Genomic DNA, 56,947 nt, shown 5'->3' on the forward strand with positions numbered 1-56,947 from the left:
AGGACCTCGCGCTGCGGCCGTCCAGAAGGACGGTGCATGCGCCGCAGACGCCGTGTTCGCAGCCGACATGCGTTCCCGTGAGGCCCAGCGCGTGGCGCAGGAAATCGCTCAGCAGCATGCGCGGCTCGACGGTGGCGGTGTGGACCACGCCGTTCACGCTGACGCTGAGGGTGATCTTCTTTTCAGGCATCTGCAGCGTCCTTGCGAAGCGTGGCCCGCCGCCAGGCATCGCGCAGCGCGCGCCGCGCGAGCGTGCCGGCAAGGTGCCGGCGATAGTCGGCGGACGCATGGATGTCGGTGTTGGGGTGCAGGAGCCCCTTCAGCGCCTCCGTCACGTCCTGCAGCAGCGCCTGCGAAATCGCCTGGCCTTCGATGCGTGCCTCGATTTCTGGCAGGTGCAACGGCGTCTCGCCCACGCCCATCATGCCGAAACGGACGTCGCGCGCCACGCCGTCGACGATGCGCAGTGTCGTCGCCACGCAGGCAAGGGCAAAATCGCCGTGGCGCCGCGAGAACTCCTCGAAGCCCCAGCCCGTGTCGAGCGGCAGTGTGTCGATTTCGATCGAGGTGACGAACTCGTCCGGCTCGAGCGATGTCATCAGCGAGCCGACGAAGAAGTCCGAGGCGGCGATCTGCCGCTCGCCCCTGATCGAGAGCGCCGCAATCGTCCCGTTAAGGAGGAGCGTCATCATCGGCATCTCCGCGGCCGGATCGGCATGGCAGACGCTGCCGCAGAACGTGCCGCGATTGCGCACCGTCAAATGCGCAACATGATGCATGGCATCGTGCAGGATCGGGATGTGCCGGTGCACGAGCGCATCCGTCGCCGTCATGCGGTGCCGGACCGTCGCCCCGATGCGCAGTCGTTCGCCGTGTTTCTCGATACGGTCGAGGCCGGCGATGCGGTTGATGTCGATCAGGATCGCAGGCTTCACCAGGCGGAAATTGATCATCGGCATGAGGCTCTGGCCGCCCGCGATGATCTTGCCGTCGCCGTTCGCGGCGGCAAGGGCTTCGGCGGCCTCGGACGCCGATGTCGCGGCGAGATAGTCGAAGGGCGCCGGCTTCATTTCGCCGCCGTCCGTCGCAAGGGCGCTTGCCGGCATCGTCCGGTCGCGCGCCGCATAGCGGAAAGCCTTGTCATCGCGACTCCTCCCAGCCTCGCCGATCCCATGGCGAATTCCAAAATTAACTTGCATTATTAGACTTAAAATAGGATTGTCAAGCAATACCGGCGCCCCGGGACATGAAGGGTTTTCGCCGGAGGACGAGGAGGAAATTCCATGGACATGACCGGCCAGCAGCATATTCCCGCGCGCAGGGAGGATGTGTGGAGCGCCCTGAACGATGCCGACGTGCTGAAAGCCTGCATCCCCGGATGCCAGGAACTGACGAAGTCTTCCGAGACCGAAATGTCGGCTGTCGCCGTCATCAAGGTGGGTCCAGTAAAGGCCCGGTTCCAGGGCGCCGTCACGCTGTCGGACCTCGATCCCCCGAACGGCTATCGCATCACCGGCGAAGGGCAGGGCGGCGTCGCCGGATTCGCGAAGGGCGTGGCGGTCGTTCGCCTGGAAGCGGTCGAGAACGGGACCGTCCTGCACTATACCGTCGACGCCCAGATCGGCGGCAAGCTGTCGCAACTCGGCGGCCGGCTCATCGATGCAACCGCAAAGCAGATGTCGGGTCAGTTTTTCAAGCGGTTCGCCGAGGAGATCCTCGCCCGCCAGTCCCCGGAGGCGCCTGCCGTGGGCGATGCCGTCGCGCAGGCCGGTGCCGCAAGGCAGGTGGCCGCCGTCGCGTCTTCCGGCGGGGGCGCCTCCGCCGCCCCGCGTGTGCTTCCCGCGCAGGCCGCCGCGTCGCCCACCGGCGCGTCGCTCAGCCTGACGGTTCTCGCGGCTGTCGTTTTCGCCGCCGTCGTGGTGGCGATGTGGGCGATCCATGGGGGATTGCTGCCGAGCCTTGCGCCGCAGGCGGATGGTCCGGCGCGCATTTCACCGGACATGGGGAGCATCGTGCAGCTCGTCATGGCCGCGGCCATCGGTTACCTGTTCGGTTCTCGCGCAAGGCGCGCCGGCTGAGGCCGAAAACCGGGGTCGAACGCGGCCCCGGTAAAATCGCTTGCATAAGAAGACTTTTTTCAAGCCCTGGGGCGATCGAGCAGCGCCTTCAGCTCGCCGAACACGCCCCGCCTGAACATCATCACGCACACGACGAAGAACAGGCCGATGATGAAGGTGATCGGCAGGCCGCTCGTCGAAAGAAAATGCTCCAGCCCGACGACGATGCTGGCACCGACGATCGGGCCGATCAGCGTGCCCATGCCGCCGAGAAGGGTCATGAGGATGACTTCGCCGGACATGTGCCAGGTGACGTCCACGAGCGAGGCGAGCTGGAACGCGATCGCCTTCAGCGAGCCGGCGAAACCGGAGAGCGCGGCGGAGAGCGTGAAGGCGATCAGCTTGTAGCGTTCCGGCTTGAGGCCCAGCGAGGTGACGCGCGTTTCGTTCTCGCGAATGGCCGAGAGGATGTGGCCGAAGGGCGAGTTGACGGTCCTCCAGATGATCACGAGGCCAAGGACCGTTCCGCCGAGGACCGTGTAGTACATCGCGGTGATGTTGCGGAGATCGACGATCCCGAGAAGATAGCCCCGCGGCACGGCCTGGATGCCGTCCTCGCCGCCGGTGAAGGGCATCTGTACCGCCATGAAATAGATCATCTGCGCGAGGGCGAGCGTGATCATCGCGAAGTAGATGCCGTGACGGCGAATGGCGAGCGTACCGAAGGCAAGGCCGAGAAACGCGGCGAAGGCGGTTCCCGCGAGCACGGCGAGCTCGAAGGGCAGCTGCCAGACCTTGGCGGCGTGGGCGGCGACATACGCTGCCCCGCCGAAGAAGGCCGCATGCCCGAACGACAGAAGCCCCGCATATCCGAGGACGAGGTTGAACGCGGCCGCGAACAGCGCGAAACAGAGGATCTTGATGAGGAAGAGCGGATAGATCGCCAGCGGCGCGCCGATCATCAGCACGGCGACGAGGGCGAGAAGGAGGCCGCCGGTCGTCCGGAGGCGGCGAGGGGCCGTCAGGGAAGAGGTCGCGGTTGTGCTGTTCATGATCAAGCCTCGCGGGAGAACAGGCCGGACGGCCGGATGAGAATGACAAGGACCATCACCACGAAAACCGCTATGGAGGAGGCCGCGGGATAGAATGTCTTGGTCAGCCCCTCGATGACGCCAAGCGCCAGGGCGGTGACGATCGCGCCGCCGATCGATCCCATGCCGCCGATGACGACGACCGCGAAGACCACGATGATGATACTGGAACCCATGCCGGGGCTGACCTGGTAGAGCGGTGCCGCCAGCGCCCCGGCAAAGCCGGCAAGGCCCACGCAGAAGGCATAGGTCAAGGTCAGCATGAGCGGAACGTTGATGCCGAAGGCCTGGACGAGGCTCGGATTTTCCGTCGCCGCCCGCAGGTAGGCGCCGAGCCTCGTCCGCTCGATCGCAAGCCACGTGGCGAGGCAGACCGCAAGGGAGGCGACGATCACCCAGGCGCGGTACATCGGCAGGAACATGAAGCCGAGATTGATGCCGCCCGTCAGCGACGGCGGGATGGGATAGGGCTTGCCGGCGGCGCCGAAGACATGCCGGAAAAGCCCTTCGAGCATGAGGGCGATCCCGAAGGTCAGGAGCAGGCTGTAGAGGTGGTCGATCCTGTAGAGGCGCTTGAGGAACAGCCGCTCCACGACGGCGCCCAGCGCTCCCACCACCAGGGGGGCGATGACGAGCGTTTCCCAGTAGCCGAGGCCGAGGCTCGACAGCAGGAGCCAGGCGGCGAAGCCGCCGAGCATGTAGAAGGCGCCATGGGCGAAGTTGATCACGTTCAGCATGCCGAAGATGATGGCGAGGCCGAGGCTCAGGAGGGCATAGAAGGAGCCGTTGATCAGGCCGAGCAGCAGTTGCCCGAGCAGGACGGCAATGGGAACCCCGAAGATGTCCGTCATCGGTTTCTACCTATCTGAAAGGAGCGCGTCATGGATCAGACTCCGAGATATCTGTTCAGCCGGTCCATGTTGGCGTCGAGTGCGTGGTTCGGGATCTCGTCGACGACCTTTCCCTGGTCGAGGACGTAGTGGCGGTCCGCGATGGATGCCGCGAAGCGAAGGTTCTGCTCGACCAGGATGATCGTCATGCCGCGATCCTTGAGGATGCGCAGGGCCGCGCCGATCTCCTCGATGATCACGGGGGCGATGCCTTCGGTCGGCTCGTCGAGCAGGATGAAGTCGGCGCCCGTCCGGAGAACCCGGCCGATCGCCAGCATCTGCTGTTCGCCGCCGGAAAGGCGCGTGCCCGATGTGCTGTCCCGCCCCTTCAGGTTCGGAAAAAGGCCGTATATTTCGTCGACCGCCATGCCGCCCGCCTGCCAGGCAGGCGGAAACAGGAGGTTTTCCAGCACGCTGAGCGAGGAGAAGATGCCGCGTTCTTCCGGCACGTAGCCGATGCCGAGACGCGCGACCTTGTGCGGCGCGACCTTCAGGAGGTCCGCGCCCTTGTAGATGCAGGCGCCGCGCCTCTTTCCGACGACGCCGACGAGGCTGCGCAGCGTCGTCGTCTTGCCGGCGCCGTTGCGGCCGATAAGCGTCACGACCTCGCCTTTGCGCACATCGAAGTCGATGCCGTGCAGCACATGGCTTTCGCCATACCAGGCCTCGAGACGCTTGACGTCAAGGAGGGGAGCCTCAGCCATGGCTGCCTCCCATATAGGCCTTGCGGACTTCGCTGTCGGCGGAAACGTCCGCATAGCTTCCTTCCGCGATGACCTCTCCCCGACGCAGCACCGTGATCCGGTCCGACAGGTCGGAGACGACGCCGAGATTGTGCTCGACCATCAGCACCGTGCGTCCCTTGCCGACGCTGCGGATGAGGGCGGCCGTCCGGCCGATATCCTCCGTGCCCATTCCCGCCATCGGCTCGTCGAGAAGCAGGACTTCCGGGTCGAGCGCCAATGTGGTGGCGAGCTCGAGGGCGCGTTTTCGCCCGTAGGACAGCTCGGCGGCCTTTGTCTGCGCCCGGTCGGCAAGGCCGACGCTGTCGAGCAGCCTTGCCGCTTCCTCGTTGAAGCGGCGGAGCGTCGCGTTCGATTTCCAGAATGCGAATGTCTCCTTCGCGCGGGCCTGCAGGGCGACCCGGACATTCTCATGCGCGCTGAGATGCGGGAACACCGATGAAATCTGGAACGACCGCACGAGGCCCATGCGCGCGATGTCGGCGGGCGCCATCCGCGTTATGTCGCGATCCTTGAACAGGATCTGTCCGCCGCTCGGCGACAGGAACTTGGTCAGGAGATTGAACAGCGTGCTCTTGCCGGCGCCGTTCGGCCCGATCAGCGCGTGGATCGTGCCGGCGCGGATCTTCAGGTCGACATTCTTGACGGCGACGAAGCCGCCGAAGGAGCGCGTCAAAGCGCGCGCCTCGATGATGGGTGCGGTGTCCAGCACGTTTTCTCCTCCGCCGGCTTTCTCATTCTCCGGGCGGGCGCCGGATGGCGCGCCCGCCTTCCCACTGTTCGGTTCCGGCATGATCAGAAAAACACATAAAGTCTAATAATGCAAGCTTGCGCTTTGCGGAAAACTCTGCTTACCTTGCTGCATAAAGCCTATTGAATCACACAAGATGTAAGCCTCAAGCGTAATCTTAGTATGATAACGCAAGTTGATGATAGGGCCTTGGGAGGAGCTCAGGGCGCCGAACCTGGGAGGAAGAACGATGAAGAACAAGCTTATGCTACTGTCCTGCGCCGCGGCTGTCGGCGCCTTGACCATGTCCGCCGGGGCGCAGGATGCCGCGCCCGTCCGCATCGGCGTGCTCACCGATGTCAGCGGCCAGTTCTCGCACGAGGCGGGCGAGGGGGCGATCACCGCTGTGAGGATGGCGGTGGAGGATTTCGGCGGCAAGGTTCTCGACCGGCCGCTCGAAGTCGTCGTGGCCGACCATCAGAACAAGCCGGAAGTGGCGGTGGCCACGGCGCGCGAATGGTATGAATCGCAGGGCGTGACGATGATCAACAACCTGATCAATTCCGGCATTGCGCTGGCCGTCACGCAGGTCGCGAAGGACGAGGACAGGATCGCCATCGTCAACGGCTCCGGCTCGTCACGCCTGACGAACGACGGCTGCACGCCGAACAGCATCCACTATTCCTACGATACCTATGCCCTTGCCAACGGGACCGCCAACCAGCTGCTCCTGCAGGGCATGAAGAACTGGTTCTTCCTGACGGCCGACTACGCGTTCGGACATGCGCTGGAAGCCGACGCGACGCAGATCGTCGAGGACAATGGCGGCGCGGTCTCCGGCGCCGTGCGCTATCCGATCGAGACGTCCGACCACAGCGCCTTCATGCTGCAGGCGCAGGCATCGCCGGCGCAGGTCGTCGCCATGGCGGGCTCCGGCACCACCTTCATCAATGCGGTGAAGTCCGCGGCGGAGTTCGGCCTTGCCGCCTCCGGCAAGACCATCGCGGGCCTGCTCGTCTGGGATACCGACGTTCATTCGCTCGGCCTCGATACCGCGCAGGGCATGATCCTGACGAATGCCTTCTACTGGGATCGCGACGATGCGACGCGGGCCTTCTCCAAGCGCTTCGAAGAGCGCGTCGGCCGCCCGCCGCACATGGGCGATGCGGGAGACTATTCCTCGACCATGCATTACCTGAAGGCCGTCCAGGCCGCCGGCACGACCGACGCCCAGGAGGTCATGGCGAAGATGCGCGAGACGCCGATCAACGACTTCTTCGCCACGAACGGCAAGATCCGCGAGGATGGCCGGATGGTGCACGACATGTACGTCTACCAGGTCAAGACGCCCGCCGAATCCACCGGCGAATGGGACATCCTGAAGCTCGTCACCACCATTCCGGGCGACGAGGCTTTCCGTCCGCTTGCGGAAAGCCAGTGCCCGCTCGTGAAGAAGTGACGCGACGGCGCCCGGCAAGCGGCCGGGCGCTTCCCAGGCAGTTCGAGGGCAGGCGAATGAGCGATATTCTCGTTGAAGACAGGGATGGGGTCGCGGTGGTCACGTTGAGCCGCCCCGGACACAGGAATGCCGTAACCTATGCGATGTGGCGGCAGCTCGCCGACCTGTTTCGCGCCTTCGATCGGGACTCGTCGGTCCGCTCGATCATCCTGACGGGCGCCGGCGCCGACTTCTCGGCCGGCGCCGATATCAGCGAGTTCGACGCGGTGCGCGGCGGCCTTGAGGCCAGCAAGGCCTATGAGGTGGCGGTCGATGCCGCGGGGGACGCGATATACGAGGTTTCCAAGCCGACGATCGCCGCCCTGCGGGGATATTGCCTCGGCGGCGCGGCGCATCTGGCCATGTCCTGCGATTTCCGGGTCGCCGAAGGCAATGCGGTCTTCGCAATCCCCGCAGCACGGCTGTCGATTGTCTACGGCATCTCCGCGACCCGCAAGCTGTGCGCGCTCGTGGGGGTGACGCAGGCAAAACGCATCCTCTTCTCGGCCCGCCGCTTCGATGCCGGGCAGGCTCTCGATATCGGCTTCATCGATCAGGTTGCGGAGGATGCGCTTGCCGCCGCGCATGACCGGGCGGCGGAGCTGGCTGAAAACGCCCCCCTGACGATTGCGGGCGCGAAGTTCATTCTCAACGGCTGCGCGCGCGGGACGCTGGATCACGCCGCGGCCAGCAGGCTGATCGACGAGGCCAGCGCGAGCCACGACTACATCGAAGGCCGGCAGGCCTTCAAGGACAAGCGTTCGCCCCGGTTTCTGGGGAAATGACCCGACTTCGTTCCGCGGACCGGGCCGCACTGGATTGCGCTGCGTTGCAGCCGTCAGACTATCGAGGAGTTTCGTGAATGCAGACCAATCTGAATGACAAGGTGGCGCTGGTGACCGGCGGCGGAAGAGATGTCGGCGGAGATATCGCACGGTCTCTCGCGGCGGAAGGCGCCATCGTCGCCGTGAACTACAGCCGTTCGCAGGCCGAGGCGGAGGCGGTGGTCGCCGCGATCGCGGCCGCCGGCGGAAAGGCCAGGGCCTATAGGGCCGACATCAGCGAAAACGATCAGGTCAGGGCGATGGTCGCCGCCATCAAGGCGGATTTCGGGACCGTCGATGTGCTGGTCAACAATGCGGGATACGTGAAATACCAGCGGTTCGTCGATTCGACCCCTGAAGACTGGAAGAAGCAGATCGACATATGCCTCTACGGCGCGATCAATTGCTGCCACGCCGTCGCGCCGCTGATGATCGGGCAGAATTCCGGCCGCATCATCAATCTCGTCGGCGACAGTTCCCGCATCGGCGAAGCCAATCTGGCGCTGGCCGCGGCCGCGCGTGGCGGCACGATCGCGCTCGGCAAGTCGCTGGCCCGTGAATTCGGCCGAAACAACATCACGGTCAACACGGTTTCACTCGGCCTGATCGAAACGTCCCATTCCGATCCCGATTTTCTCGAGAAGAACCGTGAGAAGATCGTAAAGGCCTATCCTTTGCGCCGCATCGGCAGGCCCGGCGACGTGGCGCCGATGGTGACCTTCCTGGCTTCCGAGGCATCCTCCTGGGTGACCGGTCAGGTGATCAGCGTCAACGGCGGATTCTGCATGGTCTGACCGGGAGGAGCGGGAGGAGAACATGATACATTTCGAGCTTATCGCGCCGGTCGGAGAAATCCTTCGGCGGAATGCGCGCCTGTATCCGGGCAAGATGGCCTTCGAGGACAGGAGACGGTCGGTCTCCCATGACGCCCTGGACCGCGAGACCGCGGAGCTGGCGTCTCGTCTGGTCGCGTTGGGTCTCGCGAAAGACGAGGCCGTCGCGATCTTCCTGCCGAACTCGGTGAACTGGGTCGTCGCCTGCCTTGCCGTCGTGCGGGCGGGGGGGATCGCCGTTCCCGTCAGCATCGAGGCGACCGAGGCCGAACTCGCCTACCGCATCGACGATGCGGAATGCGCCTTCGTGATCATGCCATCGCAGAAGCAGCCGCTGGTGGACGGATTGCCGCCGCGCGCCGGCAAACCGCCCGTCGTGATCGCCGTGGACGAGGAGGCCGGCTTTGGCGCAGCGGCGCCGGCGTCAGCCTTCGAGGATGACCGGGATATCGATCGCCCGGCCTTCATCGTCTATACATCCGGCACGACGGGCCAGCCCAAGGGCGTCCTGCTGTCGACGCGCTCCATGCTCTGGGTGGCGGCGGCATGCTGGGCGCCGATCGCGGGGCTGAACGAGAACGACGTCGTTCTCAACACCCTGCCTCTCTATCATTCCTATGCCCTCAACATCGCGGTTCTCTCCATCATCGCGACGGGCGCGAGCGAATATATCATGGAGAAGTTCTCGACCTCCCAGGCGACGGAACTTCTTCGCACGGGCCGCTTCACCTTCATGCCGGGCGTCCCGACGGTCTTCCACTATTTCCTGTCGGCCTGCCAGGCCAGTGGGGAACGGTTGCTTTCATCCGTTCGGCTTTGCGTCTCCGCCGGAGCGATCATGCCGGGAACGCTGAACAGCGACTTCGAGGCGTTCTTCGGCGTCCCGCTTCTGGATGGCTACGGCATCACCGAGACATCGACGATGGTGACCATGAACTGGCCCGGAAAATGGCGTGTTCCCGGTTCCTGCGGGCTGCCGGTGCCGGGCCTTGCGGTCCGTCTGGTCGATCCGAAAACAGGGCTGGATGTGCCGGCGGGCGTCGAGGGCGAATTGATCTGCAAGGGCCCGAACCTGATGCAGGGCTACCACAACAAGCCGCTGGAGACGGAAAAGGCCATCGTGGACGGATGGTATCATACCGGCGACCTCGCGAAGTCCGACATGAACGGCTTCCTCACCATCACCGGCCGCCTCAAGGAACTGATCATCCGCGGCGGCCAGAACATCGCGCCGGCGGAGGTCGAGGAGGCGATCCTGCTGCTGCAAGACACGGTCATGGACTGCGCGGTGATCGGAATGCCCCATGCCATGCTGGGAGAGGTCCCCGTCGCCTGCATCGTCGTCAAGGACGGGCGGACCTTCGACCAGGAGGATCTGATCCGGCATTGCAAGGCCCGCCTGTCTTCCTACAAGGTGCCCGATCGTGTCTATGTCGTGGCCGAGATCCCGCGCACGGGATCGGGAAAAATCCTGCGGGTCAAACTTCGCGAAAGCCTTCCTGCGGCATGATGCAGGACGGCACAGGAGGAAATCATGAATCCCTTTGTGTTCAATACGACGAGCCAGATCGTTTTCCGCCCCGGTGCCTCGGCCGAGCTCGGCGGCCTGCTCGGCCCGCGATTTGGCGGACGCATCCTGTTCGTCACGGATGGCGGCCTCAGGAAGCTTGGCCTGTGCGACGCCGCGCTCGCCGCGCTCTCGGGATCGGGAATGGAGGTCACCGTTTTCGATGCGGTCGAGGCCGACCCTTCGCTGGCGACGGTTGAGGCCGCGGTGGAGGCGGCAAGGGCCGCGGGCGTGACGGGCGTGATCGGCTTCGGCGGCGGTTCCTCGCTGGATGTGGCAAAGGTCGTGGCGCTCGTCTGCGGCTCGGGCGAGGATCTCGATGGCGCGTGGGGCGTCGGCAATGCCAAGGGCCCCCGGCTGCCCCTGGCGCTCGTGCCCACGACGGCGGGGACGGGATCGGAGGTGACGCCGGTCTCGATCATCACGGTGGGCGGCGACGAGAAGCGCGGTGTCTCGTCGCCGGTCATCCTGCCCGACGTCGCGATCCTCGATGCGGAGCTCACCCTCGGGCTGCCGCCGTCGATCACGGCTGCCACCGGCATCGATGCGATGGTGCACGCCATCGAGGCCTATGCCTCCCGAAACGCGAACAACAATCCGCTCTCCAGGATGCTGGCCCGGCAGGCGCTGCAGTTGCTGGGCGCGAACATCGAGACGGCGGTCTTCGATGGCAAGGACCGGGCGGCGCGGGGGGCGATGCTCCTCGGCTCCATGCTGGCAGGCCAGGCCTTCGCCAATTCGCCGGTCGCCGCCGTGCATGCGCTCGCCTATCCGATCGGCGGGACGTTCCATGTTCCGCACGGGCTTTCCAACGCGCTCGTGCTTCCCCATGTCCTGCGCTTCAACGCGCCGGAGGCGGCGTCCGTCTATGCCGAGATCGCCGCCGATGCCTTTCCGGATCTCTCGTGCGAGCAGGATGGCGGGCAGCGCTGCGCGGCCTTCATCGAGCGGCTGGCCGAACTGTCGGCACGGCTCGGGCTGCAAGCCCGGTTGCGGGATGTCGGCATCGGCGAGGAGCATCTGGCGGGTATGGCGCGAGACGCCATGAAGCAGACCAGGCTCCTCGTGAACAATCCCCGGGCGGTAAGTGAAACGGACGCCCTCTCGATCTACAAGGCGGCCTGGTGATGACGGAACGGACGGGACCCGGCGGGCGCTCCGGCTACAAGGTTTTCCGGACGATCGGAACGCGCTGGTCGGACAACGACACATACGGGCACATGAACAATGTCGTCCATTACAGCCTCTTCGACAGCGCGGTGAATGGCTTCCTCATCGAAAACGGGGTTCTGGATATCAGGGGAGGACCGGAGATCTTCCTCGTCGTCGAGACGGGGTGCCGCTACCACGCGGAAATGACCTTCCCGGACGTGGTCACGGCCGGCATCCGTGTCGCCCGGCTCGGAAGCTCGTCCGTCCGCTATGAGATCGGGCTCTTCCGCAACGACGAAGACATCGCGGCGGCGGAAGGCTTTTTCATCCATGTGAATGTCGACCGCATGGCACGGCGCCCCGTGCCGTTCGGGCACGCCGCAAGACGCGTGCTTGAACCGCTGCTGGTTTAGGCAGGGTTGCCGGTGGACAAAGGGCGGCCACGGCTATTATCCCAGCGATCCGGGAGGTGTTCCTGAGTGCTCGCCTCCTCGCGGAGGCGTGGATCGAAACCTGTCGCTGCCATTCCCGGCGGGTCAGATGTCGAAATTCGATGGAAGCACGACGACGTCGCGGATGGTGACGTTCCGGGGGCGGGTCAGCATGAAGATGACCGCATCGGCCACTTCGGCGGGCTCGATCAGGCTTCCCGATTCCTTGGCCTTCCGGAGGTTTTCCTCGGGCCAGTCGGCAAGCAGCGCGCTGATCACGGGGCCGGGAGAAACCGACCCGACCCGGATGCCCTTCTTGTTGACCTGCCGGCGCACCGTCTGGACGAAGCAGGTCATGGCCCATTTCGATGCCGAATAGACCGGCTCCCACGGAACCGGATAGTGGCCCGCCACCGAACTCGTCACGATGATGTCGCCGGCGCCGCGCTCGATCATGTGCGGCAGCACGTCATGCACGTTCTTCATCACGACGTTGACGTTGAGGTTGAGCATCCGGTCGATGTTGGCGGTCTGCGCATCGACCAGGTCTCCGCCTATATAGGTGCCGGCATTGGCGTGAAGGATATCGAGCCGGCCGGTCAGTCGCTCGATGGCGGGCATCAATGTCGCGCAGTCCGCCGGGTCGAGAAGATCGATCACCAGCGGGATCGCGGCACCTCCGAGGTCCGCGCAAGCGGCATCGAGGGCATTGCGATCACGGTCGACGAGCACGACATGCGCGCCCTCGGCAATCATCGCCTTCGTGCTCGCAAGCCCTATCCCCGAAGCCGCGCCCGTCACCGCCGCGACCTTGCCTTCCAGTTGCTTCACCATATCCGTGTTCCTTCCGAGTCGGGTTGAGGTTTCGTCAGATCCGGTCGCCTGCGCCTGTCCCAGGTTCGCGCCGTGTCGAGGCATTGCCGCCAGGAAACGACCCCGTCGGTCGTGCCCGCCGAGCGCAGCGAACAGGCGGCCGCCGCATGGCCGAGCCACAGGCTGTCGGCCAGCGGCCAGTTCTCGTGCAGGCCGTAGAGGAAGCCCGCTGCAAACGCGTCCCCTGCGCCGTTCGGCCCGACGATCGCATCGGGCGGCACGCTGGCCGATGGTATGAAAATCCTCTCGCCCGTGCGCGTGACGGTGATCGCCCCCTCGGGAAAATGCACGGTCACGAGCCGCATCGCGCCCCGTTCGAGGACCGTGGCCGAGGCTGCGGCGCAGGCGTCGGCGTTCGCCCTGCCGCCGTCCATGGTCGTGATCCCCGCCAGAGCGCCGATCTCGCTGTCGTTGACGATCAGCGTGTCGAGATGCGGCAGGCATGGCAGGATCAGCGCGCGCAGGCGCTCCGGCGTGACCGTGCAGAGTTCGAGATTGGTTTCAAGGCCGGCGGCGCGGGCGGCCCTGAGCACGCTCACCCATCCGTTGGCATCCGTCTCCCAGGGGGCATCCATCCGGGGATGGATGCCCGGCAGGCCGAGATGCAGGACGCGCGCCGTCGTTCCGGAAAAGTCGAAATGGTCCGGCGTCAGCAGCGCCCCGGCGCCGAGATCCGAGATATGCGTGCGCTGGCCGCTCGCCTGCGAGATGAAGGCCTCGGTCGTGTGGGTCGGCACCTCGCGGCTGACATGCATCTGCCGGCAATCGAGCCCCGCCCGGTCCGCCTCGGCGAGCAGCTTGCGCCCCGCATCGTCATCGCCCACGAGCCCGATCGTCTCGACCGGCATCGTCGGGTCGAGGCGCTTGATGTCGATGGCGAGATTGCAGGCCGAGCCGCCGCCGCGCTCTTCCAGCCCCCAGGCGACGCCGACGCTGTCCTCGCGCGGCCAGGCGTCGATCTTGCGGTTGCGGTCGAGGCACCAGGTGCCGCCCGTGATGAAACCACGCCTTTTTACTCCGGCCACGGCATCCTCCAGCGGGGTTCAGGCGATCGTGTAGCCGCCGTCGACCGGCATCGACAGGCCGTTGACCATTGCCGCCTCGTCCGACAGCAGGAACAGGATGACTTCGGCGATGTCGTCGGGATCGGCGAAGCGGCCGACCGGGATGCGGCCGAGCATGCCTGCGGCCTTGTCCGGGTCGCTCCAGGCCTTGACCGCCATGGGGGTGAGGGTGACGGTCGGGTGCACGCCGTTGACGCGGATGCCCTTCGGCGCGAGCTCCCTGGCCATCACCCGCGTCAGCCCGTCGAGGCCGGATTTCGAGGCGCAGTAGGCGGCATGGTCGGGAATGCCGACAAAGGCCGCGACGCTCGACACGTTGACGATCGCACCCTTTGCGCCTTTCCCCACCCTGTCGCGCGCATATTCCTGCGCCACGATCATCGGCGCCCGGGTGTTGACGGCATAGAGGAGGTCGAAGTTCTCGACCGAGACGTCGAGGAAGGGTTCGAGCTCGGTCGTGCCCGCGCAGTTGACCAAGTAGTCGGCCGGCAGCGCCTTGAGGGCCGCGGCGCGCGTTGCCGCCGCATCGGCGAGATCGACCGGGATCGAGTCGCAGCCGATTTCCTTTTCCAGGCTTTCGAGGTCGGCGGCCGAGCGTGTCAGGGCCACGACCTTCGCGCCCCGCCGGGCGAGCATCACGGCGGTTGCCCTGCCGATGCCCTTGCCGGCGCCGGTGACGATCACATGCTTGCCCGTGAAATCCATGTTTTCCTCCTTTACCAGCAGGTGAAACCGGCATCCGCCTTCACGGTCGCGCCGGTGATCAGGCTCGACGCGTCCGAGGCCAGGAAATGCACGACGGATGCGATTTCATGCGGCTGGCCCATGCGGGCCATCGGCGTGTCGCGGATCCAGATGTCCATCATCGCCTTGTCGACCACGGTCCTGGTCATCTCGGTTTCGATATAGGTCGGCGCGACGGCGTTGACGCGCACGCCGCGATCCGCCCATTCGGCGGCAAGCGAGGCGGTGAGATGATGCACCGCCGCCTTCGAGGCGTTGTAGTAGGACTGCATCTGCGGGCGGTTGACGATATAGCCCGACATCGAGCCGATATTGACGATCGCGCCGCGCCCGGCCCGCAGCATGTGCCGGCCGAAGGCCCGGCAGCACCAGAAGACGCCGTTGTAGTTGACGTCGTTGACGCTGAGCCAGACCTCGTCCGGCGTGTCCTCGGCGGCAAACCCGGTGCGGGCGATGCCGGCATTGGCGACGAGCGTGTCGACGCGGCCATGCGCCTCGACGATCGCATCGGCGATGCGGCCGACGGCGGCGGAATCGGTCACGTCGAGCACATGCGCGTCGGCATCATGGCCCTTTTTCGCCAAGGCCTCCCTGCCGGCCTCGGCGATCGCGTCCTCCCGGTCGATGATGACGATCTTGGCGCCGGCCTCGGCGAGTGCCTCGCAGCAGGCAAGCCCGATGCCGCGCCCGCCGCCGGTCACCACCGCGACCTGGCCGTCCATCCGGAATTTCTCGAAGAACACGGCGCTTCTCCTTTCAGATACGCTTGCCGCTCTGGCGGTCGAAGAGGTGGACGCGCTGGCGGTCGATCGAGAGCGGGATCGTCTCGCCAGGCCTTGATGCGACGCGGTCGCGCACGGCGGCGTTCAGCGGGTCCTCGCCGATGCGCGCGAAGATCTGGGTTTCCGAACCGGTAGGCTCCAGCACCGAGATGGTGGCCGCGATCCCGCCGGGGCGCAGGTCGATATGCTCGGGGCGGATGCCGTAGACCACGGGTTCCGGGCGCGGCGCGGTCCCGGCCGGCACCGGCAGGACCGTGCCGTGGTCGCTGACGAACACCGTTTCGCCGTCCCGGCCTTCGAGCCTGCCGAGCACGAAGTTCATCGCCGGCGAGCCGATGAAGCCGGCGACGAAGGTGTTGGCGGGCCGATCGTAGAGATCGAGCGGCGCGCCGATCTGCTCGACATGGCCGTCGCGCATCACCACGATCTTGTCGGCCATGGTCATGGCCTCGATCTGGTCGTGCGTCACATAGACCGTGGTGGTCTTCAGCCGCTGGTGCAGTTCCTTGATCTCGACGCGCATGGTCACGCGCAGCTTGGCGTCGAGGTTGGACAGCGGCTCGTCGAACAGGAACACCTGGGGATCGCGCACGATGGCGCGGCCCATGGCGACGCGCTGGCGCTGGCCGCCGGAAAGCTGCTTGGGATAGCGGTCGAGCAGCTTTTCCAGCGCCAGGATTTCGGCGGCTTTTTTCACCTTGGCGGCGATCTCGTCCTTCGGCCGGCCCTTCAGCTTCAGCGGAAAGCCCATGTTCTCGGCCACCGTCTTGTGCGGATAGAGCGCGTAGTTCTGGAACACCATCGCGATGTCGCGATCCTTGGGCAGGACGTCGTTGACCACGCGCCCGCCGATATCGACCTCGCCGCCGGAGATCCTTTCCAGCCCCGCGATCATCCTGAGCAGGGTCGACTTGCCGCAGCCGGACGGGCCGACGAGCACGACGAACTCGCCGTCGGCGATATCGATGTTCACCCCATGGATGACTTGGAGACTACCGTATTTCTTGACGACATTCCTGACGGCGACCTGAGCCATGTGTCTTCCTCATTGGGGCAGAAGGATCTGCATCTTCACCTCGCCCTTCGGCGCGGCGGCGGCGATCTCGAAGGCCTCGACGCTCTCGTCGAAGCTGAAATTGCGGGTGATCAGCGGCCTGACGTCGATTGCGCCGGACGACAGCATGGCGACGCAGCGCGGGAACACATGCGCATAGCGGAAGACATGCTCGACGCGCGCCTCGCGCACCATGGCCTTGCCGACATAGTACTGGACGGGATGCACCTGCGAGCCGATGAACACGACGCGCCCGCCGGGGCAGAGCGGATCGAACACGCCTTCCGCGCCCTTGGGATGGCCCGAGCATTCGAAGACGATCTCGACGCCCCATCCGTCGGTGGCCTTCAGGATCTCCGCCGCCAGGTCCTGTCGCTGGGCATTGACCGGGACGATCGCGCCAAGCTTTGCGGCGATCTCCAGCTTCGCATCGTCGATATCGCTGACGAAGACGCGGGCGCAACCCGCCGCGAGCGCCGAAAGCGCGGTGACGAGACCGATCGGGCCGGCGCCGATGACGAGTGCGATGTCGCCCGGCTTCACCTGCGCCTTGGTGGCGGCGTGCACGCCGACGGCGAGCGGCTCGACCATCGCCGCCTCGGCGAAGGAGACGTTGTCCGGCAGCTTGAAGGTGAAGTCGGCCGGATGGACGACGGTGGGGCGCAGCACGCCGTGGATCGGCGGCGTCGCCCAGAAGCGCACGGCGGGGTCCACATTGTAGAGGCCGAGCCGGGTCGCGCGGCTGTTGGGGTCGGGAATGCCCGGCTCCATGCAGACGCGGTCGCCGACCGCAAGGCCGGTTACGTCCGGGCCTGTCTCGATCACGGTCCCGGAGGCCTCATGGCCGAGGATCATCGGCGCCTTCACCTGGAAGACGCCGGTGCCGCCATGGGTATAGTAGTGCACGTCCGAGCCGCATATGCCGACGGTGTGCAGCTTGATGCGCACGTCGCGCGGCCCCAGGACCTCCTCGCGCTCGATCGGGAAATCCCTGAGCGACAGCTTCAATCTTTCTTCGAGAACAAGCGATTTCATCGTTCCATTCCATCCTGGCTTGAGGAAATGCCTCAGCCGCGCCAGACGATCAGCACCCCGAGCGCGATCGCCAGGACGTGGCAGACGGTGAGCGGGATCGACTGTTCCAGGAACCGCATCCAGAACAGCTCCAGCGCGACGAACAGGTAGATCCCGACGAAGAGCCGGTCGAACCAGTTCGTCCTGATCGGCAGGAAGCCGGTGCGCCGCGCCGGCCTTTGATCGGTTTGGCGGTCCTCGGCGGTATCGGGGTCGACATGATGCTCCATGGCCTACTCCTTGACCGCGCCGAAGGTGAGGCCCGCCACGATGTGACGCTGCACCATCGAGAAGATGATGAGGGCCGGGATCAGCGTGATCACGGCTATCGAGGCCATCGCGCCCCATTCGGTGCCGGTCGTCGTCACGTATTCCGAAAGGCCCGTGGTGATGGTCCGGGCGTTGAAGCTGGTGAGCGTGGCCGCCAGCAGGAACTCGTTCCAGGCGAACACCCAGGTGAGGATGAAGGTCACCGCGAGGCCGGGCCGGGCGAGGGGGAAGACCACCTCGTGGATGACCTGCCACGTCGTGGCGCCGTCGACCGTCGCCGCCTCGTCGAGTTCCTTCGGTATGCCGTCCATGGTGGGCCTGAGCGTCCAGATCGCGAAGGGCAGGTTGAAGGTGCAATAGAGCAGCACCATGCCGATCTTGGTGTCGTAGAGCTTCCAGTCGCCGATCGTGAAGACCTGGGTGAACAGCAGGAAGAAGGGCAGCAGGAACACGGCGGCGGGCGCCATGCGGTTGGTGATCGTCCAGAAGAAGATGTTCTCCTTGCCGGCGAGATCGAAGCGCGACAGCGCATAGCAGGCCATGAAGGCAAGCACGGTGACCAGCGCCGCATTGCTGGTCGAGATGACCAGCGAATTGTACATGTAGCGGCGGATCGTCTCGTTGGAGAGCACCTTGACGTAATTGTTCCAGTAGACCGTATCGAGGATCAGGCTCGGCGTGGTGAACAGGTCCACCGCCGGCTTCACCGAGATGACGAACAGCCAGTAGATCGGAAACAGTGTCAGCAGGCTGAGGAAGATCCAGAAGACGAGGTAGAGGATGGGGCTCGACTGGCGCATCATTCGGCCTCCTTCTTCTGGCGCGGCGCGACCAGCGCCACATAGAGCAGCCAGCACATGACCAGCGTCAGGTAGAGGACGATGACCGATATGGCGGCGCCGTAGCCGTAATCCGTCTTCGGGAAGACGATCTTCCAGATGTGCAGGCCGACATAGCGGGTCGCCGCGCCCGGCCCACCGGAGGTGAGCATCCAGACCTCGTCGACGGTGCGCAGCGCGTCCATGAGACGGATGAAGACGGTGGCGAGGATGGCGGGACGGATCATCGGCAAGGTGATGTGCCAGAAGATCTGCCAGCGGTTCGCCCCGTCGATCTGGGCCTGTTCGAACGGCTCCTTGGGCAGGGACAGGAGGGCCGCGAGCAGCGTCAGCGTCACCAGCGGCGTCCAGTGCCAGATATCCATGATGACGGTGAGCAGGAAGGCGGCGCCGGCGTCCCGGCCGATATTGAGGTCGTAGCCGAACCAGGTCTTGAGCAGGTAGGGGATGATGCCGATCGACGGCGTGGTCATCAGGCGCCAGACGGAGCCAACGACGATGGGCGCCACGATCAGCGGCAGCGTGTGGACGGTGCGGAACAGGCCACGGCCGGGAAACTCGCGCATGAACAGCTGCGCCAGCAGATAGCCGAGGATGATCTCGCTCACGACCGCGAAGAAGGCGAACTTGATCGTGACGGCGATCGACAGCAGGAATTCCCGGTCGAACACCAGGCGGCGGAAATTGTTCGCGCCGTTATAGGTCATGAGAGGGTCCGCGCCGAACGGATTCCAGTGGTGGAAGGCGACGTAGAGCACGTAGATGAAGGGCGCGATGCCGAAGACGGCGAGGATCGCAATCGTCGGGGCAAGCATCAGCCAGCCCACCGTGTTCGAACGCATGAAGGCGGTCTCCCGAGGCAACAGGAGCAGGCCGCGGCCTGCCGCGAAGACGGCTGCGTCCGGGCGGCGATCCTGGGAGGTGCCGTCCGGACGCAGGCTCTGCCGAGCTACTTGCGATAGCCGAGGTTGGTCAGTTCCTCTTCGGCCTTGGCCGCCATCTGGTCGAGGCCTTCGTCGGGGCCGATCTCGCCGAGCAGGATGCTGTAGAAGATCGGCGCGGTGGCTTCGCGGACCTGCGCGTGGAACGGGAAGGGCGGTGCGCCGGCGAACAGCTTGCCCTCGTTCTTGAGCATCGAGTAGTAGCCGTTCAGCTGCTTGTCCATCTCGATGACCTTGGGGTCGTCATAGGTCGCGGTGTTGGTGATGCGCGGCGCCGCGACGGCCCAGTCCGCCTGTACCGAATCCTGCCCGATGAACTGCAGGAAGAGCAGGGCCGCCTCCTTGTTCTTCGAGGTGATCGGGAGGCCGAAGGCACCGCCGTCATAGTAGCCGAGATAGCCGGTGCCGCCCTTCACTTCCTCCAGGACCGCCGCATCCGTCGGAGGCAGGGCCACGCCCACATTGCCCACGACCCGCGATTTTTCCGCATCGGAAGCGATCCAGGCGGCGTTCTCGCCGTAGACGAGGCCCTGGGCGACGCGGCCGGCGGCAAATGTGGTGCCGACTTCCGTCCAGGTCGAGGCGGCCGATTCCGGCGGTGCGATGTCGCGCAGGTGCAGCCAGTATTTCAGCGCGGCCTTGGCCTTGTCGCTGTTCATCTGGCCGCCGTTCGCGACCGTCGCGGCATAGTTGTTGCCGGCGTCGATGCCCCAGTTGTAGACCCCGAAGGTCGGTGCGATCGACTCGAAGAACTCGTACCAGGACGCCGGATGGCCGGTATGCGCCTGGGCCGTCGTGCCCCACAGTTCGAGGCCGTTGTCCTTGCCGTATTTGGTGAAGAATTCCGCGATCTGCGTGTACTCCTCATGCGTGGTCGCAGGCTTCAGGTCCTTGCCGGTCTCGGCTTTGAAGGCCTCCTGGATCTTCGGGTCGTTGAAGAGGTCGGTCCGGTAGAGATAGACCTTGATGAAGGCCTCCATCGGCACGCCGAAGAGATCGCCGTCCGTGTTCTTGAAGTAGTTGGCGAAGGTCGTGAAATGCGTCTCGTCGAAATCCGGCGACTTCAGCGACGCATCGTCCTTGAGCGACTGGGTGATGTTGACCAGGAAGTTGCGTGCGAGATAGGCGTAGATGATGTCCTGCTCGATATAGACCATGTCATAGATGCCGGTCTTGGCTTCCATGTCCTTGATGGCCTTGTCGTACATCTGGTCCCAGGAGGTCGTCTCGATCTCGACCTTGATGCCGGTCTTCTTCTCGAATTCCGGTGCCAGCACGTCCTTGATGTAGTTCGACGGCGGCGTGCTCTCGGTGACGCCGTGCAGCACGACGCCCTGGTATTTCGCGCCGGCATCCGACCAGAAGTCGGCTTTTGCGGATATCACGCTCGCCAGCAGGCCGAGCGTGAGGGCCGCCAGTCCAATTCCAGATTTCCTGATCATACACTCCTCCTTGAATGATCCCGCCCGCCGACGGTTCCGGCAGGGCTGTTGGCGTCCGGCATTCCGGACGGTGCCCGAAGCATCCGGTCACACGGCTCCTCCCGTGTCCGGCGGCTTCGTCTGCGATCAGGGGATTTCGGCTCAGGCTCCGTCCCGAGAAGCAATTCCCATGAGCGTGCGCCAAGAGTAGTGCTGGCTAAAAAACGCTGCCACGCGCGGTTTGCGGCCGACCTATACTTTTCCGCCGACGGCGGTCATGCCGGCGGAATAGGCGCGGATTTCCCGGAAGGGATCAGGACGCGAGTCGGTGCCGATCTTGTGGGCGTTGCGCCGGTAGTCGGATGGCGTTCGCCCGCAGATCTTGAAGAACTGCCTGTTGAAGTTGGCGATGTTGTTGAAGCCCACGTCGAAGCAGATGTCGGTGATCGGCCGGTAGGTCTGGGTCAGCAGCGAGCAGGCGGCATAGATGCGCGCAAGGATGACATAGCGCGCGAAGGTATGGCCCGTCTGGCGCTTGAACAGGCGGGAAAAGGCCTGCGGCTCGAGCCGGCAATGGCGCGCCACCGCGGCAAGGTCGATCTGCTGGCTGTAGTTTTCCAGCACGTAGCGCATCGCCGAATCCAGCTCCGGCGGCGGCTCGACCTGCGTTGCGGCGGGCGCGAGGCGCGAAAGCCGGCGCCGGTCGGCCGGATCGCCGGCGAGCGTAATCATCAGCTGCAGGAAGAGCACGATGCGCTCGGCGCCGCGCGCCGATCCCATCTGGGCAAGCAGGCGCCGGCCGGCCATCGCCGTCGCCCCGCGGAATTCCACGCCGTAGACCGCATCCTCGAACAGGGGGCGGATGCAGCCGAGTTCCGGGCAGAGGGCCGTCACCCGGTTTGCCCATTCCGCGGTGAACTGGATCAGCATGTCGCGGTTGCGCACCAGCTTGCCGGGCTCGATGTCGCTGACCCAGTTGTGCGGCACGTTCGGCCCGGTGAGCACCAGGCAGCCCGGCTCGAACTCGCCGATATAGTCGCCCACCATCATCACGCCGGAGGTGGAGCGCGTCAGATGCAGCTCGTATTCGGGGTGGTGGTGCCATTTGGCCCCGAAATAGGGATAGTCGTGCATGTTCCAGCGGAAGGATTCCGTGGGCGGGCAAATGATCATCTCGAAATCGGGAACGATCCGTAAATCTGCCTTCATCGCGCTCCTCCTCCAACACGGCCCAGCCCGTGACCCTGTCGACTGGCCGGCCGCCGTATGCGGCAGCCCCGTGCCCCGGTCGGCACTCCTGCCGGCAAATCCCTTCCGTACCGCCAGCGCCGGACCGCCTCGCTGCCGAACATGCCGCGATGCCCGGAAGTCCTCCGCAAGAAGGGAACATCAGCCTCCGAAGGGCCGTTCGCGCATTTCCCGCTCCGGTTCCGGCACTGGAGCAGCCTATATGTTGCTTAATATTACGAATTAATTCACGAATAAAAATGCTGTCAACATTAATCTCGAACGGCACATCCGGGCCGGATTTAAAGTCTTCGCTGGTGCAAAACATGATTTTTGCAGCGCAGAAGAGTTCGTCAACTCAGTCTATTCCGTCGAATACCCTTCGATTCCGCTTTGCAAAAGCCTCTTGACAGTCGAAGGTGAGATATATTTGTTGCATAAAGCAACATAAATGGCAAGACCATCGGGCCGGGGGAGGCGTCATGGGGCGGCTGGGTATTCATTCCTTCGTATGGACAGGCGGTCAGACGCAGGCCATGCTCGAGGACGCGATGGAGAAATCGGCGTCCTGCGGCTACAAGCTGATCGAGTTCGCCTATCTCCGCCCCGAGAAATTCGATCTCGACCGGCTGGCCAGGCGGGCAGGATCGCTCGACCTCGACATCGCGGTCACCATGGGTCTGCCTTTCAGCCATGACGTGTCGAGCGAGGATCCGGAAACGGTGAAGGCCGGGGAAAGGATGCTGGCCGATGCGGTCAGGGCCGTGCGGGATATCGGCGGCAGCAAGCTTGGCGGCATCCTCTATTCGGCCCATGCGAAATACACGCGCATGCCGTCCAGGGCGGGCTGGGACAACAGCGTCGCGGCGATCGCCAGAACGGCGGACATCGCCCGGTCGGCCGGCGTCGACCTTGTGCTCGAAATCGTCAACCGCTTCGAGACCAACCTTCTCAACACCACCGCGCAGGGGCTCGATTTCATCGCGCAGACCGGTTCGGACCATGTCCGCCTCCACCTCGATACCTTCCACATGAACATCGAGGAGGCGAACCCGGCGGCGGCCATCCGGCTTGCCGGCGACAGGATCGGCTACTTCCACATAGGCGAGAGCAATCGCGGCTATCTCGGCGACGGCGTCATCGACTTCGACCGGATATTCGACGCCTTGCTCGATATAGACTACGGGCGCGACATCACCTTCGAATCCTTTTCGAGCGCCGTCGTCGACGAGAGCCTGTCGCTCGCCTGCGCGATCTGGCGCGACACCTGGACCGACAACATGCCGCTGGCGCAGCATGCAAGGTGCTTCATCGACCTCAAGATGGACGAGGCGAGGCGCCGCCGCGCGACCAACGCCCGCGCCTGAGGGACGGGCCATGCGGGACGTTCCGTTGGGCAAGGAGGGGTGCCCGTGAGTGACGTGGGTGCAATCGGCGCTTCGCGCGCCACCCGCCAGCGCAACGAGCTGGCGGCCATGCGGGCCCTGCACCGGTTCAGGCGGCTCAGCCGCGCCGAGCTGGCCCGTTTTCTCGGACTGAACCGCTCGTCGTCCGGCCACATCGTCGCGGGCCTGACGCAGGAGGGGCTCGTGCGCGAAGTCGGCGCCCTCGCGCAGGCGCGCGGCCTGCACGCCCATGCCGGCAGGCCGGGCATCCTGATCGAACTCGTGCCCGAGGCGGCGGTGTTCCTGGGGGTCGAGATCGGCGTGGAGCACATCACCACCGTCGAGATCGATCTTGCGTCGCGGATCGTCAGCGCCAACGCCGTTCCCTTCGCGGGCGCCTCCACCGATGTCGGGACCGCCGTGGCGCAGGCTGTCGGACGGGCGTTCGAATCCCTGTCGCCCGAGCGGCTGGAGCGGTGCGAGGGCATCGGGGTGGCGGCGCCCGCGCAGATGGACCGCCACGGCCGCGTCCGCGTGGCGCCGCTGCTGGGCTGGGAAAACGTGCAGCTTGCCGATCTCGTGCGCGCCGCCCTGCCGGTGCCGCTTCCGGTTCTGGTGGAGAACGATGCGAACGCCTTTGCCATCGGCGCCTCCTATGGCCGCAGCGAGCCCCATTCCGGGGTTGCGCTCTTCCTCGTCATGGAAAGCGGCGTCGGCGGCGGCATCATCGTCGACGGCAGTCTTTTCCGCGGCGCGCATGGCCTTGCCGGCGAAATCGGCCACCTGCGGGTGCAGGGCGGGGATGCGCCCGAGCGGAGCCTCGAGGAGGTGCTCGGGCTCGAATGCATCCTGACGGACTACCGGTCGACCGCGCCGGCCGGCGAGCTGACATTCGCCGCCTTTCTCGCCGATGTGCGCGACCGCGTGCCGGGTGCCGTGGCGATCGCGGAGCGATGGGCCCGCGCCCTGGCATTCGGCCTCATCCAAGCCTGCCGCATGATCGATGCCGACCGCATCGTGCTCGGCGGCTCGGTCGCCGCGCTCTATCCGCTGATGGCGGCGCGTGTGCTCCACTACATCCAGGCCATGCAGGAAGCGAGCTTTCCGCTGCCGGCGATCGAAACGAACGACGACGAGACGATCGGCCCCGCTTTCGGCGCAGCCTGCATGCTGCACCAGCGCTACCTCTCGAACGAGGAGAGCCCCCGGCTCGCGGAGCCGCCCCCGCTTCAGGAGCCTGCACCGCCGGCATGATCAACCGTGCGGCGAAAAGCGATCCTTGAAACCGCCTTCGTCCTGGGCCTTCGGCGATGGCATGCGGGTGCGCCCACATGCTCCGGGCAGATCGACCGTGGGCATCGCCTGCCTTTCAGCTTTTGACCGATCCCGCCGTCATGCCGGCCAGGAAGTAGCGCTGGGCGACCAGATACAACACGAGCAGCGGAAGGGATCCGAGCACGCTCATGGCCATCATCTCGTTCCACTCGAAGGCATGTTGTCCCATGAGAAGCTGGATTCCGATGGGCACGGTTCTCAGATCCATCGACTTGGTCAGCGTGAGGGCGAAGAGGAATTCGTTCCAGGAGAGCAGGAACGTATAGACCGCGGTCGCGACGATGCCGGGTGTGGATACCGGAACGATCACCCGCCACAGCGCCGTCCAGCTTGAACCGCCATCGACAAGCACCGCCTCGTCAAGCTCCTTCGGCAGCGTGTTCAGATAGCCGGTCATCAACAGCACGGCATAGGGCAGGGTGAAGACCAGGTAGGTGAGGATCAGCGCCAGATAAGTGTCGAAGATCCGGAATGCCACCACCATGCCGAAATAGGGGATGAGGAGGGTGATCGGCGGCACCGTCTGCGTGCTGATGATGAAGATGTTCAGCGTGTTCTTGAAGCGGAACGAATAGCGGCTGAAGCCGTAGGCGGTGAGGATCGCGATGAAGAGCGTCAGCACCGTCACGACGCCGGCAACGAAATAGCTGTTGATGAAGAAGCGCACTTTCGTCGGATCGTTGAAGATCGTCAGATAGGCCGAGATCGTAAAGTCGTCCGGCAGCAATCTTGGCGGCAGGGCAAAGATCTCCGTGTTGGACTTCAGGGAGCTGAAGACCATCCAGACGATCGGGAAGGCCGCGAAGACCAGGCCGACGGCTAGGCCTGCATAGGTGAGAAGCGTCGGCAGGACCGAGTTCTTGAAGGACCGTTTTCTTGCCATGCCGTCTACCTGCGCTGCTGGTGCTTGATGTAGAAATACGTCACGCTCATTGAGATGATGAGGATGACGATGGCGCTCGCCGATGCCAGCGAAAACTCGTACTGGGCGAAAGCGAGCTTGTAGGTGAAGGTGGAGAGCATTTCCGTCGCGTAGATCGGCCCGCCGCCGGTCGTCATCCAGACGAGCGGGAATACCTGCATGGTCCAGATGAAGTCGAGCAGGGAAATGCTGATGATGATCGGCATCAGTTGCGGAATGGTGATGTACCAGAACTTCTGCAATTCGTTGGCGCCGTCGATGCCGGCCGCCTCGTAGAGTTCCTTCGATATGCCCTGGAGGCCGGCGAGCAGGCTGACCATGAAGAGCGGATAGCCCGCCCAGATGTTGGCGAAGGTCAGGGCATGGATCGCGGTGCTGGTGGACGAGAACCATTCCACCTTGAAGTTGATGATATGCAAGGCCATCAGCACGCTGTTGACGACCCCGTTCGGGTCGAGCAGAAGGCGCCAGATGATGGCGATGATGACGGCGGTGAACAGCCAGGGAAGGATGAAGAGGACGCGCAGGATGCTGCGGATCGTCGGATTCACCCGGTTGGTGTTGAGCAGCAGCGCGAAGGCAAGCCCGAGGACGAAATGGAAGACCACGCTCATGATGGTGAAGTAGAGCGTCTGGTACAAGGATTGCCAGAAGACCGGGTTCTGGAAGATGGTGATGTAGTTCTGAAGCCCGGCGAACGCGGCGTCCCGCTTCATGATGGCGCCGTCCATCAGCGAGTAGCGCAGCACCATCGCCATCGGGAAGAGCATCAGCAGGACCAGGAGAAGCGTTGCCGGGGTCACGTAGAGATACGGCACCAGCTTGCGGAGCGTTTTGTAGCTAAGCCTGCCCTTCTTGCCTGCCTTGCGCGGCGCTGGGGCCAGGGCCGTAATGGAACGGTTCATGGCGGGATTGTCCGATCTGCCGGGAATTGACGACGGACACCGGCAGGGCGCAATCGGCGCTGCCGGTGTCGTTGAGCATGTGCCGGCTTAGAACTTGGCGAGCCAGGCCTTCTGCGTGTTGGCGGCGGCGTCCTTGGCGCTTTGGCCGCCGTCGAACATCTTCTGCAGCTCGACATTCATGTTGCGCATCAGCTCCTCGGCGACCGGAAGGCCGACGAATTCATTAGCCGGATAACCGCTCTGGTAGATCTTGAAGGCTTCCGCGAAGATCGGGTCGGAGGTCACGAAGTCGGGCTTGGCGTGGACGTTGCCCGGGAAGGCGTTAGCGATGGAAACGAGGCGGCCGTTGACCTCCGGGCTCATCAGGAACTCGACCAGCTTCCAGGCCTCTTCCTTGTGGGCGCTGCCCTCGCTGATGCCGATGCCCCAGGAGGCGTAGGGCATGCCGCGCTTGCCGGTGTATCCGTCGGCGGCGGGCAGGGCGGAAATGCTGAAATTCAGCTTCGGGTTCCGTTCGCGGATCAGGTTCACGTGGGCGAGCGTGTCGACCATCATGCCGACGCGGCCGTTGACGAACTCCTCGACCTTGTCCTGCTCCTTCTTGGCGAAGATGCCGGGGGAAATCACGCCGTCCTTGTTCAGCTTCTCGATATATTCCAGCGTGCCGACGACGGCCTCGTTCTCGAGATCCGGCTTGCCGTCCTTCATCATCGAGGCGCCGGACGACCAGACCCAGGACATGACGTCGTTCTGAATGCCGCTCGGCGACTGCAGCGACAGCGGCAGCACCCAGCCGTACTGGTTCTTCGAGGCATCCGTCATCTTCTTGGCGGCTTCGGCGAACTCGCTGCGCGTCGACGGCATCGTCTCGACGCCCGCCGCCGCGGCGATGTCCATGTTGACGAAGACCGGATAGACGAAGGAGGCCAGCGGGAACATGACGCTCTTGCCGTCGACCTTGACGATGTCGGCGATCTGGCTCTTGTCGTAGTTGGCCTTCTCCATCAGCTCGTCCATGGACGCGATGGCGCCCTGCTTCGAGAGGCCGTTGACCCAGGCGCCGTCAAGGCCCACCACATCGCTGAGCGTGCCGGAGGCGGCGCCGACGACGATCTGGTCGCGGGTCGTGGCATAGGGACCGCTGACGAGCGTCACCTTGATGCCGGGATTCTTCGCCTCGAAATCGTCCATGATGCCGCGCAGGGCGCCGGCGGGCATTTCGGGCTCCCACCACTGGATGAACTCGATGGTGGTGTCGGCAAAGGCCGAGGCGGCGCAGAGCGCCCAGACCGCCGCGGCGGCCTTCAGAGTCTTGCTGAGCTTTCTGAAATTCATGTCTGCCTCCCGTTAGACTTTCAGGTGATCGATCCTCTCCCAAGATCGTGCCGTGAGTAGGCTGCCGGAACGATCCGACTGTCAACGGGGCTTGCTATGAAATGCGTAGTGAATGGCATATAAAATAGATCAAGATAATGATTTCAAAAGTAAAAAAAATTTTGCGCGCGTGAACTTCCTGATGCGGTTTCTGTTGCCTGTGATGTGTTTTTTCTTTACTTTCGTAAACAAACGAAAGTTCGCTGCTGCAGCGGCAATTCTGCACCCCTTGCGGCGTTACGGCCTATGATGCGAGATTGTCAGGTGCCGCCCCGCAATGAGGATTGGAATGGCCAAAAAGACTTACAGATCAATGGATGATTTTGCCGCTGCCTGCGGCGTGTCGCGTCCGACATTGTCGAAATATTTCGACGACCCGACGCAGATCAAGGAGGTGACGCGCAAGCGCATCGAGGCCGCGCTGAAGAAGTCGAACTTCGAGCCCAACCTCTTTGCCAGGCACCTGAACCGCAAGCGGACGAAGAATATCGGTATTCTCGTGCCCAGCATGTCCGACCCGTTCTACGTGCAGGTGGTTTCGCTTATCGAGCTGGAACTGCGTGCCAAGGGATTCTGGCCGGTCCAGCTGTCCTCCCACACGCGGCCCGAGCTCGAGGAGGAGGCGGTGCGGACGCTCCTCTCGCTCAAGGTGGCGGGCGCGATCGTCGCGCCGCTCGGGGCCGGCTCCCGCCGCTCGGCCCTCGGGCGCCTGACCGACGCCATCCCGGTCGTCTGCTTCGACAGCCCGTCGGCGTTCGACCTGCCTTTCGTGGGCAATGACAACATGCAGAGCGTGGCGGCGATCGTGCAGTACCTGTGTCGCTCGGGCGAACCTCCCGTATTCCTCGACGTGCCGCACATGATGGTCAATGCCGGCGAACGGACGGAAAGTTATCGCGCGACGATGCTCCGCGAAGGGCATGAGCCGCTCGTGATCGAGTGCGAATCGGCGCCGTCCTGGGAGTTCGAGCGGCTCGGCTATGAGCAGATGCAGCGCATGCTCGCAAGGGGCGGGCTGCCGGGAAAGACGCTGCTGTGCGCCAATGACCGTTTCGCCTTTGGTGCGATGGCGGCCGCCTTCGCCTCGGGGTTGAGGATCGGGCGTGCGGAAGGCTGCGATATCCGCATCGCCGGCCACGACGACCATCCGCTCAGCCGCTACACATGCCCGTCGCTGACCACGATGGCGCAGAACGCCCCCGAAATCGCGGCCAGGGCCGTCGAGCTCCTGTTGAAATGCATCGAGGACGACGGGGCCGACCGCAAGGTGGCAACGCCCCGGGTGATCCTCGAGGCGACCCTCGTCATGCGGGAGTCTGCCTGAGGTCCTCGGTCCGGGGCGGCCGGGCGCCGGCGCCGAGGCGGGGATCCATCCCCCGCCACGCCGCGACGATCGCGTCCAGGGCCTCGCGGGCTTCCGGGATGGCACGCCCCATCGAGACGAATCCATGGATCTGCCCTGGCCAGACGCGGCAACATGCGCTCCCTTCCGCCTCCAGGCGCCGGGCATAGGCCAGCCCCTCGTCGAACAGCACGTCATGGCCGGCCAGCACGACGAAGGCCGGCGCAAGGCCGTGCAGCGAGGGAGCATGCAGCGGCGAGGCTTGCCAGGTCATCCGGCTGGCTTTGTCCGGCAGGTAGTGGTCGCGAAACCAGCGCATGGCCTCCGCAGTCAGGCCGAAATCGGCGGCATAGCGGCGGTAGCTGTCCGAGGCCTGGCCCTGATCCGTGACAGGATAGATCAGCACCTGGCCGATCACGGCCGGAACCTGCCCGTCCCGCGCCATGAGCGCCGTCACGGCGGCCAGATTGCCGCCGGCACTGTCGCCGGCGACGAGAATGCGGGCCGGATCGATGCCGAGGCCGGCAGCCTCCGCGTGCATCCAGGTAAGGGTGGCCGCGCAATCCTCGATGGCTGCCGGGAAGGGATGCTCGGGCGCCAGGCGGTAGTCCGGGGAGATGACCACGGCATCTGCCGCATTGGCAAGCACGCGGCAGATATCCTCGTGCGTTTCCGGCGCGCCGATCACCCAGCCGCCGCCGTGCAGGTAGAGCAGGGCGGGCGCGGCGTCCGGCGGTGCGCCGCGACCGCGCCAGATCTTCACCCGGATGCCGCGCACATGCCGCTCGACCGTCTCGCCGACGGTTTCCGGCGGCCATTGCTTGCTGGCGAAACCATCGAGATATTGCCTGCGTGCCTCCTCGGGAGTGCAGTCCTCGACGGGTTTTTCCGGTTCGCCCGGCCAGGCGAGGGCGCGCGCGGCGGACGGGTCGAGGCCGGTCATGCCAAGAGGCTCCGCGCTTCGTCCTCGCGCAGTTCGCGCGGCTGTTCCGTCTTGCCGGCAATCGTCTGCCCGACGCCGGTCTCCCCGGCGCGCAGGATTGCCTCCATGACTTCGAGCACGTGCAGCGCCAGCGTGCCGGAGGCGCGGGGCGCCCGTCCCTCGACGATGGACCGGGCGAGATCCGCCAGGCCCAGCATGCGGTAGTTGGCGCGATCCGGCAGCGCGACTGGCCAGTTGACGGCACCGAACAGCGCGTCCGCCGTATCCGTTTCCTCCCACGGCGCGCCGTGGCGCGACAGGGCGACAACCCCGCCGAAATTGTCCGGATCGGGCAGGCGCAGCGACCCTTCCGTGCCGTGCAGCTCGATCGGATGATTGGAGTGGCGGAACACGTCCCAGGAGGCGCCGAAGGTGACGGTCGCGCCGCATGCGAATTCCAGGAGCGAGAGCAGGCTGGTCGGCGTGCCGACTTTGAAGGATGTACCCTTCTTGGGGCCGTCGGCGGTGATGAGGCGCTCCTCCTGGCCGCTGGTGGCGACCGCCTGCACCCGGCGCACCGGCCCCATCAGGTTGACCATCATGGTGAGGTAGTAGGGTCCCATGTCCATCACCGGGCCGGCGCCGGGCTGGTAGTAGAAGCTCGGGTCGGGATGCCAGTGCTCCATTCCGCGGCCCATCATGAAGGCGGTGCCGGTGACGGGTTTGCCGATGGCGCCCGCTTCCATCAGGCGGCGGGCATGCCGTCCGGCGGCGCCGAGGAAGGTGTCCGGCGCCGAACCGATGGCAAGCCCCCTGGAAGCCGCCGCATCGACCAGCTTGCGGCCCTCGTCGGCCGTCACGCCGAGCGGCTTTTCCGTGAAGACATGCTTGCCGGCCGAAAGCGCGCGCATCGAAACATCGAAATGCGCTGCGGGAATGGTCAGGTTGAGGACAAGGTCGATATCCTCGTCGTCGATGAGGGAATCGACATCCGTGGCGCGCAGCCCGAACGCCTCGGCACGGCGCCCAGCAGCCTCGATATCGAGGTCCGCGCAGGCCGTGATCTCGACGCCGCGGAAAAGCGGAGCGTTGCGCATGTATGCAAGTGAGATATTGCCGCACCCCACCACGCCGATCTTGAGCTTCGGTTCGTCCTTCTGTGCCATGTGAAGAATTTATCCTGCTGTTATCATTGAGGGAAAATCGAGATCCGGCGCCGTGTTTATGGACGCAAAGCACAAAGTATGTTGACGCACGATAACATTTTAACTTACGTAATGACAAGTCGTCGGGAGGCGTCGTCATCCCTCTGTTCGGGCTGTTTTCGCTGTCGTCTCCGGGCCGGTCCCGCGGTCGGTGACGGGGTGGCCCGTGACTGGGAGGAGCGCCTCCCGTATCTCGACGCGACGATCAACGGACAGGTCAGGACCCCGTCATGAGCGAACTTCACATAGGCTGCCAGACATTCACCTGGGAAATGCTCGGCAAGGCCTGGACCGGCGGTCCGGACGACCTGGTGCGGGCAATCGCCGCCGGCGGCTATTCCGGCATCGAGATCACCGACACCATGATCGGCGATTATGCCGGCAAGCCCGGAGCTTTCGCCCGCACGCTCGCGGATGCGGGGCTCAGCCTCGTGTCTTTCGCCTTCGGCTCGTCCAGCGGCTTCACCCTGCCGGACCGGCTCGCCCCGGATCTCGACACGGCAAGGCGCTGGGTGGATTTCGCCGCGCATTTCCCCGGCGCGCTCGTTTCGATGGGATCGGCGACGGTGGTTTCTTCCGGCGCGCGCGCAGACAAGTTCGAGGTCGCGGCCGAGTGCTACAACCGCGCGGCAGAGATCGGCCGGGCGGCCGGGGTCGCCGTGGCGGTGCATCCCTCCTCCCATCACAATACGCTGCTTTTCACGCGCGAGGATTATGATGCGCTCTTTGTCCGTCTCGATCCTGAGGTCGGCTGGGTGCCGGATACGGGCCATATCCTGCGCGGCGGCCAGCGCATGGACGATACGCTTGCGGCGTTCCGCGACCGCATCCGGTACGTGCACCTGAAGGATGTCGATGCCAAGGGCATCTGGGCCATGCTGGGGGTGGGTGCCTGTGACGTGCGCGCGGTGATCGAGACGGTGCGCGACGCGCCGCGTTTCAACGGCTGGATCGTCGTCGAGGAGGAATCCGACGCGGCCGGGCGGGACCCTGCCGCCGCCGTCCGCGCCAACCGCGAGACGCTGCGCGCGCTCGGGTACTGAGCGGCGCCACGTCAGGCGTAGCGGACCTCGACGCCGAGCTTCTCGAGACGATGGCGGATGCCGTGCGGCATGTTGCTGTCGGTGATGATGAGGTCGACGCGGGAAAGGGAGAACGCCTTCGACGAGGCGCCGATGTCCCATTTGCTCGAATCGGCGACCAGCACGACGCGGCGCGCCATGCGCACCAGATTGCGCTTGGTGCGGGCGATGTCCTCCGAGACGTCCACCACATCGAAGGACGGATCGATCGCGTGCGCGCTGACGAAGGCCTGGTGCGCGACGAGGCCGCCGAGCGCCTTGTCGGAGTCCGAAACGATCGTGCTGACCGTGCTCGGGAACACGCGGCCGCCGATCATGTGCACATCGAGGCCCGGGCGGTACATGAGGTGCTGGGCGATGTTCATGGCCGTGGTGGCCACCACGACATTCTTGACCGGCGGCATCTGCATGGCGACCTGGAGCAGGGTGGAGCCGCTGTCGAAGACGATCGACTGGTTGTCGATGATCTGGCGGGCGGCCATCTGGGCGATGCGCCGCTTTGCATCGAAGTTGCGCTGCATGCGCTCCTCGAAGGCGGCTGCGGGCGAATCCGCCGGCAGGGCGATGGCGCCGCCGTGGGTTTTTATCAGCAGCTTCCTGGCGTCCATGATGTCCAGGTCGGAGCGGATCGTGACTTCCGACACGCCGAACAGGTCAGCGAGCTGGCGCGTGCGGGCCTGTCCAATGCGTTGAAGCTCGATCAGGATCTGCTGGCGTCGCTGTTCTGCAAGCATAACTCGTTCCGTCTGCCGTTCCGCACTTGGTTTCGAAATTCAAAAGATGATTTGCCAGCATTTTTCCCTGCAGCCGCATTCTCATCCAGGAGGCATCATTATAGCGCATAAAAAATCGCCTGCTAATATCGAAATGAAAGAATTCGAAATATTGAAGGTTGTTTTGCTTTCGAGTTAGGGTCCGCGTCAGCAGATATGGAGGAGCCTTTGCTATGGGTCTCGGAACCAAAATTCGCCTTTCTCGCCTGTTCTCAAACCCCTCGGGCAACCTGTTCGGCGGCGCGGTCGATCATTTCGTCGGTTATGGAAATGTGCGGGAGGGAGGCCTGGCGGACTTGCCGGGCGCGCTGCGCCGCGTGATGGCAGGCGGGCCCGACTATGTCAGCATCCAGCCGGGCGCCGCCCGCCATCTGTGGTCCGATTATGCCGGCAAGGCCGCGCTGGTCATCCAGGCCGGCTGCTTCACGGCCGACGACCGGATTCGCCAGCTCATCGCCACCCCGGAGGATGCGGTGCGCTACGGGGCGGATGCGCTGGCCGTCGCCATTCCGGTGCGCGGCAACACGGAGGGCGAGTATATCCGCTGGCTGACCGACACGGTAAACGCCGCTGCACGCTTCGAAATGCCCGTCGTCGCCCATATCTATCCGCGCGATTTCGCCGACGGCGGCAAGATCGTCTTCACGCCGGATGAAATCGCCTATGCGGTCCGCATCGGCTACGAGACGGGTGTCGACGTGGTCAAGGTCGGCTATACCGGCGACTTCGAGTCCTTCCGCGAAACGGTCGCCACATGCCCCATCCCGGTTGTCATTGCCGGCGGGCCGAAGACCGACACGCTGCTCGGCGCGCTGCAACAGGCCTCGGATGCGCTGCGGGCCGGCGCGCGGGGCGCCGTGGTGGGCCGCAACCTCTGGGGCCACGGCGACGCGACGAAAGCCGCGCAGGCCTTCAAGCTCGTCATTCACGCCGGCATGAGGCCGGAGGAGGCGCTGGCCGCCGCCGGGGCATGATCCGTGGCGCGCGCCTTTGACGTCCTGGGCTTCGGCGCTCTTGCGGTCGACGACATTCTCTATGTCGATCGCCCGCTTTGCGCCGGGAAGGGAAAGGTGACGAAACGCGTTTGCGACCACGGCGGCAACGTCGCCACCGCCCTCGTCGCGGTTGCCCGCCTCGGCGGGCGTGCGGCCTTCATCGGCTGGCTCGGCAACCCGCCCGAGGATGTCGGCGGACGCGAGCTGGAGCGCCAAGGCGTCGGCACGGGATTTGCGCCTCGCCACGCCGATGCCGCGCCCATCCGGTCGGTCATCACGGTCGGGCCGGATGGCGAGCGTTTCATAGCCTATGACGACGACGTGCTGCACGGCACGTCGCCCGACCTGCCGGACGCCGTGCTTGCCCAGGCGCCGGTTCTGCTCATCGACGGTTATGCCGTCCATTCGGAAGCGGTGGTCGCGCGGGCGCGCCGCAGTGGCCTTTCGATCGTGGCCGATATCGAATGGACGATCGGTTCGGCAAGCGACCGGATCCTGTCGCTCGCCGATCATCTCGTGCTGCCCATCGCGTTCGCCAAGTCCTACCTGAAAGAGGACGACCCGCGGGTTCTCCTCGAAGCGCTCTGGTCGCCTGATCGGTCGGCCGTGGTGCTCACCGACGGCGAGCGCGGCAGTTACCTGCGGCAAAGGGGCGATCCGGTCTTCTGGCATGTGCCGGCCTATAGGGTGCAGGCCGTGGACACGACCGGTGCCGGGGACTGCTTCCATGGTGCCTACGCTCTGGCGCTGGCGGAGGGCGGCAGTCCGCTTGATTGCGTGATCTTTGCCGCAACGGCGGCGGCCATCTCGGTGACCTCGCATGGCGGCCGCAGGGGGCTGCCGGACAGGGCCATGTGCCTTACCTGGATGGCGGGCGAGCACGCGCCTGTACCTGTGCCCCTCCAGGCCTGAGCCTTCCTGCAAAAGTGCGGAGCGGTTTGCGTCCGCAACCGCGTTGAAGTGCTTCAGACGTTTCATCGATAGTTGGCAGCCAACGGCTCGGTACCGTGGCGAGCGCTGCCATGGCGTCACTGCCGGCTGGGGGAAGAGGGATTTTCCAGCGCTATAAAATTACGCGCGTCAAAAAATAATATGTCACGCAAATAAACTTTTATCATGTAAATAATTATTTATTATCAATGTGTTGTCCTGATATGTTGATTTCTGAACGGTCTTGTTTCCCGTTTTTTGTCTTGACTTTGGCAATCAGTCCTGAACCTTCTGTCGAAAACCGGATGGCGGCGGTGGAGGCGGCCGGCCGGTGTTTGGGGACGGTGCGGGGAGGATGCGACTTGGCTGTGGTTGTGCTGGACAGGATCTGCAAGACCTACGGAAACAATTACCATGCGATCAAGGACCTGAGCCTGACGATTCACGACGGGGAGTTCCTGATCCTGGTGGGGCCGTCCGGCTGCGGAAAATCGACGGCGTTGCGCATGATCGCGGGCCTCGAGGATATCACCAGCGGCACGCTGAGCATCGGCGATCAGGACGTCGTGGATCTGCCGCCGAAGGATCGCGACATCGCCATGGTGTTCCAGAGCTACGCCCTCTATCCGCACATGACCGTCTTCGACAACATCGCCTTCTCGATGAAGCTGGCAGGAAAGGACAAGGCGGAACGCTCCCGGCGGGTGACCGAAATCGCGAAGATCCTGCAGCTCGAGACATTGCTGCAGAACAAGCCGGCGCAGCTTTCCGGCGGCCAGCGGCAACGTGTGGCGATGGGCCGCGCGATGGTGCGCGAGCCCGCCGCCTTCCTGATGGACGAGCCGCTGTCGAACCTCGATGCCAAGCTGCGTGTGCAGATGCGCGCCGAGATCGCCAGCCTGCAGCGCCAGCTGGGCGTGACCACCATCTACGTCACCCACGACCAGACCGAGGCGATGACCATGGGCGACCGCGTGGCGGTGCTGAAGGGCGGCGTGCTGCAGCAGGTGGACACGCCGAAGGCGCTCTACCACAAGCCGGTCAACGCGTTCGTCGCAGGCTTCATCGGTTCTCCCTCGATGAACCTTTTCGAAGGGCGTCTGGAAGGCGGGTCGATCCGCCTTCCGGACTTTTCCATTCCATTGCCGGCAAGTGTCCGGGAGCGGGTTCCCGGCCTTTCGGCCTTCGACGGCAAGCCCGTCGTTTTCGGCATCCGTCCCGAAGACCTCTACGACAGCCGCCTGCCGTCGGGCGCGGCCTATCCGACCATTCCCGCTGTGGTGAGAACGATCGAGGAGCTCGGCTCGGAGTTGATCGTGCATCTGAAGATCGAGGCGACCCGCGTCGATTCCGGGGATCCGGATGCGGTGGAGGACCTGAGCGGCGCCGCCAATGCGGTCGCAAGGTTCGGGGCCACCAGCGCCATCAAGGCCGGCGAGCGTATCGATCTCGCCATCGACCCGGCCAAGCTGCACTTCTTCAACCCGCAAACCCATGCGGCCCTGTGAGCGAGTGCCCGCAGCGTTGTCCGTGAACGATGATCAAGGGGGCAGAAATGCCATCAGACAGTGACCGCCGTCTTCGAGTTGGTGTCTTGGGCGCGGGCCAGATTGCGCAGGCGGCGCATTTCGAGAGCTGCACGAAGGCGGTGAATGCCGACCTCTATGCGATCTGCGACGTCGCCGACGACCTGCGCGAGCGCATGGTGATCACGCATGGGGCCGAGAAGTCCTACGACGATTACGACAGGATGCTTGCCGATCCGGACCTCGACGCCGTGATCATCGCGACGGCCGATGCCTTCCATGTGCCGGCCTCGCTCAGGGCGCTTGCGGCCGGCAAGCATGTGTTGTGCGAAAAGCCCATGGGGTTGACTGTGGAGGAATGCCTCGACCTGAAGGCCGCCGTCGAAAAATCCGGCAAGGTCTTCCAGGTCGGCCACATGAAACGCTTCGATGCCGGGCTGCAGGCGGCCAGGGCCTTCATTGGCGACGAGATGGGCGAGATGGTGGCGCTCAAGGCCTGGTATTGCGACAGCACGCACCGCTACCCGATGACCGATGCGGTGCAGCCGCTCATCGTCACCAGCGCCAATGCGAGGAAACCCTCGGCCAATCCGAAGGCGGACCTGCGCCGCTATTACATGCTGGCGCATGGCTGCCACCTGATCGACACCGCCCGCTACCTTGCCGGCGATATCGTCTCCGTGCAGGCGCGGCTTTCCGAACGGGCCGGCATCTGGTGCTGGTTCGTGGACGTTGAATTCGCCACCGGCGCGCTCGGCCATCTCGACCTGACGGTGCAGGTGCGCATGGACTGGCATGAAGGTTTCCAGATCTACGGCAGGAACGGCAGCGTCCTCGGCAAGACCTATAACCCCTGGTACTACAAGACGAGCGAGGTGGATATCTTCCGCGAGGCCGATGGCGCGACGCACCGGGTGCTGGGAGCCGACGGCCATTTCTACCGCCGCCAGGTCGAGGGTTTCGCCCGCACCATTCTGGACGGCACGCCGATGGAGGGCGCCGGCATCGACGACGGCCTTGCCTCGGTGCAAGCCATGGTCGCGATCGCCCGCTCGGTCGAGACCGGCAGGCCCGCCGCGCTCGCCGACATGACGGGCGGCGTGTGATGAAGCTCGGCATCTTCGCCAAGACCTTCGCGGGATGCGCGCCGGAAACGGTTCTCAAGGCGGTCGCCGGTGCGGGCTTTGCCTCGGCACAATACAACATGGCCTGCTCGGGACTTTCCTCCATGCCGGATGCGATCAGCGGGGCCGAGGCGCGCGCGGTCGCGGATGCCGCCGGCATGACCGGCGTCGAGATCGCCGCGGTGTCGGGCACCTACAACATGATCCACCCCGACCCGGCGGTGCGCGAGGCCGGCCATCGCAGGCTGGCGGTGCTGGCGGAGCGCTGCGCGGCGATGTCGGCCGGCCTCATCACGCTCTGCACCGGCACGCGCGATCCCCTGGACCAGTGGAAGGCGCATCCCGGCAATGACACGCCCGAGGCCTGGCGCGACCTGCTCAAGGCCATGGAGACGGCGGTCGGGATCGCCGAGCGATACGGCGTGGATCTCGGCATCGAGCCGGAGCTTGCCAATGTGGTCAATTCCGCCGAGAAGGCCCGCCGGCTGATCGACGAGATGAAGAGCCCGCGCGTCAAGATCGTGCTCGACCCGGCCAATCTCTTCGAGGTCGAGACGCCCGAGGCGCGGCGGACCATCGTCGCATCCGCGATCGACCGCCTTGCCGACCGCATCGTCATGGCGCATGCGAAGGACCGCAACCCGGATGGCAGCTTCGCAACGGCCGGCAAGGGCGTGCTCGACTACGGCCACTATCTGGGCCGGCTGAAGGCGATCGGCTTTGCCGGCAGCCTGGTCACGCACGGACTTGCCGCCGACGAGGCCGCCGGCGTCGCCGCGTTTCTCACGCGGACGCTTTCCGACACCGGGGCAGGGCGATGAGGGAGATCCGATCCTTCGAGACGGACGACGGCACGCGCCTCAATGTCGACAGCGCGGGCGAGGGCGCGCCGGCCGTCTTCCTGCATGGCCTTTGCGGCGATGCCGGCCAGACGGCCGAGGCCTTTCCCGCGCAATCCGGGTTTCGCCGCGTCACGATCGAGGCGCGGGGCCATGGCCGGTCGCAGGCCGGTCCGTTGGAGCGGCTGTCGATGGCCACTTTCGCCGACGATGTCGCCCGTTGTATCGAGCGCACCCTCGACGCCCCCGTCGTCCTTGGCGGCATTTCCATGGGCGCGGCGATTGCCGTGCGCCTGGCGGTGCGACGGCCGGATCTCGTCCGGGCGCTCGTCCTTGCAAGGCCGGCCTGGCTGGCCGCCTCGGCGCCGCCGACCATGGCCGCCAATGCCGAGGTCGGCCGCCTGCTGGCGCGGATGCCGCCGGAGGCCGCAAGGGCGGCCTTCCTTGCCGGCGCCACCGGCCGCCATCTGGCGGCGGAAGCGCCGGACAACCTGGCCTCGCTCGAAGGTTTTTTCGCGCGGGAACCCGTTGCGGTCACCGCTGCCCTCCTGACCGCGATCTCCGGCGACGGGCCGGGTGTCGCCGATGCCGACCTCGCCCGGATCGCCGTCCCCACGCTGGTGATCGGCCACGGGCGGGACATCATCCACCCCATCGCCTATGCGCGTGCGCTTGCCGACCGGATTCCCGCCGCCCGCTTCGTGGAGATCACCGCCAAGGCGCAGAACAAGGCGCAGTATATCGCCGATTTCCACCATGCCATGCGCACGTTCCTGAAGGATCTCTGAGAGATGACCCCCGCCAAATCCTGGATCGACGACCTGCCGAAGGACCGCCTGATCGCCGAGTTCTCCGTCTGGTCCGCCGATCTCGTGCGGCTTGCCGATGACCTTGCCCGTGTCGATCCGCATGTCGACGTCCTGCATGTCGACGTCGCCGACGGCCATTTCGCGCCGGCCCTGCTGTTCTTCCCGGATCTGGTGGCGGGCCTGCGCAAGGTCTCCGCCCGGCCCATCCACGTCCATCTCATGGTGGCGGATGCGGTCGTGCTGTCGCAGATCGAGCAGTTTGCCGATGCGGGCAGCGATCTCATCAGCATCCATGTCGAGAACGAAGGCGTGGCGGACGCGGCGCTCGACCTGCTCGACCGCCGCGGCGTCGCCGCCGGCATGGTGCTGCGGGTGGAGACGCCCGTCGAACGGCTTCGCCGCCATGCGGCGCGGCTGCGTTTCGTCACGCTGCTCGGCACGGCGATCGGCGTGAAGGGCCAGGGCCTCGACGGGACGGCGGGCACGCGCCTGCAGGAGGCCCGGCAGATCATCGCCGAAAGCGATGCGGACCATCGCATCGTGCTGGCGGCCGATGGCGGTATTCGCGAGCATACCGTGCCGCTGCTGCGCCGGTCCGGCGCCGAGACGGTCGTTCTCGGCTCGCTCGCATTCAACGCGCCGTCGCTTGCCGAGCGCATGGCGTGGCTCCACGCCCTCTGACGCCGGATTGCGCCATGCAGCAGATTGCCATCGGCATCGATCTCGGCGGGACGCAGGTTCGCGCGGCGCTCGTCGGCACGCGGGGCGAGATCGTCGCCCGCGCCGAGGAGCGGACCGACGCCATGGCAGGTCCCGAGCGCGTGCTGGCGCAGATCAAGGCGCTTGCCGACGGCCTTGTCGCTGCCGCAGGCACCGCCGCACCGGTGGGAATCGGTGTGTCCACGCCGGGGCCGATCGACACGATCGCGGGTGTCGCGCGCGATATTCCGACGCTGGCGGGCTTTGCCGACTTCCCCTTGAAGGCGGAACTGCAGAAGCGCTTCGCCTTTCCCGTCAGCCTGGAGAACGACGGCATCGCCGCGGCCATCGGCGAATGGCAGTTCGGCGCGGGCAAGGGGCTCGAGAACCTCGTCTACGTGACCGTCAGCACCGGCATCGGCGGCGGCGTCATCGCCGACGGGCGCGTGCTGCGGGGGCGCAAGGGCATGGCGGGCCATGTCGGTCACATGTCCGTCATACCGGACGGCGCGCTTTGCCCCTGCGGCAACCGCGGCTGCTTCGAAGCCTATGGATCGGGTACGGCCTTTACCCGCCGGGCTCGGGAGCAGGCCTTTGCCTGCACGGGGACGCGGCTTGGCGCGGATGGCGGGACCATAGACAGCCGCGCCGTCTTTGCCGCTGCACGGGCCGGCGACGAACTTGCCAACCGGCTTGTCGACGAGGAGGCCGGCATCCTCGGCCGGGGTTTCGTCAGCCTCATCCACATCTTCAGTCCCGAGGTCGTCATCATGGGGGGCGGGCTTTCGCACGAGTTCGAGCGCCTGCGTCCCGGCATCGAGCGCTGCATATCCGACCGGGCCATGCCCGCGTTCAAGGACGTGCGCGTCACGCGCGCCGCACTCGGCCAGAATTCCGGCCTGATCGGCGCGGCCGCCCTGGCGTTCCTCACCCGGAACGTCCACCACGGCCCGGCCGCGCTCGCGGCAGCGCTGTGAACGGGAAGGCCGCTGTTCCGTCGGGGCCACCGCATGGCGACGGTAGCCGCCTTGAAACGCCGCGGATCATGGTCGATGGATGCCCTCCGGCACATCCGGAAAATCGCGAATTGCAAGAACGCTATCAGGTAAAAATGCCGGCGCCTGGATGCGAGGCTCGCTGCCTGCGTCAATTTTCCTTCATGAAAAGAATCAGCACTTCGCCCTAAGATCCTGCCTTGAAAAAGCGAATCCGCATCACGATCTATCCGCTATCTGGCTTGCCTCCGCTCGTTTCCGGCATGTTTCTCCCATACATTTAAGGCTTGCGCATTCGTTGCGAAAGCCTTAAACGCCTGCCAAACCGGACGGGCCGGTTAGCCCAACTTTCGTTCAGTAGGAATAAAAACATGGCAAAAGGTAAGTTTGAGCGCAACAAGCCTCACGTAAACATCGGCACGATCGGCCACGTTGACCATGGCAAGACGTCGCTGACGGCAGCGATCACGAAGTATTTCGGCGAGTTCAAGGCGTACGACCAGATCGACGCGGCCCCGGAAGAAAAGGCCCGCGGCATCACCATTTCGACGGCACACGTCGAATACGAGACGCCGAACCGTCACTACGCGCACGTCGACTGCCCCGGCCACGCCGACTACGTGAAGAACATGATCACCGGTGCCGCCCAGATGGACGGCGCGATCCTGGTCTGCTCGGCTGCCGACGGCCCGATGCCGCAGACCCGCGAGCACATCCTGCTGGCCCGCCAGGTCGGCGTTCCGGCGATCGTGGTGTTCCTCAACAAGGTCGACCAGGTCGACGACGCCGAGCTTCTCGAGCTCGTCGAGCTGGAAGTGCGCGAGCTTCTGTCGTCCTACGACTTCCCGGGCGACGACATTCCGATCGTCAAGGGTTCGGCTCTGGCCGCTCTGGAAGATTCGGACAAGAAGATCGGCGAAGACGCGATCCGCGAGCTGATGGCCCAGGTCGACGCCTACATCCCGACGCCGGAGCGTCCGATCGACCAGCCGTTCCTGATGCCGATCGAAGACGTGTTCTCGATCTCGGGCCGCGGCACGGTCGTGACCGGTCGCGTCGAGCGCGGCATCGTCAAGGTCGGTGAGGAAATCGAGATCGTCGGCATCCGCCCGACGACGAAGACGACCTGCACGGGCGTCGAAATGTTCCGCAAGCTGCTCGACCAGGGCCAGGCGGGCGACAACATCGGTGCGCTGCTGCGCGGTGTGAACCGTGACGGCGTCGAGCGCGGCCAGATCCTGTGCAAGCCGGGTTCGGTCAAGCCGCACAAGAAGTTCAAGGCCGAAGCCTACATCCTGACGAAGGAAGAAGGCGGCCGTCATACGCCGTTCTTCACGAACTACCGTCCGCAGTTCTACTTCCGCACGACGGACGTGACGGGCATCGTGACGCTGCCGGAAGGCACGGAAATGGTGATGCCGGGCGACAACGTGACGGTCGACGTCGAGCTGATCGTTCCGATCGCGATGGAAGAGAAGCTGCGCTTCGCTATTCGTGAGGGTGGTCGCACCGTCGGCGCCGGCATCGTCGCCTCGATCGTCGAGTAACGATCGCTGGCGATGGCGTGAGCCTGCCGACGGCAAAAAAAGTGTGCAAATGGCGCGCAAGCGCGATTTGCATGCGGCGCCGGCATCGTCGCCTCGATCGTCGAGTAAGCTTCGGATCCTGGATCTGGCGAAGGCCCCGCGGGAAACCGCGGGGCTTTTGCGTTCAGGCGCTTTGAAATGGCATGCTTTTTTAGCCTTTGGCGATAACTCGCCAGGTCTGGGGATAGAGGCGATCGGCACGAGCGGGTAGATTTGCTGGGTCGCCTGGAGCGACATGGCCTGACGGGTGGTGAGCCGCAGGCCCGGCGCCGAGGGATCGTTTCGATCCCGTGTATTGCGGCGGCGCCCCTGCGGGTGGCGGGTCGCGCCGCGCGCATCACGGCAACCAGACACGGGCCTGAACCTTCATGAACGCTTTTGCAGGCGCGGCGCGCGCAGCGCTCGCTCTCTCGATGATTCTTGCGATTCTGCCGGCAGGCGCGGCGCGGGCGGAGGATTCGCTGCTCATCTGGTCTCCGGCAAAACTATCCGGCTATGCCTATCGCCTGCGCCTGGGGGCCAAGGCCGCGACGGCGGCCGAGATGAGCGCCGGGGTGGATCTTGCGGTCACCGCGTCCTCCACCGGCCGTATCCGCGATACGCGCGACAATGCGCGGCTGTGGGCGGAAATGCGCGGGGAGGGGCTGTCCGGTGCGCAGCGCAACGTCACGGCGGGCTACAATCCGCTGACCGGGCGGGTTTCGGCGAGCGCCGGCCTGTCGCGCCGCTGGATGGCGACGCCCTCTTTCGACATCGTCCTGACGCCCTCGGTTTCCGCCGATGCCAACATGCGCACCGGCGACCGCGGCGCCGTGCGCATGACGCAGCAGGCACGGATCCAGGCCCTGCCGACGGGAACCGACCTCGTCGCCACCGGCTCGACCGCCCGCGGCCAGAAGCGGATCGGCGCGGAATTCGGCGTCGAGCAGCGCGTCTTCGATTGCCTGGACCTCGGCGCCTCCGTACGCCGGCAGGACATGAAGCTGATCAGCACGGTCAAGGCCCGGCTTCGTTTCGCCTGGTGAGGCGGCGCCGGGGCGAGGGCGTGCTAACCTGTGAAAAAATCTCGTCTTCGGGCTTGCCAAGTCGATCCGTGCGCCGTAAAGACGCCATGCCTTGCCGGTGACGGGCGGTTCGCCCGGGACACGGCAGGCAAATAGGGGTATAGCTCAGTTGGTAGAGCGGCGGTCTCCAAAACCGCAGGTCGGGGGTTCGAGCCCCTCTGCCCCTGCCATTCCCAGCCGGACAGCGCGGACGACTTGCAGCGACGGGGGCGGATGGCGTGGCGGCGTCGTGCCGTCTAAATTCGCGAAAAGCCCGGGCTGCCTCTTGTTAAAAAGAGAATCGGGCTTTATGTAGGGCAAAACAGACACGCGGTGCGTGGGGCTGAGAGTTCAGCTTTACGTGCCGTAATGGCGTGGACATTCAATGGCATCGAAAACGAATCCGATTGCGTTTCTGCAGCAGGTACGCTCCGAGACGGCGAAAGTGACTTGGCCCTCGCGGCGCGAGACGATGATCTCGACCGTCATGGTGTTCATCATGGTTTTCCTGGCCGCAGTGTTCTTCTTCGCTGCGGACCAGTTGATGGGGTGGCTGATCGGCCTCATCCTCAACGCCAGCGCCTGATTGGTTGGAGATGAACATGGCTTCCCGTTGGTACATCGTCCACGCCTATTCGAATTTCGAGAAGAAGGTCGCCGAGGACATCGAGAACAAGGCCCGCCAGAAGGGCCTTGAGCATCTTTTCGAGAAGATCCTGGTGCCGACCGAGAAGGTCGTCGAGGTGCGTCGCGGCCGTAAGGTCGATTCGGAGCGCAAGTTCTTCCCCGGCTATGTGCTGGTGCGGGCGAACCTGACGGATGAGGCCTACCACCTCATCAAGAACACGCCGAAGGTCACGGGCTTCCTCGGTTCCGACAACAAGCCGGTCCCGATCCCGGACAGCGAAGCCGAGCGCATCCTGTCGCAGGTCCAGGACGGCGTCGATCGTCCGAAGCCCTCGGTCTCGTTCGAGATCGGCGAGCAGGTTCGTGTTTCCGACGGTCCGTTCGCGTCGTTCAACGGCACCGTGCAGGACGTCGACGAGGAGCGCTCGCGCCTCAAGGTGGAAGTGTCGATCTTCGGCCGCGCCACCCCGGTCGAACTGGAATACGCCCAGGTCGAGAAAATCTGATTTCGGCGGCGCCTCCGGCGCGGCTCATCTGAAATCCAGCCCTCCTTCGAGGGCTGGCGGCGGAAGTTTCCGCCAATCGCGTGGAAGGGAAGGCGGCCTTTAGCCGGGCGTTCTGACCGTACCACGCAACCGCAGCCGCCGGTCGTCCGACCGGCATCACGGGCCGGGAAACCGGCCGCATTCTGAAAGGCAGAGAGAAATGGCTAAGAAAGTTGCAGGCCAGCTCAAGCTTCAGGTCAAGGCAGGCTCGGCGAACCCGTCCCCGCCGATCGGCCCGGCGCTTGGTCAGCGTGGCATTAACATCATGGAATTCTGCAAGTCGTTCAACGCGGCGACGCAGGAAATGGAAAAGGGTATGCCGATCCCGGTCGTCATCACCTATTACCAGGACAAGTCCTTCACCTTCGTGATGAAGCAGCCGCCGGTGACCTACTTCCTCAAGAAGGAAGCCAAGATCCAGTCCGGCTCGAAGACCCCCGGCAAGGGCGGTTCCATCGGCAAGCTCACCAAGGCTCAGATCAAGTCGATCGCCGAAGCCAAGATGAAGGATCTCAACGCCGCCGATATCGAAGGCGCGATGGCAATGGTCGAGGGCTCCGCCCGCGCCATGGGCCTGGAAGTGGTAGGTTGATCATGGCCAAGATTGCAAAGCGTCTCCAGAAGATCCGTGAAGGCATCGACCCGACCAAGCTCGTTGCCCTGTCGGACGCCATCGCCCTCGTCAAGGAGCGTGCGACCGCCAAGTTCGACGAAACCGTCGAAGTCGCCATGAACCTCGGCGTCGACCCGCGCCACGCCGACCAGATGGTCCGCGGCGTCGTCAACCTGCCGAACGGCACCGGCCGCGACGTTCGCGTCGCCGTCTTCGCCCGTGGCGCCAAGGCCGATGAAGCCAAGGCTGCCGGCGCTGACATCGTCGGCGCCGAAGACCTCGTCGAGATCGTCCAGGGCGGCAAGATCGACTTCGATCGCTGCATCGCGACCCCGGACATGATGCCGCTCGTCGGCCGTCTCGGCAAGGTACTCGGCCCGCGCGGCATGATGCCTAACCCGAAGGTCGGCACGGTCACCATGGACGTCGCCGGCGCCGTCAAGGCATCCAAGGGCGGCGCTGTCGAGTTCCGCGTCGAGAAGGCCGGCATCATTCATGCCGGCGTGGGCAAGGCCTCCTTCGACGCCAAGGCTCTGGAAGAGAACATCAAGGCTTTCGCCGACGCCGTCATCAAGGCGAAGCCGACGGGCGCCAAGGGCAACTACGTCAAGCGCGTTGCCATCTCTTCGACGATGGGTCCGGGCGTCAAGATCGATCCGTCGACGGTCGCCTGATCAGGCACCTGAATTTCGGCACCGCTTCGGCGGGGCCTTGCAAGAATTCCCGGCCGGTCTGGCCGGGGATTTCCGGGGAAACCCGGAACTCCTGTCCGAGATTGCAGGTGGTTAGGCCTTAATCACGTTGCCTGCATGAGACGGGTGAGACCTGGATTTCACTCAGCGTCGGATGACGCGGAATTCGGTTCGAACCTACCTTGCCTGTGCCGCGGTCCTCGACCGAGCGCGGGGGGACAGGATCCTCGAGCGTCGCTCGGGATCTTCTTTTGTAAAGCGGATCCCTGGCGGCAAAGGCAAACCCGGCAGGTCCCGTGAGAAGTCACGGTCCTGTCAACTGGAGATAGGCAGTGGAAAGAGCGGAAAAACGCGAATTTGTCACGGAGCTGAATGAAGTCTTCAAGGCTTCCGGTTCGGTTGTCGTGGCCCGCTATGCCGGCATCACCGTTGCACAGATGAACGATCTTCGTACGAAGATGCGTGCAGCGGGCGGTACCGTCAAAGTCGCGAAGAACCGCCTGGCCAAAATTGCCCTTCAGGGTACGGAGTCGGAAGGGATGTCTGATCTCTTCCAGGGTCAGACGCTCATTGCATATGCAAATGATCCGATGATCGCTCCGAAGGTAGCCATGGACTTCGCCAAGACCAACGACAAGCTCGTTGTCCTCGGCGGCGCCATGGGTGCGACCACGCTCGACGCAGAAGCAGTCAAGTCGCTTGCGACCCTGCCTTCGCTCGACGAGCTGCGTGCAAAGCTCCTGGGCCTCATTGCAGCCCCGGCAACGCGCGTCGCCACGGTCGTTGCAGCACCGGCAAGCCAGCTTGCCCGCGTGTTCGCAGCCTACGCCAAGAAGGACGAAGCCGCGTAAGGCGGTTTTTCGCTGTAAATCAAACACACCAGTTCGAACCGAACAAAAGGAAATATGAAAATGGCTGATCTCGCAAAGATCGTAGAAGACCTCTCCTCGCTGACCGTTCTGGAAGCCGCCGAGCTTTCCAAGCTGCTCGAAGAGAAGTGGGGCGTTTCGGCTGCTGCTCCCGTAGCTGTCGCTGCCGTTGGCGGCGGTGCTGCTCCGGCTGCTGCTGAAGAAGAAAAGACCGAATTCGACGTGATCCTCGCCGACGCCGGCGCCAACAAGATCAACGTCATCAAGGAAGTCCGCGCCATCACCGGTCTCGGTCTCAAGGAAGCCAAGGACCTCGTCGAAGGCGCTCCGAAGGCTGTCAAGGAAGGCGTTTCCAAGGCTGAAGCCGCTGACCTCAAGAAGAAGCTTGAGGACGCCGGCGCCAAGGTCGACGTCAAGTAATATCGGAATGCTGCGGGGGAGGGCGAAAGCCCTCTCCCGTCGATCCTTTCCGCTGAACTGATTACCCAAAAGCCGCTGAAAACGGCTTTTGGGTAATGGGTTCTTCAAGAGGATGGTCTTCACCGCAAGATTGGGCAATCCGGCCCGTCGACCGGCAGCAAGACGAGATTGAACCAACCCATTGGTCGACGGGATCGACTGGCCAGCGAACCCCGTCCGTTGCAGGCCCGGATGCAAATTTGAAGGAGCGACGATGGCTCAGACCCTTTCGTTTAACGGTCGTAGGCGCGTACGCAAGTTTTTTGGAAAAATCCCCGAAGTCGCAGTCATGCCGAACCTCATCGAGGTTCAGAAGGCATCCTACGACCAGTTCCTGATGGTTGAAGAGCCCGCCGGCGGTCGCCCGGACGAGGGGCTTCAGACCGTTTTCAAGTCGGTCTTCCCGATCACCGACTTCTCCGGCGCTTCCATGCTCGAATTCGTCTCCTACGAATTCGAACAGCCGAAGTTCGACGTCGAGGAATGCCGCCAGCGTGACCTGACCTATGCAGCACCGCTCAAGGTGACGCTGCGCCTCATCGTGTTCGATATCGACGAGGATACGGGTGCCAAGTCCATCAAGGACATCAAGGAACAGAACGTCTACATGGGCGACATGCCGCTCATGACCGACAACGGCACGTTCATCGTCAACGGCACCGAGCGCGTCATCGTCTCCCAGATGCACCGTTCGCCGGGCGTGTTCTTCGACCACGACAAGGGCAAGAGCCACTCGTCGGGCAAGCTGCTCTTCGCCGCGCGCGTCATCCCCTATCGCGGTTCCTGGCTGGACATCGAGTTCGACGCCAAGGACATCGTGCATGCGCGCATCGACCGCCGCCGCAAGATCCCCGTCACCTCGCTGCTCATGGCGCTCGGCATGGACGGCGAAGACATCCTGTCGACCTTCTACACGAAGTCGCTCTACCAGCGCGACGGCGAAGGCTGGCGCGTGCCGTTCAATCCCGACGCGCTGAAGGGCCAGAAGGCCGTCGCGGATATGGTCGACGCCGACACCGGTGAAGTGGTCGTCGAGATCGGCAAGAAGCTGACGCCGCGTCTGCTCCGCCAGCTCTCGGAAAAGGGCCTGAAGGCCCTCAAGGCGACCGACGAGGAGCTCTACGGCAACTACCTTGCCGAGGACATCGTCAACTATTCGACGGGTGAGATCTATCTCGAAGCCGGCGACGAAATCGACGAGAAGACCCTGCCGGTCATCCTGGCCGCCGGTTTCGACGAGATCCCGGTCCTCGACATCGACCACATCAATGTCGGTGCCTATATCCGCAACACGCTCGCCGCCGACAAGAACGAGAACCGCCAGGACGCGCTGTTCGACATCTACCGCGTCATGCGTCCGGGTGAACCGCCGACCATGGATTCGGCCGAAGCCATGTTCAACACGCTGTTCTTCGATGCCGAGCGGTACGACCTCTCCGCCGTCGGCCGCGTGAAGATGAACATGCGCCTCGACCTCGACGTCGCCGACACGGTCCGCACGCTGCGCAAGGAGGACATCCTCGCCGTCGTGAAGATGCTGGTCGAGCTGCGCGACGGCAAGGGCGAGATCGACGACATCGACAACCTCGGCAACCGCCGCGTCCGTTCGGTCGGCGAATTGATGGAGAACCAGTACCGTCTCGGCCTGCTGCGCATGGAGCGCGCGATCAAGGAACGCATGTCCTCGATCGAGATCGACACGGTCATGCCGCAGGACCTGATCAACGCGAAGCCGGCAGCCGCCGCCGTTCGCGAGTTCTTCGGTTCCTCGCAGCTCTCGCAGTTCATGGACCAGGTGAACCCGCTCTCGGAAATCACCCACAAGCGCCGTCTTTCGGCCCTTGGCCCGGGTGGTCTGACCCGCGAGCGCGCCGGCTTCGAAGTCCGCGACGTTCACCCGACCCACTACGGCCGTATTTGCCCGATCGAGACGCCGGAAGGCCCGAACATCGGTCTGATCAACTCGCTCGCCACCTTCGCCCGCGTCAACAAGTACGGCTTCATCGAATCGCCGTACCGCAAGATCGTCGACGGCAAGGTGACGACGGACGTGGTCTACCTCTCCGCCATGGAAGAGGCCAAGTATCACGTCGCCCAGGCCAACTCGGTGCTCGAGGCCGACGGTTCCTTCGCTGAAGAGTTCGTCGTCTGCCGTCACGCCGGCGAAGTCATGCTCGCCCCGCGCGACCAGATCAACCTCATGGACGTTTCGCCGAAGCAGCTCGTTTCGGTCGCGGCCGCGCTCATCCCGTTCCTCGAGAACGACGACGCGAACCGCGCGCTCATGGGCTCGAACATGCAGCGTCAGGCCGTGCCGCTCCTGCGCGCCGAAGCCCCGTTCGTCGGCACCGGCATGGAGCCGGTCGTCGCCCGTGACTCGGGCGCCGCCATCGCGGCCCGCCGCGGCGGCGTCGTCGACCAGGTGGATGCGACCCGTATCGTTATCCGCGCCACCGAAGACCTCGATCCGTCGAAGTCGGGCGTCGATATCTACCGCCTGCAGAAGTTCCAGCGTTCCAACCAGAACACCTGCGTCAACCAGCGCCCGCTGGTCACCGTCGGCGACGTTCTGAACAAGGGCGACATCATCGCGGACGGTCCGTCGACCGACCTCGGCGACCTCGCGCTCGGCCGCAACGCGCTCGTCGCGTTCATGCCGTGGAACGGCTACAACTACGAAGACTCGATCCTGATGTCCGAACGCATCGTCTCCGACGACGTGTTCACCTCGATCCACATCGAGGAATTCGAAGTCATGGCCCGCGACACCAAGCTGGGCCCGGAAGAAATCACGCGCGACATTCCGAACGTTTCGGAAGAAGCGCTGAAGAACCTCGACGAAGCCGGTATCGTCTATATCGGCGCAGAGGTTCAGCCGGGCGACATCCTGGTCGGCAAGATCACCCCGAAGGGCGAAAGCCCGATGACGCCGGAAGAAAAGCTCCTGCGCGCCATCTTCGGTGAGAAGGCATCCGACGTTCGCGACACTTCCATGCGCATGCCGCCCGGCACCTTCGGCACGGTCGTCGAAGTTCGCGTCTTCAACCGCCACGGCGTGGAGAAGGACGAACGCGCGATGGCGATCGAGCGGGAAGAGATCGAGCGTCTCGCCAAGGACCGTGACGACGAGCAGGCGATCCTCGACCGCAACGTCTACGGCCGCCTGACCGACATGCTGCGCGGCCACGTCGCCGTCGCCGGCCCGAAGTCCTTCAAGAAGGGCACCGAGCTGTCGAACGCCGTCATCTCCGAATATCCCCGCTCGCAGTGGTGGATGTTCGCCGTCGAGGACGAGAAGGTCCAGGGCGAGATCGAAGCGCTCCGCGGCCAGTACGACGAATCCAAGTCGCGCCTTGAACAGCGCTTCATGGACAAGGTCGAGAAGGTCCAGCGCGGCGACGAGATGCCTCCGGGCGTCATGAAGATGGTCAAGGTCTTCGTCGCCGTGAAGCGCAAGATCCAGCCCGGCGACAAGATGGCCGGCCGTCACGGCAACAAGGGCGTCGTCTCGCGCATCCTGCCGATCGAGGACATGCCGTTCCTCGAAGACGGCACGCATGTCGACATCTGCTTGAACCCGCTGGGCGTGCCCTCGCGCATGAACGTCGGCCAGATCCTCGAAACCCACCTTGCCTGGGCTTGCGCGGGCATGGGCAAGAAGATTGGCGACCTGCTCGACGAATACCGCAAGACCATGGACATCTCGGACCTGAAGCGCGAGCTGACGGAAGTCTACGAGAGCGAGGCCAAGGATGAAGTCGCCCATTTCGACGACGCCGCCCTGGTCAAGCTTGCCGAGCAGTCCCGCAAGGGCGTCTCCATCGCGACGCCGGTCTTCGACGGTGCGCATGAGCCGGACGTCGCCAGCATGCTGGAGCGCGCGGGCCTCAACCCCTCGGGCCAGTCGGTTCTGTACGATGGTCGTACGGGTGAGCCTTTCGACCGCAAGGTCACGGTCGGCTACATGTACATGATCAAGCTGAACCACCTTGTCGACGACAAGATCCACGCGCGCTCGATCGGTCCGTACTCGCTCGTCACCCAGCAGCCGCTGGGCGGCAAGGCGCAGTTCGGCGGCCAGCGCTTCGGGGAAATGGAAGTCTGGGCGCTCGAAGCCTACGGCGCCGCCTACACGCTGCAGGAAATGCTGACCGTGAAGTCGGACGACGTGGCGGGCCGCACCAAGGTCTACGAGGCGATCGTTCGTGGCGACGACACGTTCGAGGCGGGCATTCCGGAGAGCTTCAACGTTCTCGTCAAGGAAATGCGCTCGCTCGGCCTCTCCGTCGAGCTGGAAAACTCGAAGGTCGATTCCGCAGCCGAAGCCGGCCAGCTTCCCGACGCGGCGGAATAAGCCTGACAAGGTGCGCGCCGGAAAGGCGCGCACCGTTACCGCTCCCGCTGCAAGGCGAGGGGCGGCTCATCCGTTTCAGGCAGTCGTGCGGCACCCGGGTATCGCCGCATTTGACTGCTAAGCAGAGGGCCACTGGCCCACGAAGGAGATAGGCATGAACCAAGAGGTCATGAACCTTTTCAACCCGCAGGTGCCTGCGCAGACGTTCGACTCCATCCGCATTTCGATCGCGTCTCCGGAAAAGATCCTGTCCTGGTCGTACGGCGAGATCAAGAAGCCGGAAACCATCAACTACCGCACGTTCAAGCCGGAGCGTGACGGTCTGTTCTGCGCGCGCATCTTCGGGCCGATCAAGGACTACGAGTGCCTGTGCGGCAAGTACAAGCGCATGAAGTACAAGGGCATCATCTGCGAAAAGTGCGGCGTCGAAGTCACGCTGTCGCGCGTTCGCCGCGAGCGCATGGGCCATATCGAGCTCGCCGCGCCCGTCGCCCATATCTGGTTCCTGAAGTCGCTGCCATCCCGCATCGCCACGCTCCTCGACATGACGCTGAAGGATGTCGAGCGCGTTCTCTATTTCGAGAACTACATCGTGACGGAGCCGGGCCTCACCGCGCTCAAGGAAAACCAGCTTCTTTCCGAAGAAGAATACATGATCGCCGTCGATGAATATGGTGAAGACCAGTTCACGGCGATGATCGGCGCCGAGGCCATCTACGAGATGCTCGCCTCGATGAACCTCGAGAAGATCGCCGGCGATCTGCGCTCTGATCTGGCCGACACCACGTCGGACCTGAAGCAGAAGAAGCTGATGAAGCGCCTGAAGATCGTCGAGAACTTCATGGAGAGCGGCAACCGCCCGGAATGGATGATCATGAAGGTCGTTCCGGTGATCCCGCCGGACCTGCGCCCGCTCGTCCCGCTGGACGGCGGTCGTTTCGCGACGTCGGACCTCAACGATCTCTACCGCCGCGTCATCAACCGCAACAACCGTCTGAAGCGCCTCATCGAGCTGCGCGCGCCGGGCATCATCATCCGCAACGAGAAGCGCATGCTTCAGGAATCGGTTGACGCCCTGTTCGACAACGGCCGCCGCGGCCGCGTCATCACCGGCGCCAACAAGCGTCCGCTGAAGTCGCTGTCCGACATGCTGAAGGGCAAGCAGGGCCGCTTCCGCCAGAACCTGCTCGGCAAGCGAGTCGACTATTCCGGCCGTTCGGTCATCGTGACCGGCCCGGAACTGAAGCTGCACCAGTGCGGCCTGCCGAAGAAGATGGCGCTCGAACTGTTCAAGCCGTTCATCTATGCCCGCCTCGACGCCAAGGGCTTCTCCTCGACCGTCAAGCAGGCCAAGAAGCTGGTCGAAAAGGAAAAGCCGGAAGTCTGGGATATCCTCGACGAGGTCATCCGCGAGCATCCGGTTCTCCTCAACCGCGCGCCGACGCTGCACCGCCTGGGCATCCAGGCCTTCGAACCGATCCTGGTCGAAGGCAAGGCGATCCAGCTGCACCCGCTCGTCTGCACGGCCTTCAACGCCGACTTCGACGGCGACCAGATGGCCGTCCACGTCCCGCTCTCGCTGGAAGCCCAGCTGGAAGCGCGCGTGCTCATGATGTCGACGAACAACATCCTGCATCCGGCGAACGGCGCACCGATCATCGTTCCCTCGCAGGACATGGTTCTCGGCCTCTACTATTTGTCGATCATGAACCAGAACGAGCCGGGCGAAGGCATGGCCTTCTCCGACATGGGCGAACTGCACCATGCGCTCGAAAACAAGGTCGTGACGCTGCACGCGAAGATCCGCGGCCGCTACAAGTCGGTCGACGGTGAGGGCAAGCCCTACACCAAGATCTACGAGACGACGCCCGGCCGCATGATCATCGGCGAATTGCTGCCGAAGAACGGCAACATCCCGTTCGATATCTGCAACCAGGAAATGACCAAGAAGAACATCTCCAAGATGATCGACACGGTCTACCGCCACTGCGGCCAGAAGGACACGGTCATCTTCTGCGACCGCATCATGCAGCTCGGCTTCTCCCACGCCTGCCGCGCCGGCATCTCGTTCGGCAAGGACGACATGGTCATTCCGGATACCAAGGCGAAGATCGTCGGCGACACCGAAAATCTCGTCAAGGAATACGAGCAGCAGTACAATGACGGCCTGATCACCCAGGGCGAGAAGTACAACAAGGTCGTCGACGCCTGGGGCAAGGCCACCGAAAAGGTCGCGGAAGAGATGATGGCGCGCATCAAGGCCGTCGAATTCGATCCCGAGACCGGCCGCCAGAAGCCGATGAACTCGATCTACATGATGTCGCACTCCGGCGCCCGCGGTTCTCCGAACCAGATGCGCCAGCTGGGCGGCATGCGCGGCCTCATGGCCAAGCCCTCGGGCGAGATCATCGAGACGCCGATCATCTCGAACTTCAAGGAAGGCCTGACCGTGAACGAGTACTTCAACTCGACGCACGGCGCCCGCAAGGGCCTGGCGGACACCGCCCTGAAGACCGCGAACTCCGGCTACCTGACCCGCCGTCTCGTCGACGTCGCGCAGGACTGCATCGTCACGCACACGGATTGCGGCACCGACAAGGGCCTCACCATGACGGCGATCGTCGATGCCGGCCAGGTCGTGGCCTCCATCGGCACCCGCGTCCTCGGCCGCACGGCTCTCGACGACATCGATCATCCGGTCACCGGCGAGCGCATCGTCGATGCCGGCAAGATGATCCTCGAGGCCGACGTCGCCGCGATCGAGAAGGCCGGCATCCAGTCGATCCGCATCCGCTCGGCGCTGACCTGCGAGATCCAGACCGGCGTCTGCGGCGTCTGCTACGGTCGCGACCTTGCACGCGGCACGCCCGTCAACATGGGCGAGGCCGTCGGCGTCATCGCGGCGCAGTCGATCGGCGAGCCGGGCACCCAGCTCACCATGCGTACCTTCCACCTTGGCGGCACGGCGACCGTGGTCGACCAGTCGTTCCTGGAAGCCTCGTATGAAGGCACGGTGCAGATCAAGAACCGCAACATGCTGCGCAATTCCGATGGCGCACTCGTCGCGATGGGCCGCAACATGGCGATCACCATCCTCGACGAGCGCGGCGTGGAACGTTCCTCGCAGCGTGTCGCCTACGGTTCGAAGATCTTCGTCGACGACGGCGACAAGGTGAAGCGCGGCCAGCGTCTCGCCGAGTGGGACCCCTACACCCGTCCGATGATGACGGAAGTGGAAGGTACGGTTCACTTCGAGGACGTGGTCGACGGCATCTCGGTCTTGGAATCGACGGACGAATCCACCGGCATCACCAAGCGTTCGGTCATCGACTGGCGCTCGACGCCGCGCGGCTCCGACCTGAAGCCGGCCATCGTCATCAAGGACAAGAACGGCGCCGTCGCCAAGCTGTCGCGCGGTGGCGAAGCCCGCTTCATGCTCTCGGTCGACGCGATCCTCTCGGTCGAGCCGGGCCAGAAGGTCTCCCAGGGTGACGTTCTTGCCCGTTCGCCGCTGGAAAGCGCCAAGACCAAGGACATCACCGGTGGTCTGCCGCGCGTTGCCGAACTGTTTGAGGCCCGTCGTCCGAAGGACCACGCCATCATCGCCGAGATCGATGGTACCGTCCGCTTCGGCCGCGACTACAAGAACAAGCGTCGCGTGACGATCGAGCCGGCGGAAGACGGTGTCGAGCCGGTCGAGTACCTGATCCCGAAGGGCAAGCCCTTCCACCTTCAGGATGGCGACTACATCGAAAAGGGCGACTACATCCTCGACGGCAATCCGGCGCCGCACGACATCCTGGCGATCAAGGGCGTGGAGGCACTTGCTTCCTACCTCGTGAACGAAATCCAGGAAGTCTACCGGTTGCAGGGCGTTGTGATCAACGACAAGCACATCGAGGTGATCGTTCGCCAGATGCTGCAGAAGGTCGAGATCACGGATGCAGGTGACAGCACCTACATCGTCGGCGACAATGTCGACCGGATCGAGCTGGAGGACGTCAACGACGCCCTGATCGAGGAAGGCAAGAAGCCCGCCTCGGGCGAGCCGGTGCTGCTCGGCATCACCAAGGCCTCGCTGCAGACCCCGTCGTTCATCTCGGCCGCCTCGTTCCAGGAGACCACCAAGGTTCTCACGGAAGCGGCGATCGCCGGCAAGACCGACGGCCTGCAGGGCCTCAAGGAAAACGTCATCGTCGGCCGCCTCATCCCGGCCGGCACGGGTGGTACCATGACCCAGATCCGCCGCATCGCGACGGCCCGCGACGAGATGATTCTCGACGAGCGCCGCAAGTCGACGGGCGCCGGCGTCGCCACCCCGATGCTGGCGGACCTCGCCGGCGGCGAGGGCGCCGCGGCCGAGTAATCGCTGCCGCTTTTGACGATTGACAAAGCCGCCCGAAATAATTCGGGCGGCTTTTTGTTTATGCGCAAGGACAGGGCAGGGCGGCTTGATCTGGCGCAAGTGGCCAGATTGGAGCGGTTCTAAAGTCCATTCGTATCCCAACGAATGGAGGTAGCCATGAAATTCCTGCTGGCGACGGTCGCCGCATCGGTCATCGCGACCGTGGCCCTTGCCGCCGATCCGGTTCCTGCCGATCTGCGCGCAACGGCCCTCGACATCTTCAAACCCCTGCCGTCGACCTATCCGGCGGTCAGCGACAATCCGATCACGCCGGAGAAGATCGACCTCGGCAAGGCGCTGTTCTTCGATCCGCGCCTTTCGGCCTCGGGCGTCTTCTCGTGCAATTCCTGTCACAACCTGGCGACGGGCGGCGACGACAATCTGGAAACCTCGATCGGCCACGGCTGGCAGAAGGGACCGCGCAACTCGCCGACGGCGCTGAATGCCGTCTTCAACGAGGCCCAGTTCTGGGACGGGCGCGCGGAAG

53 protein-coding genes and 1 tRNA gene (2 of these 54 running past the window's edge) are annotated in these 56,947 nt (G+C 64.5%); 31 read left to right on the forward strand and 23 right to left on the reverse strand.

Translation table 11 applies throughout. From position 1 onward, the window contains the following. Both WMC41_RS07520 and WMC41_RS07525 read right to left on the reverse strand, forming a co-directional pair. Positions 1-190 carry the start of a (2Fe-2S)-binding protein gene (locus tag WMC41_RS07520; RefSeq protein ID WP_432347546.1) on the reverse strand. It extends 296 nt beyond the left edge of the window, so the window shows 190 of its 486 coding nt (coding positions 1-190); the start codon lies at positions 188-190; its stop codon lies off the left edge, out of view. Beyond that, positions 183-1,106, reverse strand: coding sequence for an FAD binding domain-containing protein (locus WMC41_RS07525; protein WP_432347548.1), 924 nt, complete (start codon positions 1,104-1,106; stop codon positions 183-185). The genes WMC41_RS07520 and WMC41_RS07525 overlap by 8 nt, the downstream gene beginning before the upstream one ends. Positions 1,107-1,283: 177 nt before the next feature. Here WMC41_RS07525 and WMC41_RS07530 point away from each other — a divergent pair, with 177 nt between their 5' ends. Further along, complete coding sequence (locus tag WMC41_RS07530; RefSeq protein ID WP_432347550.1) at positions 1,284-2,078, forward strand: SRPBCC family protein; 795 nt, start codon at positions 1,284-1,286, stop codon at positions 2,076-2,078. 59 nt (positions 2,079-2,137) lie between these two features. Here the strand turns inward: WMC41_RS07530 and WMC41_RS07535 are convergent, their stop codons facing one another. From WMC41_RS07535 to WMC41_RS07550, 4 genes are read right to left on the reverse strand one after another with little or no spacing between them, the layout of a single operon-like run. Then, positions 2,138-3,109 carry a branched-chain amino acid ABC transporter permease gene (locus WMC41_RS07535; protein ID WP_244765739.1) on the reverse strand — a complete coding sequence of 324 codons (972 nt, stop codon included), beginning with the start codon at positions 3,107-3,109 and terminating at the stop codon, positions 2,138-2,140. Positions 3,110-3,111: 2 nt separating this feature from the next. Next, positions 3,112-3,999, reverse strand: coding sequence for a branched-chain amino acid ABC transporter permease (locus WMC41_RS07540; protein ID WP_244765738.1), 888 nt, complete (start codon positions 3,997-3,999; stop codon positions 3,112-3,114). A 35-nt stretch (positions 4,000-4,034) separates the two neighbouring features. Then, complete coding sequence (locus WMC41_RS07545) at positions 4,035-4,742, reverse strand: ABC transporter ATP-binding protein (protein ID WP_244765737.1); 708 nt, start codon at positions 4,740-4,742, stop codon at positions 4,035-4,037. Beyond that, the gene (locus tag WMC41_RS07550) at positions 4,735-5,574 is read right to left on the reverse strand and encodes an ABC transporter ATP-binding protein (RefSeq protein ID WP_272805212.1); all 840 of its coding nucleotides are present in this window, start codon (positions 5,572-5,574) and stop codon (positions 4,735-4,737) included. Before WMC41_RS07550 ends, WMC41_RS07545 begins: the two co-directional genes overlap by 8 nt. A gap of 187 nt (positions 5,575-5,761) precedes the next feature. Between WMC41_RS07550 and WMC41_RS07555 the strand changes: the two genes are divergently transcribed. The 6 genes from WMC41_RS07555 to WMC41_RS07580 all read left to right on the forward strand — a co-directional run bounded on the left by WMC41_RS07555 (position 5,762) and on the right by WMC41_RS07580 (position 11,798). Beyond that, positions 5,762-6,970: an ABC transporter substrate-binding protein gene (locus tag WMC41_RS07555; RefSeq protein WP_244765735.1), complete on the forward strand. Its 1,209-nt coding sequence runs from the start codon at positions 5,762-5,764 to the stop codon at positions 6,968-6,970. 56 nt (positions 6,971-7,026) lie between these two features. After that, positions 7,027-7,794: an enoyl-CoA hydratase-related protein gene (locus WMC41_RS07560; protein WP_432347553.1), complete on the forward strand. Its 768-nt coding sequence runs from the start codon at positions 7,027-7,029 to the stop codon at positions 7,792-7,794. 77 nt (positions 7,795-7,871) lie between these two features. Then, positions 7,872-8,627, forward strand: a complete 756-nt coding sequence (locus WMC41_RS07565; RefSeq protein ID WP_272805215.1) for an SDR family NAD(P)-dependent oxidoreductase — start codon at positions 7,872-7,874, stop codon at positions 8,625-8,627. Between the two features lie 22 nt (positions 8,628-8,649). Further along, a complete protein-coding gene (locus WMC41_RS07570; protein WP_432347555.1) occupies positions 8,650-10,176 on the forward strand; it encodes a class I adenylate-forming enzyme family protein in 1,527 nt (508 codons plus the stop codon). A 24-nt stretch (positions 10,177-10,200) separates the two neighbouring features. After that, positions 10,201-11,361, forward strand: coding sequence for an iron-containing alcohol dehydrogenase (locus tag WMC41_RS07575; protein ID WP_432347557.1), 1,161 nt, complete (start codon positions 10,201-10,203; stop codon positions 11,359-11,361). Further along, on the forward strand, positions 11,361-11,798 hold the full coding sequence (locus WMC41_RS07580; RefSeq protein ID WP_432347559.1) for an acyl-CoA thioesterase: 438 nt from the start codon (positions 11,361-11,363) through the stop codon (positions 11,796-11,798). Before WMC41_RS07575 ends, WMC41_RS07580 begins: the two co-directional genes overlap by 1 nt. Positions 11,799-11,921: 123 nt before the next feature. On the opposite strand, the gene WMC41_RS07585 is transcribed toward WMC41_RS07580, so the two are convergent. From WMC41_RS07585 to WMC41_RS07635, 11 genes are all read right to left on the reverse strand, one after another. Further along, a complete protein-coding gene (locus tag WMC41_RS07585) occupies positions 11,922-12,647 on the reverse strand; it encodes an SDR family oxidoreductase (protein ID WP_432348293.1) in 726 nt (241 codons plus the stop codon). Continuing rightward, a complete protein-coding gene (locus WMC41_RS07590; protein ID WP_432347560.1) occupies positions 12,644-13,714 on the reverse strand; it encodes a carbohydrate kinase family protein in 1,071 nt (356 codons plus the stop codon). Before WMC41_RS07590 ends, WMC41_RS07585 begins: the two co-directional genes overlap by 4 nt. Before the next feature lie 18 nt (positions 13,715-13,732). Then, positions 13,733-14,458 carry an SDR family oxidoreductase gene (locus WMC41_RS07595; RefSeq protein ID WP_432347562.1) on the reverse strand — a complete coding sequence of 242 codons (726 nt, stop codon included), beginning with the start codon at positions 14,456-14,458 and terminating at the stop codon, positions 13,733-13,735. 11 nt (positions 14,459-14,469) lie between these two features. Next, entirely contained in the window at positions 14,470-15,240 is a 771-nt protein-coding gene (locus WMC41_RS07600; RefSeq protein WP_432347564.1) for an SDR family NAD(P)-dependent oxidoreductase, read from the reverse strand. A 13-nt stretch (positions 15,241-15,253) separates the two neighbouring features. Beyond that, the gene (locus WMC41_RS07605) at positions 15,254-16,315 is read right to left on the reverse strand and encodes an ABC transporter ATP-binding protein (protein WP_432347566.1); all 1,062 of its coding nucleotides are present in this window, start codon (positions 16,313-16,315) and stop codon (positions 15,254-15,256) included. A 9-nt stretch (positions 16,316-16,324) separates the two neighbouring features. Beyond that, a complete protein-coding gene (locus WMC41_RS07610) occupies positions 16,325-17,368 on the reverse strand; it encodes an NAD(P)-dependent alcohol dehydrogenase (protein ID WP_432347567.1) in 1,044 nt (347 codons plus the stop codon). 32 nt (positions 17,369-17,400) lie between these two features. After that, entirely contained in the window at positions 17,401-17,637 is a 237-nt protein-coding gene (locus WMC41_RS07615) for a DUF2160 family membrane protein (protein ID WP_272805223.1), read from the reverse strand. A gap of 3 nt (positions 17,638-17,640) precedes the next feature. After that, entirely contained in the window at positions 17,641-18,477 is an 837-nt protein-coding gene (locus WMC41_RS07620; RefSeq protein ID WP_432347568.1) for a carbohydrate ABC transporter permease, read from the reverse strand. Next, positions 18,477-19,358 carry a carbohydrate ABC transporter permease gene (locus WMC41_RS07625; RefSeq protein WP_244765723.1) on the reverse strand — a complete coding sequence of 294 codons (882 nt, stop codon included), beginning with the start codon at positions 19,356-19,358 and terminating at the stop codon, positions 18,477-18,479. Before WMC41_RS07625 ends, WMC41_RS07620 begins: the two co-directional genes overlap by 1 nt. A 107-nt stretch (positions 19,359-19,465) precedes the next feature. After that, the gene (locus WMC41_RS07630; protein ID WP_432347570.1) at positions 19,466-20,899 is read right to left on the reverse strand and encodes an extracellular solute-binding protein; all 1,434 of its coding nucleotides are present in this window, start codon (positions 20,897-20,899) and stop codon (positions 19,466-19,468) included. A 231-nt stretch (positions 20,900-21,130) separates the two neighbouring features. Next, positions 21,131-22,087, reverse strand: a complete 957-nt coding sequence (locus WMC41_RS07635; RefSeq protein ID WP_432347571.1) for a helix-turn-helix domain-containing protein — start codon at positions 22,085-22,087, stop codon at positions 21,131-21,133. Between the two features lie 500 nt (positions 22,088-22,587). On the opposite strand from WMC41_RS07635, the gene WMC41_RS07640 reads away from it, so the two are divergent. Both WMC41_RS07640 and WMC41_RS07645 read left to right on the forward strand, forming a co-directional pair. Beyond that, positions 22,588-23,472: a sugar phosphate isomerase/epimerase family protein gene (locus WMC41_RS07640; RefSeq protein WP_432347573.1), complete on the forward strand. Its 885-nt coding sequence runs from the start codon at positions 22,588-22,590 to the stop codon at positions 23,470-23,472. 45 nt (positions 23,473-23,517) lie between these two features. Beyond that, positions 23,518-24,744 (forward strand): ROK family transcriptional regulator, encoded by a 1,227-nt coding sequence (locus WMC41_RS07645; RefSeq protein ID WP_432347574.1) that lies wholly within the window; start codon positions 23,518-23,520, stop codon positions 24,742-24,744. Between the two features lie 115 nt (positions 24,745-24,859). Here WMC41_RS07645 and WMC41_RS07650 read toward each other — a convergent pair whose 3' ends face one another. The 3 genes from WMC41_RS07650 to WMC41_RS07660 all read right to left on the reverse strand — a co-directional run bounded on the left by WMC41_RS07650 (position 24,860) and on the right by WMC41_RS07660 (position 27,987). After that, positions 24,860-25,708, reverse strand: coding sequence for a carbohydrate ABC transporter permease (locus tag WMC41_RS07650; protein ID WP_244765718.1), 849 nt, complete (start codon positions 25,706-25,708; stop codon positions 24,860-24,862). 5 nt (positions 25,709-25,713) lie between these two features. Continuing rightward, on the reverse strand, positions 25,714-26,652 hold the full coding sequence (locus WMC41_RS07655) for a carbohydrate ABC transporter permease (RefSeq protein WP_432347575.1): 939 nt from the start codon (positions 26,650-26,652) through the stop codon (positions 25,714-25,716). A gap of 87 nt (positions 26,653-26,739) precedes the next feature. Further along, on the reverse strand, positions 26,740-27,987 hold the full coding sequence (locus WMC41_RS07660; RefSeq protein ID WP_244765716.1) for an ABC transporter substrate-binding protein: 1,248 nt from the start codon (positions 27,985-27,987) through the stop codon (positions 26,740-26,742). A 328-nt stretch (positions 27,988-28,315) separates the two neighbouring features. On the opposite strand from WMC41_RS07660, the gene WMC41_RS07665 reads away from it, so the two are divergent. Then, positions 28,316-29,350, forward strand: a complete 1,035-nt coding sequence (locus tag WMC41_RS07665; RefSeq protein ID WP_432347576.1) for a LacI family DNA-binding transcriptional regulator — start codon at positions 28,316-28,318, stop codon at positions 29,348-29,350. Here the strand turns inward: WMC41_RS07665 and WMC41_RS07670 are convergent. Beyond that, positions 29,331-30,311 carry an alpha/beta hydrolase gene (locus WMC41_RS07670; protein ID WP_432347578.1) on the reverse strand — a complete coding sequence of 327 codons (981 nt, stop codon included), beginning with the start codon at positions 30,309-30,311 and terminating at the stop codon, positions 29,331-29,333. The two genes, WMC41_RS07665 and WMC41_RS07670, sit on opposite strands and share 20 nt — an antisense overlap. After that, positions 30,308-31,456, reverse strand: coding sequence for a Gfo/Idh/MocA family protein (locus WMC41_RS07675; RefSeq protein ID WP_432347580.1), 1,149 nt, complete (start codon positions 31,454-31,456; stop codon positions 30,308-30,310). The genes WMC41_RS07670 and WMC41_RS07675 overlap by 4 nt, the downstream gene beginning before the upstream one ends. Before the next feature lie 269 nt (positions 31,457-31,725). On the opposite strand from WMC41_RS07675, the gene WMC41_RS07680 reads away from it, so the two are divergent. Continuing rightward, complete coding sequence (locus WMC41_RS07680) at positions 31,726-32,538, forward strand: sugar phosphate isomerase/epimerase family protein (protein WP_432347582.1); 813 nt, start codon at positions 31,726-31,728, stop codon at positions 32,536-32,538. 11 nt (positions 32,539-32,549) lie between these two features. On the opposite strand, the gene WMC41_RS07685 is transcribed toward WMC41_RS07680, so the two are convergent. Then, positions 32,550-33,311, reverse strand: coding sequence for a DeoR/GlpR family DNA-binding transcription regulator (locus tag WMC41_RS07685; RefSeq protein ID WP_244765711.1), 762 nt, complete (start codon positions 33,309-33,311; stop codon positions 32,550-32,552). Between the two features lie 212 nt (positions 33,312-33,523). On the opposite strand from WMC41_RS07685, the gene WMC41_RS07690 reads away from it, so the two are divergent. The 20 genes from WMC41_RS07690 to WMC41_RS07785 form a co-directional block, all read left to right on the forward strand. Then, the gene (locus WMC41_RS07690) at positions 33,524-34,324 is read left to right on the forward strand and encodes an aldolase (RefSeq protein ID WP_432347584.1); all 801 of its coding nucleotides are present in this window, start codon (positions 33,524-33,526) and stop codon (positions 34,322-34,324) included. 3 nt (positions 34,325-34,327) lie between these two features. After that, positions 34,328-35,257, forward strand: coding sequence for a PfkB family carbohydrate kinase (locus WMC41_RS07695; RefSeq protein ID WP_432347585.1), 930 nt, complete (start codon positions 34,328-34,330; stop codon positions 35,255-35,257). A gap of 380 nt (positions 35,258-35,637) precedes the next feature. Further along, positions 35,638-36,783: an ABC transporter ATP-binding protein gene (locus tag WMC41_RS07700; RefSeq protein WP_432347587.1), complete on the forward strand. Its 1,146-nt coding sequence runs from the start codon at positions 35,638-35,640 to the stop codon at positions 36,781-36,783. Positions 36,784-36,830: 47 nt separating this feature from the next. Further along, the gene (locus WMC41_RS07705; protein WP_432347588.1) at positions 36,831-37,907 is read left to right on the forward strand and encodes a Gfo/Idh/MocA family protein; all 1,077 of its coding nucleotides are present in this window, start codon (positions 36,831-36,833) and stop codon (positions 37,905-37,907) included. After that, a complete protein-coding gene (locus WMC41_RS07710; RefSeq protein ID WP_432347589.1) occupies positions 37,907-38,746 on the forward strand; it encodes a sugar phosphate isomerase/epimerase family protein in 840 nt (279 codons plus the stop codon). Before WMC41_RS07705 ends, WMC41_RS07710 begins: the two co-directional genes overlap by 1 nt. Further along, a complete protein-coding gene (locus WMC41_RS07715) occupies positions 38,743-39,552 on the forward strand; it encodes an alpha/beta fold hydrolase (protein WP_432347590.1) in 810 nt (269 codons plus the stop codon). Before WMC41_RS07710 ends, WMC41_RS07715 begins: the two co-directional genes overlap by 4 nt. 3 nt (positions 39,553-39,555) lie before the next feature. Next, the gene (locus tag WMC41_RS07720) at positions 39,556-40,254 is read left to right on the forward strand and encodes a ribulose-phosphate 3-epimerase (protein WP_272805239.1); all 699 of its coding nucleotides are present in this window, start codon (positions 39,556-39,558) and stop codon (positions 40,252-40,254) included. Positions 40,255-40,268: 14 nt separating this feature from the next. Further along, complete coding sequence (locus WMC41_RS07725; RefSeq protein ID WP_432347592.1) at positions 40,269-41,249, forward strand: ROK family protein; 981 nt, start codon at positions 40,269-40,271, stop codon at positions 41,247-41,249. Between the two features lie 389 nt (positions 41,250-41,638). After that, complete coding sequence (gene tuf, locus WMC41_RS07730; protein ID WP_244765691.1) at positions 41,639-42,814, forward strand: elongation factor Tu; 1,176 nt, start codon at positions 41,639-41,641, stop codon at positions 42,812-42,814. A 407-nt stretch (positions 42,815-43,221) separates the two neighbouring features. Next, positions 43,222-43,878 carry a hypothetical protein gene (locus WMC41_RS07735; RefSeq protein ID WP_432347594.1) on the forward strand — a complete coding sequence of 219 codons (657 nt, stop codon included), beginning with the start codon at positions 43,222-43,224 and terminating at the stop codon, positions 43,876-43,878. Positions 43,879-44,011: 133 nt separating this feature from the next. Next, positions 44,012-44,087: transfer RNA gene (locus tag WMC41_RS07740), tRNA-Trp, on the forward strand. A 194-nt stretch (positions 44,088-44,281) separates the two neighbouring features. Further along, positions 44,282-44,482 (forward strand): preprotein translocase subunit SecE, encoded by a 201-nt coding sequence (gene secE / locus WMC41_RS07745; protein ID WP_244765701.1) that lies wholly within the window; start codon positions 44,282-44,284, stop codon positions 44,480-44,482. A 16-nt stretch (positions 44,483-44,498) separates the two neighbouring features. Further along, positions 44,499-45,029 carry a transcription termination/antitermination protein NusG gene (gene nusG, locus WMC41_RS07750; protein WP_244765700.1) on the forward strand — a complete coding sequence of 177 codons (531 nt, stop codon included), beginning with the start codon at positions 44,499-44,501 and terminating at the stop codon, positions 45,027-45,029. A gap of 199 nt (positions 45,030-45,228) precedes the next feature. Beyond that, positions 45,229-45,660: a 50S ribosomal protein L11 gene (gene rplK / locus WMC41_RS07755; RefSeq protein ID WP_244765699.1), complete on the forward strand. Its 432-nt coding sequence runs from the start codon at positions 45,229-45,231 to the stop codon at positions 45,658-45,660. Between the two features lie 2 nt (positions 45,661-45,662). Next, positions 45,663-46,355 (forward strand): 50S ribosomal protein L1, encoded by a 693-nt coding sequence (rplA, locus tag WMC41_RS07760; RefSeq protein ID WP_244765698.1) that lies wholly within the window; start codon positions 45,663-45,665, stop codon positions 46,353-46,355. A gap of 350 nt (positions 46,356-46,705) precedes the next feature. Next, positions 46,706-47,224 carry a 50S ribosomal protein L10 gene (gene rplJ / locus WMC41_RS07765; RefSeq protein WP_024270435.1) on the forward strand — a complete coding sequence of 173 codons (519 nt, stop codon included), beginning with the start codon at positions 46,706-46,708 and terminating at the stop codon, positions 47,222-47,224. A 60-nt stretch (positions 47,225-47,284) separates the two neighbouring features. Beyond that, positions 47,285-47,662, forward strand: coding sequence for a 50S ribosomal protein L7/L12 (gene rplL, locus WMC41_RS07770; RefSeq protein ID WP_244765697.1), 378 nt, complete (start codon positions 47,285-47,287; stop codon positions 47,660-47,662). Between the two features lie 253 nt (positions 47,663-47,915). Next, positions 47,916-52,055: a DNA-directed RNA polymerase subunit beta gene (gene rpoB / locus WMC41_RS07775; RefSeq protein ID WP_432347596.1), complete on the forward strand. Its 4,140-nt coding sequence runs from the start codon at positions 47,916-47,918 to the stop codon at positions 52,053-52,055. Positions 52,056-52,209: 154 nt separating this feature from the next. After that, positions 52,210-56,421, forward strand: a complete 4,212-nt coding sequence (rpoC, locus tag WMC41_RS07780) for a DNA-directed RNA polymerase subunit beta' (protein ID WP_272805242.1) — start codon at positions 52,210-52,212, stop codon at positions 56,419-56,421. Positions 56,422-56,577: 156 nt separating this feature from the next. Next, on the forward strand, positions 56,578-56,947 hold the 5' end (the start) of the coding sequence (locus tag WMC41_RS07785; RefSeq protein ID WP_244765694.1) for a cytochrome-c peroxidase. The gene runs 680 nt beyond the window's last position; only the first 370 of its 1,050 coding nucleotides appear in the window; it begins with the start codon at positions 56,578-56,580; its stop codon lies beyond the right edge, outside the window.

This window comes from Shinella yambaruensis (genome assembly GCF_050859155.1).
Classification (GTDB): Bacteria; Pseudomonadota; Alphaproteobacteria; order Rhizobiales; family Rhizobiaceae; genus Shinella; species Shinella yambaruensis.

Excerpts from the sequence above, each read along its gene's own strand:
- WMC41_RS07635 (WP_432347571.1), bottom strand. The coding sequence starts at position 22,087 with ATGAAGGCAGATTTACGGATCGTTCCCGATTTCGAGATGATCATTTGC.
- tuf (WP_244765691.1), top strand. The coding sequence starts at position 41,639 with ATGGCAAAAGGTAAGTTTGAGCGCAACAAGCCTCACGTAAACATCGGC.
- WMC41_RS07535 (WP_244765739.1), bottom strand. The coding sequence starts at position 3,109 with ATGAACAGCACAACCGCGACCTCTTCCCTGACGGCCCCTCGCCGCCTC.
- WMC41_RS07670 (WP_432347578.1), bottom strand. The coding sequence starts at position 30,311 with ATGACCGGCCTCGACCCGTCCGCCGCGCGCGCCCTCGCCTGGCCGGGC.
- WMC41_RS07530 (WP_432347550.1), top strand. The coding sequence starts at position 1,284 with ATGGACATGACCGGCCAGCAGCATATTCCCGCGCGCAGGGAGGATGTG.
- WMC41_RS07540 (WP_244765738.1), bottom strand. The coding sequence starts at position 3,999 with ATGACGGACATCTTCGGGGTTCCCATTGCCGTCCTGCTCGGGCAACTG.
- WMC41_RS07640 (WP_432347573.1), top strand. The coding sequence starts at position 22,588 with ATGGGGCGGCTGGGTATTCATTCCTTCGTATGGACAGGCGGTCAGACG.
- WMC41_RS07720 (WP_272805239.1), top strand. The coding sequence starts at position 39,556 with ATGACCCCCGCCAAATCCTGGATCGACGACCTGCCGAAGGACCGCCTG.
- WMC41_RS07650 (WP_244765718.1), bottom strand. The coding sequence starts at position 25,708 with ATGGCAAGAAAACGGTCCTTCAAGAACTCGGTCCTGCCGACGCTTCTC.
- WMC41_RS07630 (WP_432347570.1), bottom strand. The coding sequence starts at position 20,899 with ATGATCAGGAAATCTGGAATTGGACTGGCGGCCCTCACGCTCGGCCTG.
- rpoC (WP_272805242.1), top strand. The coding sequence starts at position 52,210 with ATGAACCAAGAGGTCATGAACCTTTTCAACCCGCAGGTGCCTGCGCAG.
- WMC41_RS07610 (WP_432347567.1), bottom strand. The coding sequence starts at position 17,368 with ATGAAATCGCTTGTTCTCGAAGAAAGATTGAAGCTGTCGCTCAGGGAT.
- WMC41_RS07575 (WP_432347557.1), top strand. The coding sequence starts at position 10,201 with ATGAATCCCTTTGTGTTCAATACGACGAGCCAGATCGTTTTCCGCCCC.
- WMC41_RS07735 (WP_432347594.1), top strand. The coding sequence starts at position 43,222 with ATGAACGCTTTTGCAGGCGCGGCGCGCGCAGCGCTCGCTCTCTCGATG.
- rplK (WP_244765699.1), top strand. The coding sequence starts at position 45,229 with ATGGCTAAGAAAGTTGCAGGCCAGCTCAAGCTTCAGGTCAAGGCAGGC.
- WMC41_RS07550 (WP_272805212.1), bottom strand. The coding sequence starts at position 5,574 with ATGCCGGAACCGAACAGTGGGAAGGCGGGCGCGCCATCCGGCGCCCGC.
- WMC41_RS07555 (WP_244765735.1), top strand. The coding sequence starts at position 5,762 with ATGAAGAACAAGCTTATGCTACTGTCCTGCGCCGCGGCTGTCGGCGCC.
- rplL (WP_244765697.1), top strand. The coding sequence starts at position 47,285 with ATGGCTGATCTCGCAAAGATCGTAGAAGACCTCTCCTCGCTGACCGTT.
- WMC41_RS07710 (WP_432347589.1), top strand. The coding sequence starts at position 37,907 with ATGAAGCTCGGCATCTTCGCCAAGACCTTCGCGGGATGCGCGCCGGAA.
- WMC41_RS07625 (WP_244765723.1), bottom strand. The coding sequence starts at position 19,358 with ATGCGTTCGAACACGGTGGGCTGGCTGATGCTTGCCCCGACGATTGCG.
- WMC41_RS07665 (WP_432347576.1), top strand. The coding sequence starts at position 28,316 with ATGGCCAAAAAGACTTACAGATCAATGGATGATTTTGCCGCTGCCTGC.
- WMC41_RS07545 (WP_244765737.1), bottom strand. The coding sequence starts at position 4,742 with ATGGCTGAGGCTCCCCTCCTTGACGTCAAGCGTCTCGAGGCCTGGTAT.
- WMC41_RS07675 (WP_432347580.1), bottom strand. The coding sequence starts at position 31,456 with ATGGCACAGAAGGACGAACCGAAGCTCAAGATCGGCGTGGTGGGGTGC.
- WMC41_RS07620 (WP_432347568.1), bottom strand. The coding sequence starts at position 18,477 with ATGCGCCAGTCGAGCCCCATCCTCTACCTCGTCTTCTGGATCTTCCTC.
- WMC41_RS07705 (WP_432347588.1), top strand. The coding sequence starts at position 36,831 with ATGCCATCAGACAGTGACCGCCGTCTTCGAGTTGGTGTCTTGGGCGCG.
- rplA (WP_244765698.1), top strand. The coding sequence starts at position 45,663 with ATGGCCAAGATTGCAAAGCGTCTCCAGAAGATCCGTGAAGGCATCGAC.
- rpoB (WP_432347596.1), top strand. The coding sequence starts at position 47,916 with ATGGCTCAGACCCTTTCGTTTAACGGTCGTAGGCGCGTACGCAAGTTT.
- WMC41_RS07660 (WP_244765716.1), bottom strand. The coding sequence starts at position 27,987 with ATGAATTTCAGAAAGCTCAGCAAGACTCTGAAGGCCGCCGCGGCGGTC.
- WMC41_RS07570 (WP_432347555.1), top strand. The coding sequence starts at position 8,650 with ATGATACATTTCGAGCTTATCGCGCCGGTCGGAGAAATCCTTCGGCGG.
- WMC41_RS07525 (WP_432347548.1), bottom strand. The coding sequence starts at position 1,106 with ATGCCGGCAAGCGCCCTTGCGACGGACGGCGGCGAAATGAAGCCGGCG.
- WMC41_RS07655 (WP_432347575.1), bottom strand. The coding sequence starts at position 26,652 with ATGAACCGTTCCATTACGGCCCTGGCCCCAGCGCCGCGCAAGGCAGGC.
- WMC41_RS07685 (WP_244765711.1), bottom strand. The coding sequence starts at position 33,311 with ATGCTTGCAGAACAGCGACGCCAGCAGATCCTGATCGAGCTTCAACGC.
- WMC41_RS07565 (WP_272805215.1), top strand. The coding sequence starts at position 7,872 with ATGCAGACCAATCTGAATGACAAGGTGGCGCTGGTGACCGGCGGCGGA.
- WMC41_RS07715 (WP_432347590.1), top strand. The coding sequence starts at position 38,743 with ATGAGGGAGATCCGATCCTTCGAGACGGACGACGGCACGCGCCTCAAT.
- WMC41_RS07595 (WP_432347562.1), bottom strand. The coding sequence starts at position 14,458 with ATGGATTTCACGGGCAAGCATGTGATCGTCACCGGCGCCGGCAAGGGC.
- WMC41_RS07615 (WP_272805223.1), bottom strand. The coding sequence starts at position 17,637 with ATGGAGCATCATGTCGACCCCGATACCGCCGAGGACCGCCAAACCGAT.
- WMC41_RS07690 (WP_432347584.1), top strand. The coding sequence starts at position 33,524 with ATGGGTCTCGGAACCAAAATTCGCCTTTCTCGCCTGTTCTCAAACCCC.
- secE (WP_244765701.1), top strand. The coding sequence starts at position 44,282 with ATGGCATCGAAAACGAATCCGATTGCGTTTCTGCAGCAGGTACGCTCC.
- WMC41_RS07605 (WP_432347566.1), bottom strand. The coding sequence starts at position 16,315 with ATGGCTCAGGTCGCCGTCAGGAATGTCGTCAAGAAATACGGTAGTCTC.
- WMC41_RS07580 (WP_432347559.1), top strand. The coding sequence starts at position 11,361 with ATGACGGAACGGACGGGACCCGGCGGGCGCTCCGGCTACAAGGTTTTC.
- WMC41_RS07680 (WP_432347582.1), top strand. The coding sequence starts at position 31,726 with ATGAGCGAACTTCACATAGGCTGCCAGACATTCACCTGGGAAATGCTC.
- WMC41_RS07725 (WP_432347592.1), top strand. The coding sequence starts at position 40,269 with ATGCAGCAGATTGCCATCGGCATCGATCTCGGCGGGACGCAGGTTCGC.
- nusG (WP_244765700.1), top strand. The coding sequence starts at position 44,499 with ATGGCTTCCCGTTGGTACATCGTCCACGCCTATTCGAATTTCGAGAAG.
- WMC41_RS07560 (WP_432347553.1), top strand. The coding sequence starts at position 7,027 with ATGAGCGATATTCTCGTTGAAGACAGGGATGGGGTCGCGGTGGTCACG.